37 protein-coding genes, 1 other RNA gene and 3 pseudogenes are annotated in these 42,661 nt (G+C 40.9%); 29 read left to right on the top strand and 12 right to left on the bottom strand.

Annotated features, from left to right (window positions below; all coding sequences use genetic code 11):
* Window positions 1-375: 375 nt before the first annotated feature.
* From FTU34_RS14775 to FTU34_RS14765, 3 genes are all read left to right on the top strand, one after another.
* Entirely contained in the window at window positions 376-831 is a 456-nt protein-coding gene (locus FTU34_RS14775; protein WP_078190032.1) for a bacteriohemerythrin, read from the top strand.
* Window positions 832-974: 143 nt separating this feature from the next.
* Window positions 975-2,057, top strand: a complete 1,083-nt coding sequence (locus FTU34_RS14770) for a hypothetical protein (protein WP_180035478.1) — start codon at window positions 975-977, stop codon at window positions 2,055-2,057.
* Window positions 2,057-2,383: an RnfH family protein gene (locus tag FTU34_RS14765; protein WP_180004252.1), complete on the top strand. Its 327-nt coding sequence runs from the start codon at window positions 2,057-2,059 to the stop codon at window positions 2,381-2,383. The genes FTU34_RS14770 and FTU34_RS14765 overlap by 1 nt, the downstream gene beginning before the upstream one ends.
* A gap of 43 nt (window positions 2,384-2,426) precedes the next feature.
* Here the strand turns inward: FTU34_RS14765 and FTU34_RS14760 are convergent, their stop codons facing one another.
* Entirely contained in the window at window positions 2,427-2,825 is a 399-nt protein-coding gene (locus tag FTU34_RS14760) for an outer membrane protein assembly factor BamE (RefSeq protein WP_078193102.1), read from the bottom strand.
* A 112-nt stretch (window positions 2,826-2,937) separates the two neighbouring features.
* Between FTU34_RS14760 and fur the strand changes: the two genes are divergently transcribed.
* The gene (gene fur / locus FTU34_RS14755; protein ID WP_078193101.1) at window positions 2,938-3,375 is read left to right on the top strand and encodes a ferric iron uptake transcriptional regulator; all 438 of its coding nucleotides are present in this window, start codon (window positions 2,938-2,940) and stop codon (window positions 3,373-3,375) included.
* Window positions 3,376-3,454: 79 nt separating this feature from the next.
* On the opposite strand, the gene FTU34_RS14750 is transcribed toward fur, so the two are convergent.
* Both FTU34_RS14750 and FTU34_RS14745 read right to left on the bottom strand, forming a co-directional pair.
* The gene (locus tag FTU34_RS14750; protein ID WP_168379063.1) at window positions 3,455-4,576 is read right to left on the bottom strand and encodes a PilT/PilU family type 4a pilus ATPase; all 1,122 of its coding nucleotides are present in this window, start codon (window positions 4,574-4,576) and stop codon (window positions 3,455-3,457) included.
* A 27-nt stretch (window positions 4,577-4,603) separates the two neighbouring features.
* Window positions 4,604-5,641, bottom strand: a complete 1,038-nt coding sequence (locus tag FTU34_RS14745; protein ID WP_078190026.1) for a type IV pilus twitching motility protein PilT — start codon at window positions 5,639-5,641, stop codon at window positions 4,604-4,606.
* A gap of 125 nt (window positions 5,642-5,766) precedes the next feature.
* On the opposite strand from FTU34_RS14745, the gene FTU34_RS14740 reads away from it, so the two are divergent.
* Both FTU34_RS14740 and FTU34_RS14735 read left to right on the top strand, forming a co-directional pair.
* Window positions 5,767-6,453 (top strand): YggS family pyridoxal phosphate-dependent enzyme, encoded by a 687-nt coding sequence (locus FTU34_RS14740; protein ID WP_180035479.1) that lies wholly within the window; start codon window positions 5,767-5,769, stop codon window positions 6,451-6,453.
* Between the two features lie 193 nt (window positions 6,454-6,646).
* Window positions 6,647-7,447 (top strand): thioesterase family protein, encoded by an 801-nt coding sequence (locus tag FTU34_RS14735; RefSeq protein WP_078193098.1) that lies wholly within the window; start codon window positions 6,647-6,649, stop codon window positions 7,445-7,447.
* Window positions 7,448-7,495: 48 nt separating this feature from the next.
* Here the strand turns inward: FTU34_RS14735 and FTU34_RS14730 are convergent, their stop codons facing one another.
* Together FTU34_RS14730 and FTU34_RS14725 are read right to left on the bottom strand one after the other, a co-directional pair.
* Complete coding sequence (locus FTU34_RS14730) at window positions 7,496-11,092, bottom strand: AAA family ATPase (RefSeq protein ID WP_180035480.1); 3,597 nt, start codon at window positions 11,090-11,092, stop codon at window positions 7,496-7,498.
* A 9-nt stretch (window positions 11,093-11,101) separates the two neighbouring features.
* On the bottom strand, window positions 11,102-12,355 hold the full coding sequence (locus FTU34_RS14725; RefSeq protein ID WP_180035481.1) for an exonuclease SbcCD subunit D: 1,254 nt from the start codon (window positions 12,353-12,355) through the stop codon (window positions 11,102-11,104).
* Between the two features lie 679 nt (window positions 12,356-13,034).
* Between FTU34_RS14725 and FTU34_RS14720 the strand changes: the two genes are divergently transcribed.
* From FTU34_RS14720 to FTU34_RS14710, 3 genes are all read left to right on the top strand, one after another.
* Window positions 13,035-13,979 carry a GGDEF domain-containing protein gene (locus tag FTU34_RS14720; protein ID WP_180035482.1) on the top strand — a complete coding sequence of 315 codons (945 nt, stop codon included), beginning with the start codon at window positions 13,035-13,037 and terminating at the stop codon, window positions 13,977-13,979.
* A 394-nt stretch (window positions 13,980-14,373) separates the two neighbouring features.
* Window positions 14,374-14,823 (top strand): ABZJ_00895 family protein, encoded by a 450-nt coding sequence (locus FTU34_RS14715; protein WP_078193094.1) that lies wholly within the window; start codon window positions 14,374-14,376, stop codon window positions 14,821-14,823.
* 70 nt (window positions 14,824-14,893) lie between these two features.
* A complete protein-coding gene (locus FTU34_RS14710) occupies window positions 14,894-15,829 on the top strand; it encodes a TIGR01777 family oxidoreductase (RefSeq protein WP_180035483.1) in 936 nt (311 codons plus the stop codon).
* 21 nt (window positions 15,830-15,850) lie between these two features.
* Here FTU34_RS14710 and thiO read toward each other — a convergent pair whose 3' ends face one another.
* Together thiO and hemB are read right to left on the bottom strand one after the other, a co-directional pair.
* A complete protein-coding gene (gene thiO / locus FTU34_RS14705) occupies window positions 15,851-16,975 on the bottom strand; it encodes a glycine oxidase ThiO (RefSeq protein ID WP_180035484.1) in 1,125 nt (374 codons plus the stop codon).
* Window positions 16,976-17,112: 137 nt separating this feature from the next.
* Window positions 17,113-18,126 (bottom strand): porphobilinogen synthase, encoded by a 1,014-nt coding sequence (gene hemB, locus FTU34_RS14700; protein WP_111885258.1) that lies wholly within the window; start codon window positions 18,124-18,126, stop codon window positions 17,113-17,115.
* A 107-nt stretch (window positions 18,127-18,233) separates the two neighbouring features.
* Between hemB and FTU34_RS14695 the strand changes: the two genes are divergently transcribed.
* The 3 genes and pseudogenes from FTU34_RS14695 to FTU34_RS14685 all read left to right on the top strand — a co-directional run bounded on the left by FTU34_RS14695 (window position 18,234) and on the right by FTU34_RS14685 (window position 21,678).
* Window positions 18,234-18,731: a thioesterase family protein gene (locus tag FTU34_RS14695; protein ID WP_111885257.1), complete on the top strand. Its 498-nt coding sequence runs from the start codon at window positions 18,234-18,236 to the stop codon at window positions 18,729-18,731.
* A gap of 262 nt (window positions 18,732-18,993) precedes the next feature.
* Window positions 18,994-20,145: an efflux RND transporter periplasmic adaptor subunit gene (locus FTU34_RS14690; protein ID WP_180035485.1), complete on the top strand. Its 1,152-nt coding sequence runs from the start codon at window positions 18,994-18,996 to the stop codon at window positions 20,143-20,145.
* Between the two features lie 6 nt (window positions 20,146-20,151).
* Window positions 20,152-21,678 (top strand): annotated as a pseudogene (locus FTU34_RS14685) (DHA2 family efflux MFS transporter permease subunit).
* Window positions 21,679-21,745: 67 nt separating this feature from the next.
* Here the strand turns inward: FTU34_RS14685 and glpK are convergent.
* Window positions 21,746-23,230, bottom strand: coding sequence for a glycerol kinase GlpK (gene glpK / locus FTU34_RS14680; protein WP_180035486.1), 1,485 nt, complete (start codon window positions 23,228-23,230; stop codon window positions 21,746-21,748).
* A gap of 128 nt (window positions 23,231-23,358) precedes the next feature.
* Here glpK and ssrA point away from each other — a divergent pair.
* Window positions 23,359-23,718, top strand: a transfer-messenger RNA (tmRNA) gene (gene ssrA / locus FTU34_RS14675).
* 481 nt (window positions 23,719-24,199) lie between these two features.
* On the opposite strand, the gene FTU34_RS14670 is transcribed toward ssrA, so the two are convergent.
* Complete coding sequence (locus FTU34_RS14670; RefSeq protein ID WP_180035487.1) at window positions 24,200-25,561, bottom strand: ATP-binding protein; 1,362 nt, start codon at window positions 25,559-25,561, stop codon at window positions 24,200-24,202.
* Window positions 25,540-26,229, bottom strand: coding sequence for a response regulator transcription factor (locus FTU34_RS14665; RefSeq protein WP_180035488.1), 690 nt, complete (start codon window positions 26,227-26,229; stop codon window positions 25,540-25,542). The genes FTU34_RS14670 and FTU34_RS14665 overlap by 22 nt, the downstream gene beginning before the upstream one ends.
* A 119-nt stretch (window positions 26,230-26,348) precedes the next feature.
* On the opposite strand from FTU34_RS14665, the gene dsbD reads away from it, so the two are divergent.
* The 4 genes from dsbD (at window position 26,349) to FTU34_RS14645 (ending at window position 30,386) form a co-directional block, all read left to right on the top strand.
* The gene (gene dsbD, locus FTU34_RS14660; RefSeq protein ID WP_180035489.1) at window positions 26,349-28,322 is read left to right on the top strand and encodes a protein-disulfide reductase DsbD; all 1,974 of its coding nucleotides are present in this window, start codon (window positions 26,349-26,351) and stop codon (window positions 28,320-28,322) included.
* Window positions 28,319-29,161 carry a TlpA disulfide reductase family protein gene (locus tag FTU34_RS14655; RefSeq protein WP_180035490.1) on the top strand — a complete coding sequence of 281 codons (843 nt, stop codon included), beginning with the start codon at window positions 28,319-28,321 and terminating at the stop codon, window positions 29,159-29,161. Before dsbD ends, FTU34_RS14655 begins: the two co-directional genes overlap by 4 nt.
* Window positions 29,162-29,182: 21 nt before the next feature.
* On the top strand, window positions 29,183-29,935 hold the full coding sequence (dsbG, locus tag FTU34_RS14650; RefSeq protein ID WP_180035491.1) for a thiol:disulfide interchange protein DsbG: 753 nt from the start codon (window positions 29,183-29,185) through the stop codon (window positions 29,933-29,935).
* A gap of 88 nt (window positions 29,936-30,023) precedes the next feature.
* Window positions 30,024-30,386, top strand: a complete 363-nt coding sequence (locus tag FTU34_RS14645; RefSeq protein ID WP_180035492.1) for a YidH family protein — start codon at window positions 30,024-30,026, stop codon at window positions 30,384-30,386.
* Window positions 30,387-30,426: 40 nt separating this feature from the next.
* Here the strand turns inward: FTU34_RS14645 and FTU34_RS14640 are convergent, their stop codons facing one another.
* The gene (locus FTU34_RS14640; RefSeq protein ID WP_120367942.1) at window positions 30,427-30,738 is read right to left on the bottom strand and encodes a metalloregulator ArsR/SmtB family transcription factor; all 312 of its coding nucleotides are present in this window, start codon (window positions 30,736-30,738) and stop codon (window positions 30,427-30,429) included.
* A gap of 126 nt (window positions 30,739-30,864) precedes the next feature.
* Here FTU34_RS14640 and FTU34_RS14635 point away from each other — a divergent pair, with 126 nt between their 5' ends.
* The 10 genes and pseudogenes from FTU34_RS14635 to FTU34_RS14595 form a co-directional block, all read left to right on the top strand.
* Window positions 30,865-31,281: a YeeE/YedE family protein gene (locus FTU34_RS14635; RefSeq protein WP_180035493.1), complete on the top strand. Its 417-nt coding sequence runs from the start codon at window positions 30,865-30,867 to the stop codon at window positions 31,279-31,281.
* 1 nt (window position 31,282) lies between these two features.
* Window positions 31,283-31,699: a DUF6691 family protein gene (locus tag FTU34_RS14630; RefSeq protein ID WP_078193079.1), complete on the top strand. Its 417-nt coding sequence runs from the start codon at window positions 31,283-31,285 to the stop codon at window positions 31,697-31,699.
* Between the two features lie 2 nt (window positions 31,700-31,701).
* A complete protein-coding gene (locus FTU34_RS14625) occupies window positions 31,702-32,568 on the top strand; it encodes an MBL fold metallo-hydrolase (protein WP_180035494.1) in 867 nt (288 codons plus the stop codon).
* Between the two features lie 212 nt (window positions 32,569-32,780).
* Entirely contained in the window at window positions 32,781-33,194 is a 414-nt protein-coding gene (locus tag FTU34_RS17920) for a DUF2946 domain-containing protein (RefSeq protein ID WP_078193302.1), read from the top strand.
* Between the two features lie 259 nt (window positions 33,195-33,453).
* Window positions 33,454-34,884, top strand: coding sequence for a cytochrome ubiquinol oxidase subunit I (locus FTU34_RS14620; protein ID WP_180035495.1), 1,431 nt, complete (start codon window positions 33,454-33,456; stop codon window positions 34,882-34,884).
* Complete coding sequence (gene cydB, locus FTU34_RS14615) at window positions 34,877-35,881, top strand: cytochrome d ubiquinol oxidase subunit II (RefSeq protein WP_180035496.1); 1,005 nt, start codon at window positions 34,877-34,879, stop codon at window positions 35,879-35,881. The genes FTU34_RS14620 and cydB overlap by 8 nt, the downstream gene beginning before the upstream one ends.
* Window positions 35,882-35,892: 11 nt before the next feature.
* Complete coding sequence (locus FTU34_RS14610; protein ID WP_111886050.1) at window positions 35,893-36,000, top strand: DUF2474 family protein; 108 nt, start codon at window positions 35,893-35,895, stop codon at window positions 35,998-36,000.
* A gap of 226 nt (window positions 36,001-36,226) precedes the next feature.
* Window positions 36,227-37,159, top strand: a complete 933-nt coding sequence (locus tag FTU34_RS14605) for a LysR family transcriptional regulator (RefSeq protein ID WP_180035497.1) — start codon at window positions 36,227-36,229, stop codon at window positions 37,157-37,159.
* 99 nt (window positions 37,160-37,258) lie between these two features.
* Window positions 37,259-38,128: pseudogene (tcuA, locus tag FTU34_RS14600) on the top strand (FAD-dependent tricarballylate dehydrogenase TcuA); the annotation flags it as partial.
* A pseudogene (locus FTU34_RS14595) lies at window positions 38,125-38,907 on the top strand (AbrB family transcriptional regulator); the annotation flags it as partial. The pseudogenes tcuA and FTU34_RS14595, both read left to right, overlap by 4 nt.
* A gap of 283 nt (window positions 38,908-39,190) precedes the next feature.
* Here the strand turns inward: FTU34_RS14595 and FTU34_RS14590 are convergent.
* On the bottom strand, window positions 39,191-39,385 hold the full coding sequence (locus FTU34_RS14590; RefSeq protein WP_078193067.1) for a hypothetical protein: 195 nt from the start codon (window positions 39,383-39,385) through the stop codon (window positions 39,191-39,193).
* A 463-nt stretch (window positions 39,386-39,848) separates the two neighbouring features.
* Between FTU34_RS14590 and sbmA the strand changes: the two genes are divergently transcribed.
* Together sbmA and FTU34_RS14580 are read left to right on the top strand one after the other, a co-directional pair.
* Window positions 39,849-41,045 (top strand): peptide antibiotic transporter SbmA, encoded by a 1,197-nt coding sequence (gene sbmA, locus FTU34_RS14585; protein WP_180035498.1) that lies wholly within the window; start codon window positions 39,849-39,851, stop codon window positions 41,043-41,045.
* Window positions 41,046-41,763: 718 nt separating this feature from the next.
* Window positions 41,764-42,661: Ig-like domain-containing protein (locus FTU34_RS14580; RefSeq protein WP_180035499.1), on the top strand; the 898-nt coding region annotated here is incomplete at its 3' end.

Below are 42,661 nucleotides of genomic sequence, written 5' to 3'. Positions count from 1 at the left end.
ACTGTCTGCTAGGGACAGCTGCCCTGTTTGTTTCCATGCCATGTCGGTGTCTTTTGTTATGTGGTTGATTATAAAGCATTATATCATTTTAACGAACTTTTGTGTATCTGTTCGTGCAAAGGTTTCTATTCATTATAAAAATGAATATCTTACACTTTATTGAATTAAGGGTGTTTTCTAAGATATTGAATTGATTAAAAAATATCTTAGCTTTATACTCGGGATTAAATAAATTAACATAATAAAAACAATTGATTACAATATAAATGGCAGTATTTCAATTAAAACCAACCTTTTTACTTCATTTTTATTTAAGTTCTTTAATTATATGATGAAATTTACGTGATAAGTCCTTCATATTTATAGGTGGTCGTAATGAAAATGAAATGGGTTCCAGAATACAATACTGGTATCGATGTGATTGACGATCAACACAAACGGATTCTTGACTACATCAATGAAATTGATGGCATTGACGCAAATACAGATCGTGATCGTGTAAAACAAATTCTGGAAAACATTATTGATTACACGCAATCACATTTTACCTTCGAAGAATCTTTACAAGAAGAAGCGGGTTATAAATATCGTGTGCCACATAAACGCGTACATGATTTATTTATTAAAAAAATTGAATCTTACCGCGACCGTTTTGAAATGGGGCATGCGATTGAAAATGAATTACATGAAGTGCTTTCAAAATGGCTGATTAACCATATTCAGCACGATGATGCTGATTATGTCGGTGCGGTTAAAGAAAATATGATGGGTATCATCAAAGAAAAAGAAAAGAAAAAAGGCAAAAATTGGTTTGCACGTTTCTTTTCATAACCTCAAAAAATGAAATAAAAACAATTAAAAATCTAATAATATTATTTGCGCAGCAAATCACCTTTAAGGTGATTTGCTTTTTGTTTTTGATTTTCAAGGCACAGCAAGGCAAAATAGCGCTAGAATTTTCAAAGGAATTTGTCATGCAGGACAATGCGATGTCGAAATGGTTATCGCCACTGATGGCGTTCTGTTTATCTTTTATCATTATTGCAACTTTAGCACCGGTAACAGGTATTCAAATTGAACGTCAGCTAGATTTCTGGCTGTTGTGGCTAGGTACAATGCTTATTTTAGCTTTACCGCTATGTTATTTGGAAATTGCTTTAGCAAAACGTTCAAAAATTACAGCAGTTCAAGCACTGTCTTCGCTAACACGTGATGCGGATGCTTCACCCAAATGGCGTATAGTCGGTTGGCTTGCCGTAGTATTTATTCCATTTTTAGCAGGTGCCATGCTTTCAGCCGCGTCGCAATATGTGGCAATTTTTACAGCTAATGGTTTTGCCTATAGCATTATTTTGGCTGTCCTTGCGGTCATTGCATTTGCATTGTCGTTTGTACCACGCCAATTTTTAGTGATTTTGACCGCTATTGGTGTGATTGCTGCAGTAGTCTTAGCGAATGTTATGGGAACTGCCTTACCAGAGTGGAAAATGACTGCGCTCGAATTTAGTGAGTGGGGCAATGCAACAGTCTTGGCGCTCGTAGCAAGTGGTTTGGGGATGGGCTTGTACTGGCAGTCAAGTTTACCAGCCGTGAAGCAACAAGAGATTGCAAGCAAAACGGTATTTCCAATTTGGATCGCTCAACTTTTGGCAGTGATTGCTTTTGCCTTTTTCGCAGCAAAAGCACAAGTATCTGCTTTAGCACTGGTTGTGGGTTTGGTTGCTGCTTCAGCATTGCTGATTCAAATGGCACGTGAACAATTACAACAACGCCAATTGGCCATAGTGGTGCAATGGGCGATTTTATTGGTTGCGGTTTTTGTATGGGCACTGAGCACTGTTGTTCCAGTATTTAATATTGCCTTGTTGATTTGGGGCTTAATTATTTGTCTGATTTATGCGATTTTCGCAGGTTGGATTATGAAGATTAGTCATCTACGTAAGTCAATGAACTTCAGTCATGAAACCTTTTATAATATTTGGCGTATTGCCGTACGTATCGTAGTGCCCTTGTCAATAATATTGGCATTGGTGGCTGTGATTGGGCAGTTATTCTAATGACCGCTCAGTTACAAGTATGGGTCGCTTATGCGAGCGTGGAACAGCAGATATTAATTCCGCTGATCTTTAATCCCGGTATGACGGTTGAAGATGCTATTGTGCAAAGTGGCATTCGAAAACAAGTGGATTTACCAGAAGTATTAACACTAGGAATCTTCGGGGCGCGTGTAAGCGATTCATCTCAGTTACTTGAAGCAGGTGATCGCGTCGAAATCTATCGTGCATTAACCATTAATCCGAAAGATATTCGTCGTAATCGCGCCAAGAAAAACCCCGTTGGGCGTTATTGTCGAGGCAATCGTTTCAAACAATTGTACTTATAAAAAAAACCCCTAAATTTAGGGGTTTATTTTTATCTTAAAGCGACTATAGTGGTGGCGCAGTTAAAATCGCTTCTTTAGAACCTGGTAAGCCTGGTTGTGACTCTGGAATGGTTTCTAAGCCTTCAATTTTTTGAACGATACCGTTTTGGTCAAAGAAGATTTTTAAGTGTTGACCATGTGCAGCAGGAATCTTGGCTTTTTTAGCATATGTTCCTGGGGTATACTTATAAATGTAGTCCCAACGTAACGGATTCATTGGATCGGCAACAGTTGGACTACCTAGCAAAAAGCGAACTTGTTGGTGGCTCATTCCCACTTGAATTTTAGCCGCTTGTGCTTGAGTTAAAGGTGTACCTTGTGGAATATCAACTTTATAAACGCCCAAGGTTGAACAGCCTACGAGCAATGAAGTGACGAATAACGTCAGCATGATTTTTTGCATTTTGCTAAACTATCCCAAATTAATTATGATGCATTTGATCCAAGGATAGATCATACTGCATCTACACTTTGTTGCATATTCCAACTTTAATTTTGTTGAGAGACCTTTTTTCATGCCTATTTCAAATCAAGATTTACGTAAAGCTGGACTTAAAGTTACACTTCCACGAATTAAAATATTGGAATTGCTTGAAAATTCAAGACAACATCACTTAAGCGCAGAAGATATTTATAAGACTTTACTTGAACAAGGTGAAGATGTGGGTTTAGCAACTGTGTATCGCGTGTTAACACAGTTTGAAGCTGCAGGTATTATTCAACGCCATCATTTTGAAAACAATCATTCTGTTTTTGAGATTATGCAAGAAGATCACCATGACCATATTGTGTGTCAAAACTGCAATAAAGTGGTGGAATTTACTAATGATGTGATTGAGCATGAGCAACATCAAGTGGCAGAAAAATTTGGTTTCCAACTTACAGGTCACTCATTAAATCTTTATGGCTATTGTGATGCGCCTGAATGCCAAGAAGCATATCGTAAAAAATAATCCGATGCGGATGAGAATAAATAAAAAAACAGACTTCATATGAAGTCTGTTTTTTTATTTCCGAAAGCATCATGCAGAATTAATGTTGACCATCAAAGGTAATATTTGAATTTGCACGCAGTAAATGCTCACCGCCTTCTTCAGACAATTTAATTTGTAGACGCAGGTCGTTCGGTGAATCGGCATGTTTGAGCGCATCTTTGTAGCTAATTTGCTTGGCTTTATAAAGGTCATATAAAGCTTGGTCAAAGGTTTGCATACCCAGTTCACGAGAACGCTTCATCAGGTCTTTAATTTCGTGCACTTCACCCTTACGGATTAAATCTGAAATTAAAGGTGAGTTGATCAAAATCTCAATGGCAGCACGACGTGAATTACCATCAATGGTTGGAATCAATTGCTGCGCAACCATTGCTTTTAAGTTCAAAGACAAGTCCATGAACAGTTGACTATGACGATCCGCTTCAAAGAAGTGAATGATACGGTCGATGGCCTGGTTGGCGTTGTTGGCATGCAGAGTAGCAAAAACCAAGTGACCCGTTTCAGCAAAGGCAATCGCATAGTCCATGGTTTCACGTGAACGAATCTCACCAATCAGAATCACGTCAGGTGCCTGACGTAGCGTATTCTTTAAGGCAACTTCGAAAGAGTCGGTATCAATACCCACTTCACGTTGGGTAATGATACAGCCTCGGTGTTGGTGTACAAATTCAATCGGGTCTTCAATTGTAATGATATGACCTTTGCTATTTTCATTACGATAGCCAATCAAAGATGCCAAAGAGGTTGATTTACCTGTACCCGTTGCACCTACGAAAATGATAATGCCACGCTTGGTCATCGCTAATTCTTTTAAAATCGGCGGTAATTTCAACTCATCCATCGTTGGAATAACGGTTTCGATACGACGCAGCACCATACCTGGCTGGTCACGTTGTTGAAAGGCGCTGACACGAAAACGAGCAGATTTACTGGTATTACTAATGGCAAAGTTACATTCGCGCGTATCGGCAAATTCCTTACGCTGTTTGTCAGACATAATCGAATGTAAGATTTGACCAACAGTCGGGCCCGGTAACTTAGTCGAGCCAATTGGCAAAATTTGCCCATTGATCTTAATCGAGGGTTCAACATCGGCTGTAATAAACAAATCCGATGCTTTTTTCTCCACCATATAATCAAGTAAGCCGTTAAAATCCATAACGATCGCCCCAGAAAAATAAAAAAATTACAAGAAAGATTCGGGTTGCTTCGCTGCAGTCCGTGCAGTCTGCGTACTAATAATGCCTTTTGCGACAAGATTTTTTAGGCTTTGATCGAGTGTGGTCATACCGTAGTTGGCACCGGTTTGAATCGCAGAATACATTTGCGCGACTTTGTTTTCACGAATCAAGTTACGGATCGCAGGAATACCGATCATGATTTCATGCGCAGCCACACGACCGCCACCATTTTTCTTGAGTAGGGTTTGTGAAATTACGGCTTGAAGTGATTCAGATAACATGGCACGAACCATGTCTTTTTCTTCAGCAGGGAATACGTCAATCACACGGTCAATGGTTTTTGCGGCAGAGGTGGTATGGAGTGTACCGAAGACCAAGTGACCGGTTTCAGCAGCTGTCAGCGCCAAACGAATGGTTTCAAGGTCACGCATCTCACCGACTAAGATAATATCCGGGTCTTCACGCAGTGCGGAACGAAGTGCTTCGTTAAAGCCGTGCGTATCACGGTGTACTTCACGTTGGTTGACCAAGCATTTTTTTGATTCGTGTACAAATTCGATCGGGTCTTCGACCGTTAAAATATGGTCATAACGGTTGTCGTTAATGTAATCAACCATCGCAGCAAGCGTGGTAGATTTACCCGAACCCGTTGGACCAGTCACCAGTACGATGCCACGTGGATATTCACAAATATCTTTAAAAATTTGGCCCATGCCAAGATCTTCAATGGTTAGTACTTTTGAAGGAATGGTACGGAATACGGCACCAGCACCACGGTTTTGGTTAAATGCGTTCACACGGAAACGAGCCACACCAGGTACTTCAAATGAAAAGTCAGTTTCTAATTTTTCTTCGTAATCACGACGCTGTTTATCGTTCATGATGTCGTAAACCAATTTGTGCACTTCTTTGTGTTCAAGAGCAGGAAGGTTGATACGACGAACTTCACCATCCACACGAATCATTGGTGGCATACCAGAAGATAAATGTAAATCCGAAGCGTTATTTTTGGCAGCAAAGGCCAATAGTTCTGTAATGTCCATAAAATCCCCGAGATAAAAATTAAATCTTAATTATTTTGATAGAATAATAAGGCTTTCCCACAGCTTAACCAACACTTAGTTGCAGGGCAATGCAAAAAAAGATGAATGAAATGAGAACCCCGTCAATGAATAAACTTCAAGAAGCACGAAATCAAGTCTTGCAGCAAATTGAGCAGGCTTGCCAACTTGCGGGTCGACCACAGCAGTCGGTTGAATTGTTGGCTGTATCTAAGACGCATCCTGCTGAAATGCTAAGAGAAATGTATACAATGGGGCAACGCTCATTTGGTGAAAATTATCTGCAAGAAGCGCTTGAAAAAATTGAGGCTTTGGCAGATTTAGAGATTGATTGGCATTTCATTGGTCATGTACAGCGCAATAAAACCAAACATTTGGCTTCAAACTTTGCTTGGGTGCATGGGGTAGACCGTTTGATTATTGCGGAGCGTTTATCAAGCCAGCGAGAAGCGACTCAAGCACCTTTGAATATTTGCCTACAAGTCAATATTGACGCGCAAGATACAAAGGATGGCTGTCAGCCGAATGAAGTAGCAGATTTGGTCGCACAGATTTCTACGCTACCGAATTTACGCTTACGTGGACTGATGGTAATTCCTGCTCCAAACAATCCACAAGCTTTTGTTGATGCCAAAGTGCTCTTTGAGCATGTCAAAGCACAGCATACGAAACCTGAGGATTGGGATACCTTAAGCATGGGGATGTCAGGTGATATGACAGATGCGATTGCTTCCGGATCCACCATGGTTCGCGTGGGGACAGCATTGTTTGGTGCGCGAGATTATTCAAAATAGGACAGAAGATTCAGCCTGCTTTCAAAAACTAGGCTTATAAAGTGTAAGCACAGCAGATAAATTTTCACAATAGATGAAACCTATGGGTTCAAAGTGAGCCTTTTAATTTGAACTTTCCATTAAAGTTGAGTACAAAATAATCAGGATGTTTTTGATATTGAAGTAATTCACACTTGGACAAATAGGGAAGTTCATGACGGCATATTATCAGTTGATTCAACGCGACGTAGATGCGCAAGGCTGTGTCACGGCACATTACCATTCGACCAATTTAGCACAAGGTGCATGGAATGCACATGAGCAACACATGGCACCAGCTACAGGCATTATTTGTGCTGAATTAGACCGTTTTTCACCACGTCATGATATGCGTATCGGGCGCATTAGCCTCGATATTTTGGGCTTAATTCCTGCTGGCGAGTTTGAAATAATCACGCAAGTGATTCGTCCGGGAAAAACCATTGAACTGATTGAATCTGAAATGCGGGCTCAGGGCAAAACCTGCATTGTGGCACGCACTTGGCGCATGATGACGCAAAATAGCCAGTCCGTGAAAGGTTTGGAGGATGCTGATGTGACTGGGCCAGAAACTGCGCCGATTTGGGACGGTATCCGTCAGTGGCCGGGGGGATATATTCAGTCGATTGAAGCAAGAAGCCATGGGCGCCGTGCAGGTCAAGGCATTGTGTGGCTGAGAACACAGCATGACATGGTTGAAGGTGAGCCGACTGCTGATTTTGTCCGTTTAATGGGCATGGTTGATACCGCCAATGGTATTGTTCCGCGTCAGGATTGGCCATTTGGCTGGGGCTTTCCAAATCTGGATCTACAAATCCATTTGCACCGTTTACCACAGGGACAGTGGTTAGGTCTGGAAACCGTGCAGCAGTATGGAGCGGATGGTGTTGGTTTGAGTAGTTCTGTATTGCATGATGTCCATGGCCCATTTGGGCGTAGTGAACAGATTTTAACGCTACGTCCACTCGGGACGTAATGATCTAGAGAATCAAAAATTATAAAGCCTGCTTTAAGCAGGCTTTTTTTAAGATACGATTTGGATGGTGCTTGCACCTGCTCCGACAGGATTGACTTGAATTTGCACAGGGATTCGTTCGTGCATTTCTTGAATGTGAGAAATTAGCACGACTTTACGCCCTTGGTTTTGTAGCTGATCCAGAGCATTCATCACCATGTGCAGACTTGAAGCGTCTAGCGTACCAAATCCTTCGTCAATAAATAGGCTTTCAATTTTTGTTGTACCTGATGCCATGCTCGCAATGGCTAAGGATAAAGCGAGCGCGGTTAAGAAAGACTCACCGCCTGAAAGCGAAGAGACCGAGCGGGTTTCACCATCCATATCATGATCGACAATGGCTAGGCTTAATGAGTTTTCAAGGCGCTTTAAGGTATAGCGCTGTGAAAGCATCGCCAATTGCTGATTGGCATATTCAATTAAAATATCGAGGTTATATTGCTGTGCCAAATCACGGAATTTCTTGCCCGTTGCATCGCCCATTAAGCTCGAAATCTTATTCCAACGATGTTCCTCAGATTGGATCTGTTGAATCTGATCGGTAAATTGCTGCTGTTTTGCTACATTGCGTTGATGTACTTCGAGTTTGAGTTTCACTTCATCACGCTGTTCCATCACTTGGGTTATTTGTTCAACCAAACTTTGTAATTGTGAGAGTAGTGCTTCCAATTCGATTTCAGGCTGCAGCATTAAGTGCTGCTGTAGTTGCTCATCCAATGTTTTCTTAGCAGACTGAGCATCGCTATATGCACGTTCAGCCGAGCTAATTTGCTGTTTCAGTTGCAGCTCTTGCTCATGTGTAATTTCACTGAGCTGCTGTAACAAGGCGTCATTAAAATCAATATGCAGCGCTAACCACTGTTGAATACTCAACGCGGCTGCATTTTGTTGAGTTTGCAACTGTAGTTGCTGTGCCTGATATTTTTGCAGTGTTGCTTGTGCAGTATCAAAGGCTTGGCGTCGCTGCTCAAATTGTTGACGTACCGTATTAAACTGAGTCTGCAGCTGTTGTCGGTTTTGCTCAAACTGTAATAACCATTCATGCGGTTTTTCAACAGTTACTTGAGTCATGGTAAAAATAGCTTGGATTGCAAGATCGCTATTTTTTTTACCTTCTTCTAACAGTGTCGAAATGCGTTTTTCAGTTGCAGCAATATTCTCTAGACTGAATTTACTGCGCTGTTTTGCCTGTTCCAGCTGCTGTGTTATTTGATTCAGCTGAGCATTTAGTTCATTACGTTGTTTTAAGGTGTTAAGACGGTGCTGTAATTGAATATAAATTTCTTCAGCAGCGGTGCGGGTTGACTGCTGCCATGCGTATTTTTCAGTGTCATCCAATAAAGACAAAATAGGTTGAATATTTTGTTCCGCATGCTGTATTTCTGTCAGCTGCTTTGTCGTGTGCTGAATGTATTGAGTCAAAGTATGGCTGTTTTGCTGCGCCTGTTCATGGGTTTTTAAATCAGCTTCTGTTTGCTGCAAAGATTGCTGTGTTTGTGCAATATGATGCGTTATAGCCGTTTCAAGCAAGCTCAAATCTGAGTGCAAATCGTATGGAATATTCAGTGCATTAAGTGATTGCTCAAGCTGGGTTTGGGCATTGCTCTGTTGCGTGCTGATTGCGGTGAGTTGCTGTGCATTGGCTTCAAAGGCAGTGGACTGCTGTGTGCATTTTTTTTGCAGTTGCTGCCACAGATCAAACGTTATTTTTTCCTGCGCTAGTGCTTGCTGTTCCTGCTGTACTTGCAGTTTCAATAGTTCATGGGAAAGCACATCTTGGTTATATGTATAAGGGTGCTCGGTGCTGCCGCAGACCAAACATGCTTCACCTGCAACCAGATTTGCTCTGAGCTGTTCAATATTTTCTGCATGCAGTAATCGCTGCTGCTGCAGTACAGTTTGCAAATTCTCTCGAGCTGCTTTTTGTGCATGAAATTCAGTTTCAGCCATGCTGCATTGCTGCTGATTCTGTGTGAGATCACTTTGCAGTTGGTGCTGGTCTTGCAATTTTTGCTGATGTTCAACATGAATGGCGTGGTAATGCTGCCAATGACTCTTGGTGATATCTAATTGATTGATGCGATTTAATAAGTCTTCACGCGCTGTACGCAAGCCCGTAATTTTCGAGTTAAGTGCTTGGTCTTGCCCAAATTGCTGAATGAGCTGGTCAAGTTGCTGTTGTTTTTGTGCCACTTGTTGCGTGGCTTGAGCGACATCACCATATTGCTGCTCAAATTGCACATAACTTTGAATAAAACGCTGTAAAGGGCTGAGATGTGCAGACAGTGCTTCATCCAAAATTTGAAAATGTGCTGTTTGCGAGAGTAGGGTATTTTGCTGCGCTATATTTTGTTCTAACTGCTGCTGTACTTGTAACAATTGCTGTTCGGCTTGAAGCAGCGGAGCATGCTGATCTTGCAGTTTTTTGAGTTCATCTTTTACAGCAATTAGCTGATCGCCTAGCACTCGGCGGTCGGCAATTCGCGCACGTACTAAATCAATTTGATCTTGATGATCAACTTCAAATTGGTGCTGCTGTTTTTGCTGTAGATCAAGTTGTTTAAATTGAGTTTTTTCATGATTAAACTTAATTTCAATTGCGCTGAACTGCTGCTGTGCTTGAGCCAATTGAGGCTGCAGCGTTGCTATTTCAGTACTTAAATTATTGCGTTGAATGATGCTTGGACGGATTGAGGCGAATTTTTCCAGTTGCTGCAATTGCTGCTTCTGCGGCTGCAGTGCATCGAGTTGCTGCTGTTGAACAGCCAAATATTGCTCACGTTGCTGAATATCCGAAATCAGTTTATCTTTGTGTTGAAACCATTGCTGCTGTTTGAGCAATTGCTGCTTTTCACTTTCGAATTTTTGGTAAGACTCTGTATGACTTTGAAAATTCGCCGTGTATAAGGCAAGATCTTCATCCGATAAAATTTCAATATCACCGAGTCGAACTTCCAAAGCCTTACGCTGATTGGCAATTTGCTTGGTTTTTTCAAAGGCCAATTGACCAATTTTCCCGAAAATACTGGAATTGGTTAGATACTCCAATAGCTCGCCACGTTCATTATCACGCGCTTTTAAAAAAGCGGTCACTTCTGACTGAGCCAGTAAAACGGCACGGGTGAACTGTTCAAAACTGAGTTGAGTAATGCGTAAAATTTGGCTCTCAACCGCTTTGGTTTTATCCGCAACAACAGTGCCATCTGTTAAGCATTTCAGTGAGCGCTGTACGCTTTGCAATTTACCGTTTGGGTTTTCACGGGCACGTTTAATTTCCCAACGTGCAGAATAGACTTTTTGGTCTTGAGCAATAAAACTGAGCTCGGCAAAGCCTTGGCCTGTACCACGGCGCAAGACTGTTTGCGGTGAGTTGGTCGGCAGCTCTGAACCATCTACATCGATGAGTTTGCCATCGCTGTCTTTTAAGCGCGGCACACGGTTAAACAGCGCCAAACACATGGCATCTAAAATAGTCGATTTACCAGCACCTGTTTTACCAATAATTGCCACTAAGCCTGCACTTGCTAAAGGTTCAGATTCAAAATCAATAAAATGCTCACCCGCTAAAGATGCCAAGTTTTTAATGCGTATAGATAAAATTTTCATGGCAATTCCTTAAGTGTTCGCATCATCTTCAAGTGATTTTTGTGCTTCATCGACCAAACTTAAAAAATCTTTCATTACGGTGTCATCAGCACCGTAGCCCTGTTTTTCCCAAAGGTTTTGGAATAATTTTTCAGGCGTAGGCGGATCAAGGTTGATTGCGGCTTGCTGCGGATTATTTTGATCTGAATTTAAATAACGGCGGCTGATGCGCACCAAACGATAACGGTTTGGCGCTAGCGCTTCTTCAAATTGCTGTCGTAAATTCGGTGCAGGCGGAGTGTCGGTATGATATTCAATTTCGACATATTCACGCTGATCAATATCTTCAATTTCACCGCTCGGCAAAGCGGATAATTGTGCCAAAACTTCTGGAATTGTGCCTTTGATGCGATGCAATTGCACGCTGCGCGGAATCGCTAAGGACTCTATTTGAAAGCGTGATTCATCGCTTTGAGTCGGGTCAATACTGATATCAAGCACTTGATGCTTATAATTGATTTCACTAAATGACAGGGGAATCGGTGAGCCGCTATAACGGATATGAGTTTGTCCAACTTTTTGCGGTTTATGCAAATGCCCAAGAGCCACGTAGTCAATTACATCATCAAACAGGGCGGTTGAAATTGCTTCTTCATTGCCCATAATAATCGGGCGCTCTGAGTCTGACGTTTCACCGCCTTGCATGTGGGCATGGGACATTAAAATTAAGGCTTGATCTGGAGTTTTACGTGCATTGGCTTCAGCAATTAATTGTTGATGTACATAGGCAATGGCATTTTGACTATTGGTGGTTTGATCATTGAAACCGGTGATCTCGGCAGCACGTAGAAAAGGTAAAGTCAGGCACCATGCCACTACATTTTTGTGTTCATCATAAATAGGTGCCAGCAGTCGGTCTAAATCGAGCTGACCTTCGGTATTTTTATGGACCACGCCTACAGCTTTGGCATGGTATTTTTCTAATAAAGGCTCAACTTGTTCAATACGGTAGCCTGAGTCATGGTTGCCTGCGATCATCAGGGTTTGCATGTGCGGAGCCCGCTCATGTGCATCTGCTAGAAACTGATACAACTGTTTTTGCGCTCTGGAAGCGGGGTTGATCACATCAAAAACATCGCCTGCAATGAGCAGGGCATGTGGCTGTTTTTGTGCTATTTGTTCAAGCAGCCAATTGAGAAACTGTTCATGTTCGTAGTCACGTGAGTGGTTATAGAAAAATTGTCCTAAATGCCAATCAGAAGTATGAAAAAAACGAAGAGTCATGCAAGCCCCAAAAATCAAAAAAATTGATTGGGCTATAAAGTATCACAGATGGTTATGTTTACGAGGGAGATTAATCATTCATCAGTCCAACTAAGTCGTTTTCGACAGTTACAAATTATCCAATCTAAACTATGCCATAACTGCATTAATGTGTATTTGCATCCACTTGCAGGAGGCAAAAAGTATTATGGGCTGGATCTATGAAATAGCCTTGCCAGTATTATCCAAGTATCACAAATTTTTCTATAGCAATTTGGCCATCTTGTACCAGATTTTTCTTAGTGATTTGGTTGAAATCTTTAACTTCAAAAACTACGAGTAAATGTATTGGTAATGCAATGCATCGGTGGAGTCTGTACAGAGCATTCTAAGAGGTCACCATGAAGTCTGGGGTTACTGATTAGGGAATCCTGTAACTCGTGTAAATGACCAACCAAAAACGGCAGAATAATACACAACTTAACGCTTGGTATCATAACTTTGAATTTCAAAATAGTAGAGCTGGTTCATTGTAATTATATTTTCTTTGATGGATTACACATTTCAAATAGTAGAGATCTGAAATTAGGTTAAAAAATACCAAGAACTAGGAATATAAAATGTTGTTCTAATCCTGTATATAGGTGAATTATTGTACAGCAGGTGTATTACCTGCATTTGGGGTAGCAGGAGATGCAACATGCCAAATAATCCTTTTGATGAAGAAAAACTTGCAAATAGTATGGTGTATAAGACTTTATTAGAGTCTACATTAGCCATTCCTTGGTGTATTGATTGGGACAGTAAAACATTTAGTTATATTGGACCGCAAATTGAAAAGTTACTCGGTTGGAAACAAAGTAGTTGGAAAACGGTAGATGATTGGGCATCACGTATGCACGAGGAAGACCGTAATTATGTACTGAATTATTGTGTTTCACAGTCGATGGCTGGTATAGATCATGAAGCAGATTATCGTGCACTTAAAGAAGATGGTTCATATCTTTGGATACGTGATGTTGTGCATGTCGTGCGTAAACCAAATGGTGATGTAGATTGTCTTGTCGGCTTTATGTTTGATATTTCCGAGCGGAAAAAACAAGAGGAACAACTACAAAAATTGCAACGTCAGCTCGAAGAATATTCATATAAAGATGGCTTAACTGGTATTGCAAATCGACGTTTGTTTGATGACTTTTACCAGCGTGAATGGTTAAACGCAATCCGCACGCAAAAGCCGCTGAGTTTAATTTTGATCGATTTAGATTATTTTAAACAATACAATGACTTGAATGGTCATGTGATTGGGGATACCTGTCTGCGTCAAATTGCTAAAAGTTTGGAATCTTGTTGTACACGACCTCGTGATTTAGTTGCGCGTTTTGGTGGCGAGGAATTTGCTTGGATTTTACCAGAGACCAATGAAGCCGCAGCAGCAGTGATGGCTGATAGAATTATGGATGCCGTGCGTGCTGCACGATTACCGCATAAAGCCTCAGCAGTGTCGGAACTCGTCACACTCAGCATGGGGGTAAAAACCATTATTCCTTCAGATCTGGATAATCCAATGCAATTTCTGGATCAAGTTGATAAAAACCTCTATATAGCCAAAAGACAGGGGCGTAATCGCTACTGTGCTGCATAACATAGATTTACAGTTGTGACTTATTTTAAAGTTGCATAGATTTTTCAGTCAGTCGATATTTTATCGGCTGATTTTTTTGGGTGTAGAATATAAAAATTAAATGCTGAATACATAAGGCACAAAATAAAAGACCGACGATTCGAGTGATGATGAAATCGTCGGTCAAAAAATCGATTTTAAATTTAAGTCATGGCTGCTGTTCATACTTAAATTCAAAATGAAGCTTATTGCTTTTAAAAAGGTCACCGAAACATTGTGGATGCCGTCCAAATCATCGGTTGCTACAGACCTTGTACCCTATATAACGTAGCCGTTTACAGATTGGTTGACATGAAAATGAAAAAAAATGCATTTTTTTTTATACTAGGTGTCAACTTCTTCTTGGGTTAGGGTCATGGTGTCTTTAACACGTTATTTTTTATTGTTTTTTTTCATTTGTTTAATCATGACCTGTATTTGCGGTGTGATCGCTGCATTATTGCCACAGGGTGTAGGTGGTATTTTAACGGTCGTACCCTACCTGATTGCCATGATCGTGGTGTTATTTCGGTTTTTAAATAAAAATCAGAGAGCACCGACACAGGCAGAGCGTAAAAAATTTACCTTAGGTTTTAGCCTGATTTTTTGGTTATATAATTTAGCTTTTGTACTTTTGGGTATCGCAATTTTTTCAAGAAAAGATCCTGAAATTTGGCAAAATTTAATGCTCTATGTTCAACATCCTCAGTTTATGAGTTTAATGGTGATCATGTTGTTACTGATGGCTATCCCTTTGTATTTAATCACCTATTGGTTTTATGGTCCGCAAGCACAGCGGATGGCTGCTCAAAAGTTTGGTGCATAAAGCTTGATCGTTTGGTGATCTTGTTCTATAGATAATAGTATTATTTCATATAGATAGATAAGAACAAATTATGCATCAGCCCACAGTACTGATGACGGGTGGCAGCGGTTTTATTGGCACACATCTCATCAAGGCACTTTTAGCTGCGGATTATAAAGTGATTGGGCTTAGTCGTAAGGCTGGGCGTATTTCTAAATCACCTCATTTAACTTGGGTACAGCAGCTCGATCAAATTCCTCATGACAGAATTGATTATGTGATTAATCTTGCAGGTGAAAGTATCGGCAAAGGTCGCTGGACAGAAACGCGTAAACAGCAATTATTAGAAAGTCGAGTCAAAACCACAGAAGCGCTGTATCAATATTTACGTAAACGTAAAATTTTTCCGAAATGCATTATTTCAGGTTCGGCTGTTGGTTATTATGGTATTGATATTGAAGAACAATGGACAAAAGTGTGCGATGAAAATGCTGCACCACAAGCCATTTTTATGTCAGAGCTATGCCAAAGTTGGGAGCAAGTCACACGCCAATTTCCTGAACAAAATACCATTATCACACGACTAGGTGTGGTCTTGGCTGAAGGTGGCGGAATCTTACCGCAAATGCTACGACCGATTCAGCTCAATTTGGTCAACAAAATAGGTTCCGGTCGGCAGCCTTTTGTGTGGATACATATACAAGATGTGATCCGAAGTATGCTGTTTTTAATGAAACAAACAGAGAAAAAATATGGGTTGCTTGAACCCACGCCAATCGATCCGCATATTTTTAATTTAGTTGCGCCGGAAAAAACGACGCAGGCTCAGTTTGCGCAGATTGCAGCACGTCAATTAGCGAAAAAGCCGTGGCTCAATGTGCCTGCAACTATCTTTAAAATTTTATTGGGTGAGCAATCGCAATTAATTTTAAATGGTCAATTGGTTCAGCCAGCCGCATTATTACAGCAAGGCTTTGAGTTTAAATTTCCGACGTTAAAAGAAGCCTTGCAGGATTTATTGGCTTAGTTGAAATTGACCTATTGAGCATTATTCGACGCTTAACAATGCATCTTGAAACAGGCGAGTCGGACTATAGTGGTCTGCATTGAATGAAGGCGTTTGCCCAGTCATCAGTTCAGCCAATAGCTGAGCTGAAGCAGGTCCCATGCATAAACCATTTCTAAAATGCCCAAAATTTGCCCATAGATTGTCGTAATTTGGCATCTGCCCAATATACGGAATCCCTTCAGGGGAAGATGGGCGCAGGCCAGCCCAAGATTTTACAATTGGAAAGTTGGCAAGCTCTGGCACCATGTCAAAGCAGGATTTTTGAATATGCTGCAAGGTTGTATTTGTTGTCTGAGTATCAAAGCCACATTGGCGCATACTTGAGCCGCAAACCACATGACCGTCTTGGCGTGGAATCAAGTACATGACTTTATTCATGCACATGGTCGGCAACCAGTTCTGCGGAGTTTTAAAGAGAAGCATTTGTCCCTGCACGGGTTGTACGGGTATCTCAATGTCTAGTTGTTCACTCCATGCGGCTGACCAAGCGCCCGTGGCAATAACGAATTGATCAGCTGTATGTTGTTTGCCATCTGCGGTGGTGATGGACTGGATACGATTGTCCGAACGGTTTAATTGGCGGATAGGGCAATGTTCATGAATGATCACTTTGGGATGCTGCTGTAAATAAGCCGTTAATGACTGCAAAAGTCGCGGATTACGGATGTTGGCTAATTGCGAAAAATAAATGCCATGTGCAAAGCGTGCTGAAATGTGAGGATTAATCTGCTCAATTTGCTCGGATTGTAAATATTCCGCCTGTTGCATTGGGTCTTGGTGCAAACGGGCATAATCTAAGCCAATTTCAAAATCATCTTCATCAAAAATCAACATGCCAGTTTCATGAATTTCAAAATCAATCCCAGTGATCGGTTTTAATTTTTCATTCCATTTTTGGTAGCTCTGCTTGCCATAACGTGCGAGCGCATTGACTTCATTGGGATATCGCCAAGGATACATCGGGGAGAGGATGCCACCACCAGCCCAAGATGCGGCAGAACCTGTGCGTTGTTGGTCGAAAATCGTCACCGTACAACCGCGTTCAACGAGTTCCAATGCGCTGAGTAAACCACTAATACCCGCCCCAATAATGGCAATATTCATGTTCTTTTAACCGATGAATGTATGAGTTTGATCTTAACTTCAGCAACGCCGAAGTTTTTCTTCCAAGACTGTTTTTTAAATTTTACAGATATAAAAAAGCCTTCCTGAACGTTACCATTTCAGGAAGGCTTTGCAGGTTATTTCATGTCTTTCAACATGAGTGCTGCATCTTCAGCAAAGTAAGTCCAGATCCCATCTGCACCTGCACGGCGGCAGCTCATAAGCGATTCGATAATCACGTTTTCAGATAGCCAACCATTTTGAATGGCACCTGCCAACATGGCGTATTCGCCACTCACTTGATAGACAAATGTTGGAACACCGAAATTATCTTTGACTTCACGGACGATATCTAAATACGGCATACCCGGTTTTACAATCACCATGTCGGCGCCTTCTTGAATATCGAGTGCGATTTCATGTAAAGCTTCAGCACGGTTACCGATGTCCATTTGGTAATTGTATTTATTGCCACCTTTGAGGTTGCTTGAAGAACCTACCGCATCACGGAATGGCCCGTAAAAGCTCGACGCATATTTTGCAGAATAAGCCATGATGTTGGTATAGATATGGCCATTGGCTTCAAGCGCTTGGCGAATCGCACCGATACGACCATCCATCATGTCACTGGGTGCAACCACATCTGCACCCGCTTCGGCATGGCTGAGTGCTTGTTTAATTAAGCATTCAACGGTTTCATCATTCAGTACATAGCCGGTATCATCAATGATACCGTCTTGACCATGTGTGGTGTATGGGTCGAGCGCACCATCAGTGATGAGAACCATTTCTGGTAGTTCTTTTTTTAATAAGCGGATGGTGCTTTGGACTAAGCCATCTTCATGCCAAGCTGCTTCAGCCGTTAAGCTTTTATCTTCCTGTGGTGTAACTGGGAACAAAGCTAATTTTGAAACACCCAATTCGAGTAAACGTTCTGCCTTTCTTAGTAACAAGTCAGCAGATAGACGCTGTACGTTTGGCATGCTTGGAATATCTTGAGTTTGTTGCTGGCCTGGCAACACAAATACTGGATAAATGAGATGATCAGTCGTCAGTTGAGTTTCACGCACCATAGCGCGAAGCTGGTCATTTTTACGAATGCGACGCATGCGGGTAGCAGGAAAAGCTGGACGATTGAACGTATAGGTCATAACAATCTCATTGATCAGTATTAAACTTTGACTATTGTAGACGCATAATGAGGGTTTGGCGCACCCCGTATTATTTTTTTATTCAATGACAGCGATTCGAGTAGGCTATGACAGATGTAAATAAGAGTTGGACCGGTAATATTGACCTAAACTCGAAGAATGAAATCGATACTTTATTAAATAACATTGCTCAAGCATTTAACAGCTCCCCATTTTTTGTACACAATGCCATGAAAATGACGGTGATTGATGGTCAGATCGAAGCACGTGTCGACATGGCCAGTAATCTAATTGGAAATGTCGCATTCCAAATTTTACATGGTGGCGTCGCGGCAACCCTACTCGACAGTATCGGTGGTATCTCTGCGATGGCAGAATTGTATAAAAAGGCCACAGCTGAAGATCTAGTAGAAACGAGTAAAAAGGTATCTCGCTTAGCGACCGTCGATATGCGTGTGGATTATTTGGCGCCAGGACGTGGACAGTATTTCGTTGCACGAGCAGAAACCTTACGTTTAGGCCGTAAGGGTTGCACTATGCGTATGACCATGGTCAATGATGAAGGTAAAGCGATTGCAACGGCGATTGCATCGTATGCTTATTAAGCCATTTTTAAGTTAACACATTCAAAATGATGAAAAAATAAAGTCCAGTATTGGCAGCAGGGCATGATTTTATCCTGTTGCCAACGAAAAAAAGACTGACGAGTTACATTTTCTATTCTCAGGATATGATTTTTTAGCTTTAAAATGCCGGAAAATTGAAGAAGAGAGACTTTCTCACGACACCATTATCTGACAGCAAAGTTGACATGCTTTGCAAAGCTCATGATGCCATGACCAAGTCTGCTAGATTTAGGACAAATCTATGACAGATACCGTTAGTAACCTGCCAGAAACCCCATCTACAGAGCAGCCCACCGATCAGGAATTAAAAGCACGCAGAAAAAAAGGCCTTGGTATATTGGCTGTATTGATCGTGATTGCTTTGGTGATGTATTTGATTTGGTCAATATTTCTAAATCATTCCGTCAGTACCGATAATGCCTATGTCGGTGCAGAAACAGGGTCGATTACCTCGATGGTCACGGGGCAAGTGGCAGAGGTTTTGGTGAGTGATACGCAGCAAGTGAAAAAAGGCGATGTGCTTGTTCGCATTGATGCTCGTGATGCTGAAATTGCCTTAGCTCAAGCTCAGGCTGAATTACTTAAAGCAAAACGACAATACAAACAAACAGCGGCGAATAGTAGCTCTTTAAACTCACAAATCTTTGTCAGTGATGATGCGATTCATAGTGCAAGCGCACAAGTCGCCAAGGCACAAGCCGATCTGAATAAAGCACAAGATGAATTACAACGTCGTCAACAATTGGCTGCTTCGGGTGCGATTTCTAAAGAAGAATTAAGCACAGCGCAAAGTGCTGTGAATACCGCTAAAGCCAGTTTTGATGTGGCACAAGCAGGACTCGCTCAAGCCAAATCTAGTCAAAAAGCGGCACAAAGTAATAAAGCTGCAAATGATGCATTAATTCAAGACAGCAATGAAAATTCAACCCCAGATGTTTTAGTTGCGCAAGCACGTCTACAACAAGCTCAGTTGGACTTAGAACGTACACAAATTAAAGCACCCTTTGATGGTGTAGTGACACGTCGCAATATTCAAGTTGGGCAACGCATTGCACCGGGAACGTCATTAATGATGGTGGTGCCTGTCTCTCAGTTATATGTCGATGCCAACTTTAAAGAAAGCCAATTGGCAGGGGTGCAAGCGGGTCAAAAAGTTGAACTGACATCTGATCTGTATGGTGACAAAGTTAAATTTAATGGCATAGTCACTGGTTTTTCTGGTGGCACAGGTTCAGCATTTGCCTTGATTCCAGCACAAAATGCCACAGGAAACTGGATTAAAGTGGTTCAGCGTTTACCTGTGAGGATACGTTTAGATCCAAAAGAGTTGGCAGAACACCCACTACGTGTGGGGCTGTCTATGGAAGCGACGATTGACTTGAAATCGAAGTAATTGCCTATGAATCAGCAAATGCAAATGACTGACCTGAAAGGTGGTCGTCTGATTCTCGCTGCCTTGGTCTTGGCATTGGCGAACTTTATGGTTGTGCTCGACATGACTATTGCCAATGTATCTGTGCCGCATATTACCGGTAGCCTTGCAGTGTCGGCATCCCAAGGGACATGGGTCATTACCTCTTATGCCGTGGCAGAAGCGATTTGTGTGCCATTAACCGGTTGGCTCGCTGGGCGCTTTGGTTCTGTACGGGTTTTTGTGATCAGCCTGTTTGGCTTTACAGTATTTTCGATACTGTGTGGTTTGTCGACCAGTTTAGAAATGTTGGTGTTTTGCCGAATTGGGCAAGGTTTGTTTGGTGGTCCGATTATGCCACTGAGCCAAACGTTGTTAATGCGCATTTTCCCTCCTGAAAAGCAATCCCAAGCCATGGGGATGTGGGCAATGACCACTGTAGTTGGCCCTATTTTAGGTCCAATTTTGGGTGGTACGATCAGTGATAATTTATCTTGGCATTAGATTTTCTTTATCAATATTCCTGTCGGAATAGGTTGTGCAATCGCAGCGATGCGCTTACTGAAAACGGCTGAAACTCCAACACAGAAATTGAAAATTGACCGCGGTGGCTTGCTGCTGTTGGTGTTATGGATCGGTGCCTTGCAATTGATGTTGGACTTGGGCCATGAACGAGATTGGTTTAATAATCCATTTATCGTGGTGCTGGCACTGACGGCATTTGTTGGGCTGATCGTTTTCACGATTTGGGAGCTGACTGAGCGGCATCCAGTGGTGAATATACTGCTGTTTAAGTACCGAAGTTTTACCATTTCGGTCTTGGCTTTGGCGTTTGGTTTTGGTGCCTTCTTTGGCAGTATTGTCCTGATTCCGCAGTGGTTACAAATTAACTTGGGCTATACCGCAACGTGGGCCGGTTATCTCACGGCAACGATGGGCGTCGGTAGTTTGACCATGTCGCCAATTGTTGCAAAGCTTGCAACCAAATACGATCAACGTGCTTTGGCGAGTTTTGGTTTAAGTATCTTGGGCGGAGTCACCCTTATGCGCGCCTTTTGGACCACGGATGCAGACTTTATGGCTTTGGCTTTACCGCAAATATTACAAGGTTTTGCCGTGCCATTTTTCTTTATTCCCTTGTCAAATATGGCCTTAGCATCTGTACTGCCACAAGACATGGCATCTGCAGCAGGTTTGATGAACTTCTTAAGAACCATGGCAGGGGCAATTGGAGCCTCGATTGCAGTAACCATTTGGGATGATCACACCAAAGTCGCACGCAGTGAAATGGTCAGTAATTTACATGTTACTGAGGTACAAAATACCTTGGTGAATCATGGAATGAGTTCAGAAGCTGCTCTGGGTTACATCTCCAGTTTGGTGGATAAAGAAGCCTTAACGCTTTCAGCTAATCATGTGTTTTTAGTCTTGGCGGGTGTCTTTATATTCGCCGCACTGATCATTTGGCTCTGTCCGCGACCTAAAGCAGGTGTGGGTGGTGGTCATGCACACTAAATATCATCAAGTATAAAAAACCGCTCATTCGAGCGGTTTTTTTGCGTACGGCGTTGATTGGAAAAAATTAAAGGTCCGAGCGCGCCCGTTTAAGTGCAGACCGCCACTGAGCCAAATGAAATTCACATTGATCAGCATTCATTTTTGGTTCAAAAGCACGTTCTAATTGCCATGATGCGGCAATTTCATCAAGATTTGAAAACACACCCGCTTTGAGTCCGGCCATTGCGGCAGCGCCCCATGCTGTTGATTCTAAAAGTTTAGGACGCAGTACAGGCACATTTAAAATATCGGCCTGAAATTGCATCAGCATATCATTGCTACTGGCACCGCCATCGACCCTGAGTTCTTTAAGTGGACTAGACAGGTCTGACTGCATGGCGGTCAATACATCCGACACTTGAAAGGCGATGGACTCAAGGGCAGCACGAGCTATGTGGGATTTATTGGTACCACGTGACATGCCGCAGAGGAGGGCACGGGCATCACTGTCCCAATGCGGAGCGCCTAGCCCAGTAAAGGCAGGAACCAGAACCACGCCATCGGTGTGTTCAACTTGGCACGCGAGTTTTTCAACATCACTGCTTTTTTGAATAATCCCTAAACCGTCTCGCAGCCATTGCACGATTGCGCCAGCCATAAACACACTACCTTCAAGTGCATAATGGGCTTGACCTTGAGCTTGCCATGCAAGGGTTGAGAGTAATTTATTGTGGCTATATTGAACTTCAGTGCCGGTGTTAAAGAGCATGAAACAGCCGGTACCATAGGTATTTTTTGCTGTTCCTACGTCAAAGCATGACTGTCCAAATAACGCAGATTGCTGATCACCTAAAATGCCGGTAATGGGAATGTTTGCGCCAAGTAAACCTGTAGCGGTATCTGCAATATATTCATCTGAACTGATGATTTTAGGAAGCACTGACAGGGGAATATCGAATAATTCTAAGAGTTCTTCATCCCAAGCTTGTTGCTGTAAGTTCATTAGCATGGTTCGTGAGGCATTGCTGGCTTCAATCACATGCTCTGCACCTTGCGTCAGGTTCCACACCAACCAACTGTCAATCGTGCCAAAAGCCACATGACCTTGCTCTGCGAGTTCACGTAGACCTTGTGTGTGTTCTAATAACCAGACCAATTTGCCAGCACTAAAATAGGGATCGATACGTAAACCGGTCTTTTTGTGAATGAGGTCATTGAGGTTTTGTTGGGTCAGTTGTCCACACCACTCGGTTGCACGGCGGTCTTGCCAGACAATTGCAGGGGCAAGGGGTTGACCTGTGCGTTTATCCCAAACCACAGTGGTTTCACGCTGATTGGTCAGTCCAATGGCTTTAATATCTTTTGCGAGGATACGAGCAGAAGCGAGTGCTTGTTGCACGACGGCAATTTGTGTACTCCAAATTTCTTGAGCATCTTGCTCCACCCAACCCGAATGCGGGGTTTGAATATGGGTTTCCCGTTGAGCTGTAGCTTGAACTTGTCCATGTTCGTTAAAAATGATCGCACGACTTGAAGTCGTTCCTTGATCGAGTGCCAATAAATAGCTCATATATTTTTCTTTTGCGGTCTTGAAAAATAAAATATTAACGCAATTATGTAATTAAGCGCAGATCAATGTGTAATTGTTTCGAAATTGCATCGCAATTTTTTGAAGTTATGCTATGATGACGCTACTTTGGGGATGTTTCTGGCTTCGACGCTGGTGATGAAACTCATAGATGCATGTCGAGAGCGCATTTTCTCTCGTAAATCAAATTTGCATATTTTAGTCGCAAACGACGAAACTTACGCTCTAGCTGCCTAAGGGCAGCTTGTCCGCATCCCTGAATACTTGTGGTTAGGGGTCCCGACTGAAGCGAACGCACACAAGTCCGTATAAGATCAAGCCTTGGGGTCTTATACTAAATCTTAAAGGATCGCGATTTGTACCCTGTTCGTCGGGTCACAAAGAGCTAAATCAATAGACGATATCTAAGCATGTAGTATTCTCGAGCGTAGTGCTGGCGGACGCGGGTTCAACTCCCGCCATCTCCACCAAATTCCTAAAAAAGCCTTTAAGCTTAATGTTTAAAGGCTTTTTTATTGGCTGTATTGCCTGTCGCTTGAGCAGTGCACCTCAATTTTTGCCTTTTACGGGTAATTATTGGAAAAATTTATCCATTTAATTTTTAGTCTAGATAATGGGTATATAGATTAACTCATAGATACGAGATGCAGAAAAGCACAGCCCCAAGATAAGTATTACCGCCTTTCAGATGAAAATGGCTCATCACTATTAATCATACCCATTGGACAAAATGAAAGAAACGTATGCTATACCGTTCAAGGTGAACGCAATTCTGATTCATTCTGTCTATATCCTGAGGGGGAATTTAAAGAAAGCAAGAGAGCTTGCCATTGAACTGAAATAAATGTATTACAAGTCAGTCTATTACAAATACATCAAGCTATTTTTTAAAGTGGTCGTTGAGAATCAAAGAATAAATAGTCATGATCTAAAAATGATAATTTGCTTTATTCAACTCTTTTGAGACAACAGTGTAATCTTTAATCCCTTAGGAAAATTCGGTTCAAATTGGATGGTATAAACATATTGTTGCAGCATTATTTTGACCAAAGATAAGCCCAGTCCATGACCTTTCTGCTGAGACGATTTACGCCAAAAACGTTGCCCTAAGTAACGAATGTCTTCGGCATTTAAATGTCGGCCGTTATCTTGAATGTGTAAAGTGTTTTTCTGCATGCTCACCTCAATCACATCAGCGTTTGCATGCAATAAGGCATTTTCAAGCAGATTTTTAAGAACAGAATACAAGACAAATTCAGGTAATATCAAATCACCAAGACTGTGCCAATCGACCTGAATTTTAGCTGTTGCTTCAGGATAAATTAGTGCTAAATCATCAAGTACTTTGGCAATAATGGGCTGTACCTGAATGCTTGCTTTGATCTGTTCAATAGATTGATCGGTATTCGATAACATCAGTAATTGCTCAAGTAAATCAGCATAGCGACGGACACTTTGATTTGCTTGATCCAAGCTATATTGCAATTTCATATTGCCGTCCGTTTTTGCCATCAGTTGTGCCAATTGCACATTGGTTTTAATTGCGGTTAAAGGACTCCGTAATTCATGCGCCGCGTATGCACTAAAGACTTTTTCATTTTCAAGACTTTGATGCAGTTTATGGACTAAGCGATTCGAATTTTGCACAAAAGGGTAGACCTCTGAGGGCATGGTATTGGCATCTAAGCTTGTGAGATATTGGCTTGCTTCATTGAGCGATAAATTTGACTGACTTAAATCGCTTACAACCAGATCCAAGGCTTTAAATTCTCGACGAATGATCAAAACAATTAAGCCGATACACAACAGTAATGACAAGATCAGCGGAATTAAGACCGATTGCAAAATCTGTTTTAGCAAAGACTCCCGCAAAAACATACGCTCTGCAGCCACCACTTGAATCTCACCACGGCGTAACACATAACTGCGCCATTGCGTCTCACCTTGTTGCCAAGTACTAAAACCAACCGCTTGCTGACTTAAATCTTTCGGTGCACCGCGTGTTTTGGCAATGACATGCTGTCCTACACTGATGTCAGAGCTAAATAAAGATACTTCGCAAGCGATCAATGGTTCTTGATCTGTGGAATGAAGTTGTTGGACTAAGGCAGACTCATCCAAACTTTGCAGTGGTAATTGTTGAATCAGTCGTGCGACCATTTGTGCGGAGGCATGCAAACGTTGATCTAAGGTGTCCTGAAGACGCTTTTGTAAGTCGATATACAGCCAAACAAACACCACACTCCATAAGCCGATCATCACAGCCAGAAGACTGCTGACCAAGCGCCATTTTAAGCTGTGTGATTTTTGCATGGGATTGACTCAGCAATTCTAAACATATAACCGACACCACGAATGGTTTGAATATAGTCCGCATTCAATTTTTGCCTTAAGTGATAAATATGGACATTCAGGGCATTACTTTCGATACTGTCTTGGAAGCCGTATAACTTGTCTAATAGCACTTCATTTTTAAGTACTTGATTTGGATGGCTCATCAAGGTTTCGAGCAAACTGTATTCACGGCGTGAAAGCTGAATCATCTGATCTTGATAATGGACTTCTTGAGTGTCTTTATTGAGCTTTAAGTGGTCAAATTGAATGACATTCGATGAAAAACCGCGGTGACGTCGGGTGAGTGCATGAACCCGTGCAATCAGTTCATCCAGTTCAAAAGGCTTGGTTAAATAGTCATCAGCACCGACATTTAATGCCTCAACACATTGTTGGGTCTGTAACCGTGCGGTTAAAACCAAAACAGGGACATGAATCTGATCTCTGCGCCATGATCGCAGTAAGTCTAAACCATCTTGGTCAGGTAGGCCTAAATCAAGTAAACATAGATCGACCGCACTGTGGCGGATAAAATAATCCGCATTACGCGCATGACTCACATGTTCTACTGAAATATTTAAAAAATCCAATGTGGCACAAATACTTGAGGCAATATATGGATCATCTTCAACCAAAACAACAAACATAGCGTTTTCCTGACTTCCTACCTGTATTTTATAAATGATTTATCTTGTTAATGCTCCCTTAATTTATGCTTTTGCATAATCAACCAAAATAGATTCGTATCGGGTATTGGAAGTCATCTATGCGTATAGGGTTAGCAGGGTTGTGTGGAATATTCAGCATTTTGAGTATGCAAAGCGCATTGGCTGATTTTTTACCCCCTGATCAAGCATTTGCTTTTCAGGCTGTATCGACAGCGCAAGACCAAGCCAGCTTCACGTGGCGTATTGCTGATGGTTATTATCTGTATCATGATCAGCTTAAAGTCATTGAAAATGGCAAAGCATTATCACTGCAACTGCCTCGTCCACAGCAAAAAGATGACCCCAATTTCGGCATGACCGACGTACATTATGGGCAAGTGCAAGCGACTGTCGCCATGCAACCGAAGCAAAGCTATAAAATTGAATGGCAAGGCTGTGCCGAAAGTGGCTTATGTTATCCAGTACAGCGTACAACCATTCACACCGATGCCGATGGATTATTGCCTGAAAGCAAGCTGAGTCAGCAAAGTATAACGCAAAAGAAATTATTAGATGCAGTCACATCGTCGTCATTACCCAATACTGCAATGCTTGCAGATCCACAGGCGAAAAACACTGAAACTGTAACAGTTGTAACGCCAGCAAATACAGCAGAAGTCAAAGCGGATGAAAATGGTTTAAGTCCCTCTTCTGAAGTTACTGCTTTAACAGAACCTAGCGAAGCCAGTGCGCCAGAGCTAGATGATGCCTTGATGATGCAGTCAAGTTCTGAATCTGTGACTACAACGAATGCTGAACAGCGTACGAAGCAGGTCGATTGGAACAACGACCAGTACTTCTTTTATTTACTTTCAACAGACAATATTGCACTGAATCTGATCATTTTTTTAGGTTTAGGTGTATTGCTCGCATTCTTACCATGTTCCTTACCACTGATTCCGATCTTATCCAGTATTTTAGTGCAACGTCATCGTGGCTATCGTGCCGGCATGATTGCAGGTGTCTTTGTGGTCGGAATGGCATTGATTTATGCCTTGATGGGTTTAGCTGTGGCAGGACTCGGCTATAACTTCCAACGTTGGTTACAAAGTCCCATATTTATTGGGTTATTTGCCGTGATGTTCGTGCTGTTTGCATTGAATTTATTTGGCGTATTCCAGTTGTCTTTACCACAAGGTGTATTACAGCGTTTAGATCAATGGCAACAACGACAAAAAGGTGGAACCTTATGGGGTTCATTCATTATGGGCATGATCTCTGCGCTAATTGTCGGACCCTGTATGAGTGCGCCATTGGCAGGGGCTTTGCTGTTTGTTGCGCAATTGCCTGAACCGTGGATGGGGGCTAGTTACCTGTTTATTCTAGGTCTAGGTGTGGGCTTACCATTGTTGATTGCCTGTGTGTTTGGTGCACAGTACTTACCCAAACCGGGCGTGTGGATGGATCGTCTGAAATTCACTTTCGGTTTTGTCATGCTGTTGTTGGCGGTGTATTTCCTGCGTCCTTTACTGCCGAGTGTGGTTTATTTGACGTTGATGGGACTCTTATTCATCAGTATCACGGTTTACATTTTATGGAAGATACGTCCGCATATTTCGCAGATGTCGACGCAACTGTTGTTCATTGCAATGAGCTTAGCTACTGCAATATCGGGTGGATGGTATATCACGCAAGCATGGTCACAACTGAGTACAACACAAGCCACATCATTAGTCGCATGGCAAAAAGTACGTACCCAAACCGAGCTTGAACAAGCACTGAATCAAGTCAAAGGACAAGCAGTACTCATCGATGTGTATGCTGATTGGTGTGTGGCTTGTCAGCCGATTGAAAAAGAGGTGATGCCTCGTTCCGATGTACAAGCTGGTTTAGCACATGTTGCTCGGATCAAACTCGACTTAACAGAATACGAAGCAAGTCAGGATGCCATACTAAAACAATGGCAAATTTTAGGGCCACCGACCTTAATTTTCTTAGATACAGAGCATCAGGAACAGCGCAATCTACGTTTGACGGGTACCTTTAGTGCAGAGCAACTCTTGAACCGACTTAAGGTAGGAGCACAGCGATGATTTCGAATGAAGCCTTGCATCTTGGACCATTCATGTTGCCTTGGGGACTGTTGTGTTTTGTGTTGGCTTTGCTGGTCAGCGCCATGATTGGACGAAAAGTCGGGCAAAAAGCACAGTGGTCAGCCGAGATTCAACAGCGTTTCCAAGATTCTATTTGGAACAGTGTTTGGATCGGATTAATAGGTGCACGCCTAGTTTTTATTGGATTAAATCTGGAATCTTATCTCGCATCGCCCATTGATATGCTGAAAATTCAAGATAAAGGTTTTCATCTAATAGGCGGTGTGCTGACAGGAAGCGCGTGGTTTTGGTGGAAAAACTCAGCCATGACAAAAAAAGCCAAGGCCATTTTATTACTGATCTTTGTCCTGCTTATGGGGGCAGGATGGACAGTACAAAAAATCATGCATCAAGATAGCCATTATCCAAATTTGAGTTTTCCAAGTCTGAACCTAGCCAGTCAAGGTCGGTCAGAAATGATTGCGCTAAAACAATTTCAAGGTCAGCCCACGATTGTGAATTTATGGGCGAGTTGGTGCCCGCCGTGTCATCGTGAAATGCCCGTATTACAGCGTGCGCAGGATCAATATCCTGAGGTGCATTTTGTCATGCTCAATCAAGGTGAAGAGGTCGATACTGTCCGTACTTATCTCACAAAACATCAATTCAGTTTTCAAAATATTTTGCTCGATATGCAGGGTGAAATGCCACAAGCAGTGAACAGTTTAGGTTTACCCACTACCTTATTTTTCAATGCACAAGGTCAGTTGATTGCGCGTCATCAAGGCGAACTCAGTCAAGCGATGTTGCAACAATACTTAAAGAAAATGAATCCATAAATTAATCATAGGATATGTGTCATGAATACTTTACTTAAAACCAGTTTAGTTATCGGAACACTGTTGACGGTGGCATGTGGTGTCAGTGCTAATCCGAATGCCATTAAAAAACAACTAGAAAAAGAAGGCTTTCAATTTGTAAAACCAATTCCTGCACCCGAAGGTTTAACAGGTTGGGTGGGGCATGAAGACCAATATTCCAATACCATTTTTATTTCTAAAGATGGTAAATATTATATAAAAGGTGAGTTGTTTGATGCCCAAGGCAATAATCTTTCAAACACCCAAATTGAAACCCATATGAAAAAAGCCATTTTGGATGATGTATGGAAAACATTAGAAGATTCAACCTGGATTCAAGATGGCAAAACCGATGCGCCACGTATTGTCTATGTATTCTCAGATCCCAATTGCCCGTATTGCCATAAATTTTGGCAAGAAGCACGTCCTTGGGTAGAGTCAGGCAAGGTTCAATTGCGTCATATTCAGGTCGGCGTTATTCGTGAAGAAAGTCGTGCTCAGGTAGCAACTTTGCTGATGTCAAAAAATCCAGCAGCCGTATTTAATGATATCAATGTCAATCGTGGCAAAAAGCGCCTTAAACCAGCAGAAAATATTCCTTTAGAGATTGCAGAAAAAATTGATTTTAACCAAAGCTTAATGGGCAAATATGGTTTCTTCTCAACACCATCCATTGCTTGGCGTGATAGCAAGGGTAACTTCCAGTCTGCACAAGGGATGCCGAGTGATCTCAAAGAAATATTTGAAAAATAAGGAAAATAGATGCTCACCAAGCCAACACAACAGCGCGTCTAAGATCATGCTAAGCTCAACGTCAACGACTTAAACATCAGGGGGCGCAATGTCAAATTTACAAGATCCACGCGTATTGTTCGCTTTGGAACGTACAGCATTGGCATGGAACCGCAGTGGTTTAGCCCTGATAGCCTTTGGTTTTGTGATTGAAAAATCAAATGTATTGCTACAACTACTGCACCCTGAGGAATATCAGCACAAAATTATCTATGGACAGTGGCTTGGCATTGCCGTGATTGTGTTTGGTTTATTGGTGAACTTTGCCTCAATTTTGCAATATCGTCGAGGATTAAGCTCATTAACCGAACAGGAATTTATTGAGGATTATCATACACAACATCCCGTGTGGCTGAATTTATTGACCATGCTGACTGGGTTTTTGCTGATCATCTCATTTTGGATTTACTAAACTTGGCTGAGCTTCCATACAAAAGCATGCACAAAAATGTTTATTCCTGACAGTACAATTGATACAGCGTTTGCATAATACCCAGCACTTTAGGGTCTGCCAATTGATAAAAAATTTGTTTGCCTTCACGACGTGTCGAGACAATTTTATTGTTCCGTAAAACGGTCAATTGTTGTGATAGGGTCGGCTGATGAATATCAGTACATTCCTCAATTTGCTGAACATTTAATTCGCCATTGATCAACACACATAAAATTTTTAAACGGTCCGGATTTGATAACACTTTCAAACAATTGGAAACGGTATCAACCTGCGTAAATTCAATTTTTAAGTTATCGATTGCGATGTTCATAACGTCTAACCTGAATCATAAAAAGCAAAAGGAGCATAGTATGTCGAGATAATAACATAAAATGACTTGATTAATATATAAAGTTATATAATATAAGTTTAAATATTGTTTTATGGCGCATTAACTATGCATGATTTTGTGACAGCGTTTCTTGGTGGTGCTCTGTTGGGTATAGCAGTGGTGGGTTATTTGTATGTCCATGGGCGTATTGCAGGCATCAGTGGCTTAATTGCGCAGGTACTGAATCCACAGACGATTTTTAAAACGCCTGCAGTGTGGTTTCTTTCAGGCTTGATCATCACGCCATTTATTTATGGTCTTTTTGTACAACCAGAGATTATCGTGTCTGCTAGCCCAATAATGATGATTATTGCTGGTTTACTAGTGGGTTTTGGTACCCGCTTAGGTTCTGGTTGTACCAGTGGTCACGGTATTTGTGGGATCAGCCGATTATCTAAACGTTCCATCATTGCAACTATGACCTTTATGTTTGCAGGCTTTATTGCTGTATATGTCGTTCGTCACTTGATTGGAGCATTCTAAAATGAAAAACTTTTTAGCTTTTGTATTTGGTTCGCTTTTTTCAGTGGGTTTGATGTTCTCTGGCATGTCTAATCCGCAAAAAGTGATCGATTTTTTAGACATATTTGGTAATTGGGATGCAAGCCTTGCCTTTGTAATGATGGGGGCAATTGCTGTGGCATTTATTCCATTCCAAAAAGCGGTACGTAGCAGTGCACCAACCACAGTATTTAATGAGCAGATTGATTTACCAAGTAACAATAAAATTGATTCAAAGCTTATTATCGGTGCCTTAATATTTGGTGCAGGATGGGGGATTGCCGGCATTTGCCCAGCGCCAAGTTTCACCTTAATTGGCTTAGGGCATTATCAAGTTTTATATTTTATAGTGGCGATGCTTGCAGGCGTGTTGATTCACCGTAAATGGTCAGGAGCTTAACTATGCAACAACCGATTGTTCAGGATTTTTTTGATCAAGCGACCAATACATTTAGTTATGTGGTGAGTGATCCGGTAACCAAGCGCTGCGCTATCATTGACAGTGTTTTGGACTATGATGCGGCTTCGGCAACCACCTCGACCACCCATGCTGATGAAATCATTGCATATGTCAAAGTACAAGATTTAAAAGTAGATTGGATTTTGGAAACCCATGTGCATGCCGATCATTTGACTGCAGCACAGTATTTAAAATCTGTACTCGGTGGCAAAATTGCCATGAGTCATCACATTGCCTTGGTGCAAGAAACCTTTAGTGCCATTTATAATTTAGATATCAAGCAGTTTAATGCTCAACAACCATTTAATTATTTATTTGATGATCATGAGCATTTTCATATTGGTGAGCTAGAGGCCTATAACATCCCGACACCAGGTCATACGCCTGCATGTTTAAGTTATGTAGTGGGTGATGTAGTTTTTGTCGGTGATACTTTATTTATGCCAGATTATGGCACAGCACGTTGTGATTTTCCGCGTGGTAGTGCAGATTCCTTATTTGATTCGGTGCAAAAACTGTATCAATTGCCAGCGTCCACCCGGGTGTTCTTGTGCCATGACTATTTACCAAAAACGCGTGATGAATATCACTGCCAAACCGATATTCAAACGCAAAAAGAGCACAATATTCATATTCATGAGGGAACTACAAAATCTGAATTTGTGCAGATGCGTCATGAGCGGGATGCAACATTAAGTATGCCTAAACTGATTTTGCCGTCGATTCAAATCAATATGAAAGCGGGTCAATTTCCCGAACCTGAAGAAAATGGGGTGTCGTATTTAAAGTTACCGCTTAATTTTTTTTAAAACCTAAAAATATTGTATTTCAAATTATTAAAGACTTATTTATGTCTTTATCTTAAAAATTCATATTTATATCTTTAAAGTGAATATTCACTTTAAAGATCTTGGTATTTTAGGTATATTTATTCTATAAAGCTGACTTGTATGATCGGATTTCAAGGAAGCACTGCTTTTTAAGTATTTTTGCTTTCGTTGGCATCTGTTGAGAGAATATGTTGCTAAGACAGAGTGGACTGTTTTTTGCAATTTTAACTTTAGTTTTGCAAATCGCAGTATATTTACAACCGCTATTACCCGAAGAATTTCAAATTGCTCCGGTATGTCTCTCTATTACACATAATTTACTGTCCCCAGAAAAGCACAAACACGTACATGAGACGTATAACGAACTTGTTCATCATCTGACCCACGATCATAATCACGACGATCACAATGGACATAACCATCAATGCCAATACTGTACCGTCTATGGTGATGTTGTCCTACCTTTTGATTTTGAGATAGTTGAAATCATCGATAAGATTCAAGTCCGTCTAAGTTTCTATAAAGATGCTTTCCGACATGTATATTTCTCGCTGCAAAGGCTTTACTTACTTCCACAAGGTAGGGCACCTCCACACACACTTTAAATCCTAATCAGACCAACAATTTGAATTGTTGATTTACCTCGGTATTTAAAGAGTGATTTTATGAAACTTTATATTTTTGCATCGTTTAGCGGATGCGAACAGAATCGGTTCGCCTATATCATTAGGCTAAAACAATTGATCAAATCCCAACAGATTCACAACAGTCTGCGTCATCGTACTGATCTATCTTTCCTAAAGCAGTCCCGAAATTATGGGCCGTTAGTGGTTCACCGCATAATTCCACAATAAGGTGATAGACATGGATTTAGGTTTGACAGCACTTGAATTGGCGCGAATTCAATTCGCTTTTACAGTTTCTTTTCATATTATTTTCCCTGCAATTTCCATTGGGCTAGCAAGTTTTCTTGCGGTCTTAGAATGGCGTTGGCTTAAAACACAAGATCCCGTTTACCGAGATCTGTTCCAATTTTGGATCAAGGTGTTTGCATTGTCTTTCGGAATGGGAGTAGTTTCAGGGGTAGTCATGAGCTACCAATTTGGCACCAACTGGAGTGAATTCTCTCGTATTGCGGGTAGTGTCACTGGTCCCTTACTCAGTTATGAGGTCTTGAGTGCCTTCTTCTTAGAAGCGGGTTTCCTAGGCATTATGCTGTTTGGGTGGGGAAGAGTGGGTCCTAAAACCCATTTCTTTGCCACACTGATGGTGGCAATTGGCACCTGTATTTCCATGTTTTGGATTTTATCTTCCAATAGCTGGATGCAAACTCCACAAGGCTTTAGCTTTGAAAATGGCATTATAGTGCCGCAAGATTGGTTTGCTATCGTTTTTAACCCATCATTCCCTTATCGCTTAGCGCATATGGCTCTAGCAGCATTCCTTGTATCTGGCTTATTGGTCGCTGCTACTGCAGCATGGCACTTACTCAAAGGTCGCCGTGATGCCTTAGTAAAAAAATCATTTTCTATGGCGATGTGGATGATTCTCGCACTTGCACCTTTACAGGTATTTGTGGGGGATATGCATGGTCTAAATACTTTAGAACATCAACCTGCGAAACTTGCTGCAATTGAAGGACATTGGGAAACTAATAAAGATCATGGCATGCCGTTATATTTGTTCGGTATTCCTGATATGGAGGCGGAAGAAACCAAGTATGCAATTGGCATTCCGAACCTCGGTAGTCTGATCATGACGCACACCTTAGAGGGAGAGGTGAAAGGCTTAAAAGAATTTGCCCCTGAAGATCGACCAAACTCGCTCATAGTATTTTGGAGCTTCCGCATTATGGTCGGTATGGGAGTCTTGATGATTTTGCTTGCTCTGATGGGTGCATGGTTGCGTAAAACTGGGAAATTTTATGAGTCAAAATGGCTCCACAAATTTGCCTTATGTATGGGACCTTCAGGCTTTATTGCCTTGCTTGCTGGTTGGTTTACCACAGAAGTCGGTCGTCAACCTTGGGTCGTGTATGGCGTACTGCGTACCAAAGACGCCTTGTCACCAGTATCGGCAGAACAAGTCGGTTTAACCTTAATAATCTTTGTGATCGTGTACTGCATCGTATTTGGTATTGGGATTTATTACATGCTCAAATTGATGGTTAAAGGACCACAGTTCATTCATTCTCAAGCCCATAGCGATGGTGAGGTCATTCGTGCATCAAATCGTCCAATGAGTACGATTGATGAGTCGCTTGAAGTACAACCACAGGAGAAAAACCATGATTGATTTATCCTTAATTTGGGTAGTAATCATTGCTGTAGGTGTGCTGATTTATGTGGTACTCGATGGCTTTGATTTAGGGATTGGTATCCTTTTTCCTTTAGTAAAAGATCGCCAAGAACGCGATGTGATGATGAATACCGTTGCACCAGTTTGGGATGGCAATGAAACATGGATGGTTTTAGGTGGTGCTGGCTTATTTGCGGCATTTCCATTGGTGTATTCGACTGTACTCTCTGCGCTGTATATGCCGATTATCTTAATGGTCATCTCGCTGATTTTTCGTGGAGTCGCCTTTGAGTTTCGTTTTAAAGCGAACCGCACCAAACATTTATGGGATCAAGCGTTTATTTGGGGCTCGATCTTGGCATCATTCTTCCAAGGTATGATTTTAGGTGCTTATATCCAAGGGATTGAAACCACCAATGGTATTTATAGTGGTGGCGGATTGGATTGGCTGACCCCATTTTCAATTTTTACTGGGATTGCTGTAGTGGTGCTGTATGCCACTTTGGGCTGCGGATGGTTGATTTTTAAAACTGATGCACGTGTTCAAAATCATATGTTTAGCATCATGCCAAAACTGATTATCGCCTTATTTGTGATTTTTGCTGCAGTGAGTATTTACACCCCATTGGTACATGCAGAGATTGCAAATCGTTGGTTTAGCTTGCCGCAACTGTACTATTTTAGCCCTGTGCCGATTTTAGTATTGATCTTCACATTATTGGCTTTACGTGCCTGTAAAAGACGTCAGGAATTTGCACCATTTATTTATACACTTGTCTTAGTTGTGCTGGCATATACAGGGTTCTTAATCAGTCTATGGCCAAATATCATCCCACCATCCGTCACCATTTGGCAGGCAGCAGCACCGCAAAGCAGTCAATTGTTCGCCTTGATTGGAGCATTGGTGCTGATACCGATTATTTTGTTCTATACCGCATTGTCGTATTGGGTGTTCCGTGACAAAGTTCGTGTCGGCGATGATGGCTATCATTAAGGAGAATCATCATGAAACTGAATCAAGCAGGCTGGTTTATTGTGCTATGGCTTGGTGGTGTCTTGAGTTTGGCGCTTGTCGCAGGGTTCTTTAGACTGCTGGTGCAGTGGGCTTACTAGAACCTATTCCTTAAATCTGAATCCACTATTTTGCCGGGTAAGATAGTGGATTTTTTTGAGGGACTAAAGGTGAATTGAGTAGGTAGAATATGACAATTTAAAGTGTCGAAATACATAAAATATATTTTTTTATATTCAATACTTCTTTTGAATGATTTTTCTGTTTTTTTAGCTTCTATATTGTTAAAACTAACATGAAGCATTGAAAAAATCTTAAGGAGCGTGAGTGGAACTTAAACAGCTCAAATATTTCATCACCATTGTAGAGTCTGGAAGTTTAGGCAAAGCTGCACAAAAACTTGAGGTTGGCACATCGGCACTCAGTCAACAGATTGCCAAGCTTGAAGATGAACTCTGTACACGCTTATTACAGCGAAACTCAACAGGTGTGACACCTACGCCATCAGGTTTGGCATTTTTTAAGCAAGCTCAACTTTCTCTACGTCATGTGCAATATGCCATTGAGGCGGCGCACTCATCTCGTCTGACGGGTCATGTCAGCGTTGGATTTTCACCTAGTATAGCGTCAGTTCTGGGCATACCATTTATGCAGCTCATGTCAGAGCGTTATCCTGATATTAAAATTCATTTAGTTGAAAGTCTCTCGGGAAATTTAACCAATTTAGTAAATTCGAGACAATTAGATATCGCGATCATTTTCACACAAGATGTGGATGTCAATTGGGCTGTACAGCCCTTATTAAAAGAACAAATGTTTTTAATGGCAAACAGTTGCTTACTTAAATCGTTTGGCTTTGATCAATGTATACAAGAGGGGCGAATTGATTTAGAAAAAATCAATCGATTACCTTTGGTTTTGCCGAGTCAGCGACATGGTTTAAGAAAATTTTTAGATCAAAAAGTCGAAGGATTAGACGTAAATTATGAAATCGATGGTTTACATCTGTTAATGAATTGCGTGAGCAATTTAAATTTGGCAACCATACAGCCAGTCAGTGCCCATTTTGACTATCTAAAAACCGATATTTGTTTATTGAAAGTTGTCGAGCCTGAATTAGACCGTGTGAATTATTTGATTAGTTTATCCGAAGAAGAGCTATCACCTGCCAGTCTGGCAACCAAAGTAGCCATTAAAAGTTGTGTTAAAGAGTTGATCAACAATGGTTTATGGCCTAGCGCTGAACTATTAGACTTTTAGCCTATTTAATTTTACTAAACACCTATTTAAAAGTTGCCTATCACAGCGCTAGGCAGTTTTGGTCTTAAATTACATCAAATTCGAAAGGGAAGACATCGAATGCATGATGTAATTGTAATTGGCGGTGGGAATGCCGCTTTATGTGCAGCATTGACAGCAAGGGAGGCTGGCGCTTCAGTTTTATTGTTAGAAGCAGCACCAAAGGAATGGCGTGGTGGAAATTCACAACATACCCGTAACCTGCGTTGTATGCATGATGAACCTCAAGATGTGTTAGTCGATGCCTATCCAGAAGAAGAATAGTGGCAGGACTTACTCAAAGTAACTGCAGGTAAAACCAATGAGCATTTAGCCCGTTTAGTGATTCGCACCACGGCAATTTGCCGTAATTGGATGCGTCAACATGGGGTAAATTTTCAACCACCTTTATCTGGTGCATTACATGTAGCACGGACCAATGCTTTTTTTATGGGCGGTGGTAAAGCTTTGGTGAATGCCTATTTTAGAAGTGCAAAAGATTTAGGGGTCGAGATTCGCTACAACACAAAAATCAATGAACTGATTATTGAAGATGGGACATTTATTGCTGCAATTGCTGAAGATGGCACGCGTTTTGACGGCGCTTCATGTGTATTAGCTGCAGGTGGATTTGAATCCAATCGCGAATGGTTAAAAGAAGCGTGGGGACAAAATGAAAATGGAGAATGGCCTGCAGATCATTTCATTATACGAGGCACACGTTTTAACCAAGGCAACTTATTAAAGTTCATGATTGATCAGGGTGCAGATATTATTGGCGACCCATCTCAATCACATTGTGTCGCAGTTGATGCCCGCGCACCGCTCTACGATGGTGGCATTTGCACCCGTATTGACTGTGTTTCGCTTGGTATCGTGGTCAATAAAAATGCGCAACGTTTTTATGATGAAGGCGAAGATTTCTGGCCGAAACGTTATGCCATTTATGGTCATTGATTTTGGGAACACTTATCGCAGGATTACAATATCGTATCAATGGTTTAGATTGGGCAACGGCGTGGTTTTCTTCTGCAATCGGCAGTGCCAGTGAAATGGTGAATATCGCAGAACATCATCATGCGCAAGTGGATAAAGTTGTTGCTGCGCATAGTTTGAGAATCGTGGCACTTGTGGTGCTTGTACCAATCGTTTTAGCAGCATTATTTGATATTCATTGGGTGAGTCTAGACCCACACATCATTGATCACTTTGGAATTGTGCAAATTCTTCTATTATTTGCTATGGCCTGTTTGATTGCGCAAATATTTCAAAAATTCAATTTATTAAATGCGTGGGTTCTCGGACCATTAGTTATGGTGGGATTTCTTTCATTTTTCGGAGCATTGGAATTAAAATTTCCGACGTGGTTTACGGCCTTTGGACAAATATGTATAGGCTGGTCATTAGGCACAAAGTTTCCTTTTGGCTTTTTAAAAAGCCATAAAAAATTCATCGCCATCACGACCATTTTGAATTTGTTGGCATTAGGATTATCCATCCTGTTTGCATTGTTCTTGATGTATATCAGTCATGCTAATGGGAAGATTTTAGTTTTAGGCTTATCTCCCGGCGGCATTGCAGAAATGTCTTTAATGGCAAAAGCCCTTGGATTAGCTGTGCCTATCGTGGTTGCGTTTCAACTATCACGGCTGATTTTTGTGATATTGACCACCAATTATTTCTATCAATTAAGCAAAAAAATATTTTTTAAAACAACAGATAAGCCTTAATTATCCCCAATTCAATCTTTGATTCAGATGAATTCAATAGAACGCTTTTTATAGCTTGGATTTGAAATACAGCGGGGTAGAAGTTTGAAAAATATGCGATAAATGTAAGATAGTTGAAAAATGGTTTTAAATAATGGCTTGAAAGTGAAGATGAGCAAGAGGGATCAATTTGATTCAGGACTGCTCTCGTCAGTCCCTTATTATTTTAATGCCGTTTTAGATCAGTAAATTTTAAATTTCATTATTATGCAAAATTCGAAGATTTAAAGATTTAACGTCAAAATTAAATTTCGCGCCAAACATCATTCTTATCTTTGAATGAAATCATAAAGTTAAATTTATCATCATTGCTTACCAACAGACCTTCTGGCGTTTGCATAATCACTTTCAGAACGGTACCAGTTTCAAAAACCAAAGGACTGCAATTTTCTTTATTTAATGTAATTGGTTTGAGTAATTCAACAATTGCACTTTCCATTTTACTTCCCCAAGCATAGGCTGTTAATTGAACTTAGCATATTATTGGTGAAGAAACATGTTTTGTAAATGATGTGAGCTCCATCGCAGAAAAAAAATTTTTTAGAAATTTCCATAACTTAAGTTTAAATAATGGTTAAATAAATTAAGGTTTTTTAATCTATTGATATCAAAAATAATTTTAAAATATGACAAACTTTTTAACTGTAATTATATGTCCTAAGGTGTGTTTTTTGTTCCACAAACAATGACCAGATCATCAAAAGGGCATGATCAATAATGAATTTAAGGTGAACTTCAGTTTTCATCCTTAAGCTAACCGAATGATGTGTCGTCTTGTATTTGATTGTTAAATTTCAGATTAAACAGCGTTAAATCTTCAATCTGAACAAGAAAATTAATGAAATAAAACTTATCATCAGCAACTCAAACTAAAAACAAAGATTCAGGGAAATGTAGGACCAATGTTTAAATCTTTTTTTCCAAATCCAAAATGGTTTTTTGGATCATTCCTTATATGGTTCGTGATCAATATTGTCTTGTGGTATAGCGGTGGCAATAGTTGGGGTACGATGTTTGGTTTAGCTGCAAATTATCATCAAGCAGAACTGCCTATTGGTATTAGCCGATTTTGGAGTCCCAAATTTTTATGGTTCTATGCTTGGTTTTTTGTAGCAACGGCGCTTTTTGCAGCCTTTTGGAAGATTAAATCAGATAATCCTTGGCAACGATGGTCTGTGTGGGGAACCGCATTTATCCTGTTTAATGTTTGGTTTAGTGTGGAATGTAATGTCGTAATTAATGCTTGGTATAACCCATTCTATGATCTGATCCAGAAGATGCTTTCAGGTGGTGGGGGCGAAGTGGCGACGCTATATTCAGAGACGCTGACTTTTCTCTATGTGGCCATGGTATATGTCACACTGGCGGTATTGAACCTGTTTTTCGTTAGTCATTATGTTTTTCGTTGGCGTACCGCAATGAATGACTTTTATACTGCACATTGGGAAAAACTGAGAACCATCGAAGGTGCCTCACAGCGTATTCAAGAAGACACGATGCGTTTTGCGAGAACCACAGAAGGACTTGGGGTTAGCTTGGTTGAATCGGTGATGACCTTAATTGCATTTCTACCTGTGTTGTTAACTTTATCAACACATGTAAAGAAATTACCTGTCGTGGGGGAAATCACCTATGCATTGGTTTGGGCGGCAGTCCTTTGGGCAGTATTAGGGACGGTTATTTTAATGCTTGTGGGTTATAAACTACCGGGTTTGGAGTTTAATAATCAAAAAGTCGAAGCAGCATATCGTAAAGAATTAGTTTATGGTGAAGATTATGCAGATCGAGCAGACCCTCTCACATTAAAAGAATTATTTGGTAAAGTCCGATTTAATTATTTTAGACTGTATTTTCACTATGCTTATTTCAACCTCGTTCGTATTTGGTATATGCAGCTTGATAATATTTATGGGTTCTTTGTATTGTTTCCAAGTATTGCAGCGGGAACAATCACGCTCGGTATATTAATGCAAATTTTAAATGTCTTTGGGCGTGTACGTGATTCTTTGCAATACCTGATTTCCTCGTGGACAACCATTATTGAACTGATTTCTATTTATAAGCGTTTAAGAGCATTTGAAGATAAAATTAATAATTGAATTAATAAATTTACAATAGGCCTAGTTGCACAAAGTAATTCATAAAGGCTTCTTTAGCGATCTAATTTCCAAATGAAGAGGCCTCTAGCTAGAATTTACAGCATAATCAATAGGTATTGAATTAAATTATTAGGGTATACCTTTAGTACTAGGAATTTTAATAGTCTACTCAATGATATTTATGCCCCTGAAGTGGCCTTAAATAAATTTATAAAATGAGTTCAAACTTATGCCCAAGTTGCTATTTAATTCGGACTCCTATACCTAGGTTGTATGCATCAAATCTTTGGTCAAAACAATTATTTCAAGAAAAAACAATAATTGTTTACTTGTGTAAATATTGTGCGTTTTATGTATATTTATTGTTCGTTAGGTTTGTTTTTATTAATGTTTAAGCACAATCTGGATACTTTTAATAACATTTTATTGGCATTTTGTTTGGTTAAATTGCAAATTAAGTCACAAAAATAACAAATATTGTCTAAAAAAATACATTTTTTCTTATGTTAATTAACATTAGCTTTAATATTTGAGTCGTAATAAAAAAAAACAGAGATTTTTTACAAAATTTGGTGAACTGTTTGGCACTAATGTGTGTTTTTTATATACATAATTAGTGAATTCTAGGAACGGTGAAAATGCCTTTCTAAGTGTTATTAAAACAATTTATAGATCAAAAAAAAACTTTCAAAAATTAAGCCCAATAAGGAGAAATTCCATGTTGCAGGTGCAAATAGTATCAAAAGAGCACCACACAATACTTGAGAATTTGCAAACAAGTAGTGTTGTGTTGAAAGAGGCTTCTGTTGTTGTTATTCACACATCCAGAGAAAATGTTGCAAGCGTTGAGCGAGTGGGTAATTCATTAATCATTAAAACCCACGATGGTGAGCAATTAGTTATTGAAAACTATTTTTCAGATAATCCTGATTTAAATGATGTTGTTTTGGAGGAGAATGACAGATTATATTTGCTTGAAACTGTAAATGATTCAGTTGGGCAATTAACGGTAAATTATAATCCAATAGATGAAATAGACCCATTATTATATGACGATAGTTCGGCTGGTTTATGGGCTTGGCTTGCACCAGTGGTGACAGCAGCTGGAATTGCACTTTGGGCTGGTCATGATTCAGGAAGTTCTTCAAAATCTAAAGATACCACTGCACCATCTGCACCAACCGATGTAGTGATATCGGAAGACGGTACAACGGTTACAGGTAAAGGTGAACCTGGATCAACTGTTAAAATAAGAGATAAAGATGGCACCGTGATTGGTACTGGTACTGTTGATTCTGCAGGAAATTTTGAAGTTGAATTGAAAGATCCATTAACTAATGGTGAAAAAGTAGATGTTACACTAACAGATAAAGCTGGCAACGAATCTGAACCAACGGAAGCGACTGCGCCAGATACAACAGCGCCAGCAGCACCAACAGATGTAGCGGTATCAGAAGACGGTACAACAGTTACAGGTAAAGGTGAGCCTGGCTCCACGGTAGAAATCAAAGACCAAGACGGCAATGTGATTGGTACAGGAACTGTGGATAGCAATGGTGATTTTAGTGTTGAATTGAAAGATCCATTAATTAATGGTGAAAAAGTAGATGTTACAC

This window comes from Acinetobacter sp. YH12094 (assembly GCF_013419295.1).
Classification (GTDB): Bacteria; Pseudomonadota; Gammaproteobacteria; order Pseudomonadales; family Moraxellaceae; genus Acinetobacter; species Acinetobacter amyesii.
Note: the sequence above shows the minus strand (reverse complement) of the source record. Positions and strands in the feature narration are given on the sequence as shown.

Excerpts from the sequence above, each read along its gene's own strand:
- FTU34_RS14665 (WP_180035488.1), bottom strand. The coding sequence starts at position 26,229 with ATGTTTGTTGTTTTGGTTGAAGATGATCCATATATTGCCTCAAGTATT.
- FTU34_RS14720 (WP_180035482.1), top strand. The coding sequence starts at position 13,035 with ATGCCAAATAATCCTTTTGATGAAGAAAAACTTGCAAATAGTATGGTG.
- FTU34_RS14620 (WP_180035495.1), top strand. The coding sequence starts at position 33,454 with ATGGATTTAGGTTTGACAGCACTTGAATTGGCGCGAATTCAATTCGCT.
- FTU34_RS14690 (WP_180035485.1), top strand. The coding sequence starts at position 18,994 with ATGACAGATACCGTTAGTAACCTGCCAGAAACCCCATCTACAGAGCAG.
- FTU34_RS14670 (WP_180035487.1), bottom strand. The coding sequence starts at position 25,561 with ATGCAAAAATCACACAGCTTAAAATGGCGCTTGGTCAGCAGTCTTCTG.
- fur (WP_078193101.1), top strand. The coding sequence starts at position 2,938 with ATGCCTATTTCAAATCAAGATTTACGTAAAGCTGGACTTAAAGTTACA.
- FTU34_RS14765 (WP_180004252.1), top strand. The coding sequence starts at position 2,057 with ATGACCGCTCAGTTACAAGTATGGGTCGCTTATGCGAGCGTGGAACAG.
- FTU34_RS14735 (WP_078193098.1), top strand. The coding sequence starts at position 6,647 with ATGACGGCATATTATCAGTTGATTCAACGCGACGTAGATGCGCAAGGC.
- glpK (WP_180035486.1), bottom strand. The coding sequence starts at position 23,230 with ATGAGCTATTTATTGGCACTCGATCAAGGAACGACTTCAAGTCGTGCG.
- FTU34_RS14745 (WP_078190026.1), bottom strand. The coding sequence starts at position 5,641 with ATGGACATTACAGAACTATTGGCCTTTGCTGCCAAAAATAACGCTTCG.
- FTU34_RS14730 (WP_180035480.1), bottom strand. The coding sequence starts at position 11,092 with ATGAAAATTTTATCTATACGCATTAAAAACTTGGCATCTTTAGCGGGT.
- FTU34_RS14640 (WP_120367942.1), bottom strand. The coding sequence starts at position 30,738 with ATGAACATCGCAATCGATAACTTAAAAATTGAATTTACGCAGGTTGAT.
- FTU34_RS14630 (WP_078193079.1), top strand. The coding sequence starts at position 31,283 with ATGAAAAACTTTTTAGCTTTTGTATTTGGTTCGCTTTTTTCAGTGGGT.
- FTU34_RS14695 (WP_111885257.1), top strand. The coding sequence starts at position 18,234 with ATGACAGATGTAAATAAGAGTTGGACCGGTAATATTGACCTAAACTCG.
- FTU34_RS14655 (WP_180035490.1), top strand. The coding sequence starts at position 28,319 with ATGATTTCGAATGAAGCCTTGCATCTTGGACCATTCATGTTGCCTTGG.
- FTU34_RS14740 (WP_180035479.1), top strand. The coding sequence starts at position 5,767 with ATGAATAAACTTCAAGAAGCACGAAATCAAGTCTTGCAGCAAATTGAG.
- dsbD (WP_180035489.1), top strand. The coding sequence starts at position 26,349 with ATGCGTATAGGGTTAGCAGGGTTGTGTGGAATATTCAGCATTTTGAGT.
- FTU34_RS14760 (WP_078193102.1), bottom strand. The coding sequence starts at position 2,825 with ATGCAAAAAATCATGCTGACGTTATTCGTCACTTCATTGCTCGTAGGC.
- thiO (WP_180035484.1), bottom strand. The coding sequence starts at position 16,975 with ATGAATATTGCCATTATTGGGGCGGGTATTAGTGGTTTACTCAGCGCA.
- FTU34_RS14715 (WP_078193094.1), top strand. The coding sequence starts at position 14,374 with ATGGTGTCTTTAACACGTTATTTTTTATTGTTTTTTTTCATTTGTTTA.
- FTU34_RS14750 (WP_168379063.1), bottom strand. The coding sequence starts at position 4,576 with ATGGATTTTAACGGCTTACTTGATTATATGGTGGAGAAAAAAGCATCG.
- FTU34_RS14645 (WP_180035492.1), top strand. The coding sequence starts at position 30,024 with ATGTCAAATTTACAAGATCCACGCGTATTGTTCGCTTTGGAACGTACA.
- sbmA (WP_180035498.1), top strand. The coding sequence starts at position 39,849 with ATGTTTAAATCTTTTTTTCCAAATCCAAAATGGTTTTTTGGATCATTC.
- FTU34_RS14770 (WP_180035478.1), top strand. The coding sequence starts at position 975 with ATGCAGGACAATGCGATGTCGAAATGGTTATCGCCACTGATGGCGTTC.
- cydB (WP_180035496.1), top strand. The coding sequence starts at position 34,877 with ATGATTGATTTATCCTTAATTTGGGTAGTAATCATTGCTGTAGGTGTG.
- FTU34_RS14775 (WP_078190032.1), top strand. The coding sequence starts at position 376 with ATGAAAATGAAATGGGTTCCAGAATACAATACTGGTATCGATGTGATT.
- FTU34_RS14635 (WP_180035493.1), top strand. The coding sequence starts at position 30,865 with ATGCATGATTTTGTGACAGCGTTTCTTGGTGGTGCTCTGTTGGGTATA.
- FTU34_RS14610 (WP_111886050.1), top strand. The coding sequence starts at position 35,893 with ATGAAACTGAATCAAGCAGGCTGGTTTATTGTGCTATGGCTTGGTGGT.
- FTU34_RS14725 (WP_180035481.1), bottom strand. The coding sequence starts at position 12,355 with ATGACTCTTCGTTTTTTTCATACTTCTGATTGGCATTTAGGACAATTT.
- dsbG (WP_180035491.1), top strand. The coding sequence starts at position 29,183 with ATGAATACTTTACTTAAAACCAGTTTAGTTATCGGAACACTGTTGACG.
- hemB (WP_111885258.1), bottom strand. The coding sequence starts at position 18,126 with ATGACCTATACGTTCAATCGTCCAGCTTTTCCTGCTACCCGCATGCGT.
- FTU34_RS14710 (WP_180035483.1), top strand. The coding sequence starts at position 14,894 with ATGCATCAGCCCACAGTACTGATGACGGGTGGCAGCGGTTTTATTGGC.
- FTU34_RS14625 (WP_180035494.1), top strand. The coding sequence starts at position 31,702 with ATGCAACAACCGATTGTTCAGGATTTTTTTGATCAAGCGACCAATACA.
- FTU34_RS14590 (WP_078193067.1), bottom strand. The coding sequence starts at position 39,385 with ATGGAAAGTGCAATTGTTGAATTACTCAAACCAATTACATTAAATAAA.